Origin of the sequence: Gottfriedia sp. NPDC056225 (assembly GCF_042267765.1) — a bacterium.
Classification (GTDB): Bacteria; Bacillota; Bacilli; order Bacillales; family Bacillaceae_G; genus Gottfriedia.
In genome coordinates, this window is record NZ_JBHJTJ010000034.1 from 1 (window position 1) to 51,642 (window position 51,642).

Sequence of the window (51,642 nt, forward strand, 5' to 3'; positions counted from 1 at the left end):
GAACGATGCTTTCATTTGAATAAAAAAACATCAAGCAAAATAAAAAAATGTATTTGTATAAGAGAAATAATTTACAGAAGAGAACTCAAAAAATATAGAGAAACTGTAAAATTCCCCCAAATTACAAAAATTGATAGGATAGATTTAATTAATTTGTTACTGCATTTATAAGTTAATTAGAACTATATGGGGATGAATTTGATGAATCAAAAAAACATAGTAATGATGGGGACTAAAAAAGAAATTTTAGGTGTAGTAGGTTTGATCATTCATTTGCCATTAAATTTGTATTTGGTTATGTAATTTTTGTTGGTCTATTTCTCATTTATGTCTTAACTTTAACATTAATAAATTTAAAAAATATGAAATGGATTGATATAAGAAATAGGTTAAATAAATTTATTATTACTTTCGTATAAGTAGTGGTATTATATTTTTTTTATTTAAAAGAGCCCTCAGAAATAAATTTTTATAGGGTTTTATCAGCGTCTATACCTTTTTCATTTGTTTTATTTTGCCGATTTAACATTACTGGGGAAAAAATAAAATATGTGTTAGTTGGACATTGTGAATAATGCTATAGCGGTCTTTTTTTACAGTTTAGAACAATTAAAAATGTCTAGTAAATTTAATGAAAATGACATTACTACACAAAAACTGGGTAATGAAAAAATTCGCCGAGCAGTTGTTTCTTTGAAATTATTATACTAAAAAAACTGTTGACAACTCTGTTTCTCATCCGTATAGTATTATTTATTATAAAAAATATTCAGAAATGTTTTTCAAAACGCAAAGATCAGGAGTAGTAAAAGATAATTGTTCGGTTAAGAGAGCTGCGGGTTGGTGCAACGCAGTCCAATGATACTTTGAACTTGCCTGGGAGTGGTAAAGCGAAAGTTTAGATTAATCTATTCTCGAGTTTTAACGATTGACCTTCGTTACAAGGTTTTTAAAGTAGGGTTCGTAAAGAGCCAATGAGAGTGGTACCGCGGTGAGCTTAAGGCATGTCGTCTCTTTTTTCATTTGATTATGAAGAAAGAGACGACATGCCTTTTTTGATTTTTTAGGAGGTTAGGATATGGAAAAGGACAAGCGTAATTTACAAAGGACAATGACTTCAAGGCATATTACGATGATGGCGTTAGGAGGTGCCATCGGGGCTGGTTTATTTAAAGGAAGTAGTTCAGCAATTGATATGGCAGGCCCATCGGTATTAATTGCTTACTTGATAGGAGGCATCATTCTTTTATTCATCTTGCAAGGTTTAGCTGAAATGGCGGTGCGTAATAGCAGTGCAAGAACGTTCAGAGATCTTGTCCAAACTATTTTAGGAAAGTATCCTGCTTATTTCCTTGATTGGATTTATTGGAAAATGTGGGTATTAAACATCACTGCTGAATCAGTTGTGGCTGCTATTTTCATTCAATATTGGTTGCCTAATTATTCAATCTGGATGCTGGCATTAGCAGTTTCTGTGTTAGTTACAACAATCAACTTGCTATCTGTAAAGGTTTTTGCCGAAACGGAGTACTGGCTTGCATTAATTAAAATTACGGTCATCATTGTATTCATAGTGGCTGGCTTAATATTGCTGCTTGTGAATTTTGGTGATCATAAAGCAGTCGGTTTCTCTAACTTAACTGACCATGGCGGATTCTTTCCGAATGGACCAAAAGGTTTGATCACGGCAATGCTAGTAGTAATTTATTCATATGGTGGTACAGAAATAATTGGAGTTACATTAGCAGAAACGAAAAATCCCGAAAAGGTGGTTCCAAAAGCCGTTCGCAGTACATTGGTTAGAATCATCTCTTTCTATATCATTCCATTTTTCATTATCGTTAGTTTAATTCCTTGGAACAAAGTAAATGGGGTTCCTGAAAGTCCGTTTGTGATGGTATTTAAAATGATCGGAATTCCAGGTGCTGACCATATTATGAACGCGGTTGTTTTAATAGCGATTATTTCATCCATGAACTCTGGATTGTATGGTTCATCCCGTGTTCTGTATACGCAAGCGGTGGACGGGCGCATTCCGAAAATCTTTTCAAAATTAACGAAGAAAAAAGTTCCTGTTTATGCAATATTAATGTGTACTTCCACATTATTTGCCGGTGTGCTGATTTCTTTATTTGCTGGAAGCAAGACATTCGATTTCCTGATGGGATCTCTAGGATATACCGTATTATTCATTTGGTTGATCATAGCCATTGCTCATTTGAAATCACGTAAACTACTATCTGAAAAACCAAGTGGCTATTTAGTTAAATGGTTTCCGTATACGACTTGGGCAGTGATCATCGCTTTATTAGCAATCTTGGTTGGAATTATTTTTACTACACCTGCAATCGTAACGATTATTACACTTTGCATCTACATCTTTATTACTTTAACGTATGTATGGAAGAATCGTCTCCACAAAAACTAGTAGAAGTGATTATTAGTAATATTTAAAGTAGATTGATTACTAGTAAGCCTTGAGGATGTTAATACAGTCACTACATTTATTATAGACTTATACTTTAATAAACTGGTGCTTTACTTTAATTAATGAAGTAAAGCCCTTTTTATTCAAGTAAAGGGAAGAATAATCTTAGAGTTAGGGAACTAAAGATGATAGTAATTTGCAAGTTTCATTTTTCCTCGACTAACTAATGGTTAGAGTACTAGAATTAGAGGCCGAATATCATATTTATCCGAAACAACTTAATTCAACTAGTCTTTTATAGAGAATCAAACAACAAAGCGATACCACGATCAGTACCGCTCCGAAAACTTATTCAAATATGTACGGGTTCCCACTAATGTTTTTTCTCATATCATCTGTCACCTTAGTTTCATCATTCTTTACATTTGTTTTAATTTGATCTTCCTGAATCGTACTTTCCACTAAATTACTTCCATCATAAAATATTGGTTTCTTTTCCATTTCTATTTTCCTCCCTGAATTCAAACGGTTGACTTAGTATAGAAGCCACGCCTATTTTTTATTAGTCTTTAATTTTAATTTCGATTATTAACGTTAGAAGTATCTTCTTTTAGATAGGAATAATCCTTTTTAATATTTTTCTTAATTAAGAACAATAATAATTATATTTGTTAATTATTTATAAAACTACTACAGTTTCCCAAAAATTGATGGAATTACCTTTGGGTTTTCTTAACTTTGTATTAAGGATTACTTAATTTTCTGTTAATTACGTTAATTTCTTTTAATATTTAAGAGAAATACAATCATCCAATTAAATAGAAAGTGTATAGGGAGGAATAAAAATTTACTGATAAAGCGTAGGAAATTGTAACAGACTAACTTGTTGTATATTGGGGGAAATACTGATTCCCTGATCTAGTTGTCCAAGAAGATTAAAGTGTTCAGCCCTATTTGAAGCATTCCTATGAAAAAAACATCATAGAGAATCCTAACAACTAGAATAGTATAAAAGAATCATCTAACAAAATAGTATTTTAGCTTTCTATCCAAAAGTGTCAGAATAGTCTATAATTATGGTCGTAACCTGAATTCAACCGAAAATAAAATCATTCTAAAGCTCAATTAATAAGGAGGTAAGTAATTTGGAGGAATTAATCTCACAGTTGGTTGATAATATGGAAGAAAGTTTGATCAATTTTAGGCGTAATATCCACTGTTTTCCGGAGATTGGATGGACGGAATTCCGAACTTCATCTCTTATAGCAGATTTCTTATCAGATTTGGGTTTTGAAGTAAAAGTTGGAAGAGAAGTCATTGTTTCTGAATCTAGAATGGGTGTCCCAGATGAAAAAACGCTACAGGAAGCGAAGGATCGGGCAATGGCATTTGGTGCTAATCCTTATTGGGTTGAGAAAATGGAGGATGGGTTAACTGGTGTTGTAGGAGTATGCGATACTGGGCGAATTGGCCCAACACTTGCCTTCCGATTTGATATTGATGCATTAGAAATTTCTGAGGACAAAGGAACAGGTCATGTGCCATGGAATCAGAATTTTAGTTCGAAAGTAGAGGGCTACATGCATGCTTGTGGACATGATGGCCATATCGCTATTGGGTTGGGATTGGCACGGTTAGTTTCAAATATGAAAGAGAAACTGTCAGGAAAAATTAAACTTATCTTTCAACCTGCTGAAGAAGGTGCACGTGGTGCGAGGGCAATGGTTGACGCTGGTGTTTTAGAAGATGTTAATTATTTCTTTAGTGGTCATATTGGTGTAACTGCAACAAAACAAAATCAACTTGTCTGTAGCGTAACTGACTTTTTCGCTTCCACTAAGATTGATTTAGAACTGGAAGGAGTGCAGGCACATGCAGCATTAGCGCCGCATGAAGGTAGAAATGCAATCCTTGCTGCATCTACAATCACCTTGCAATTGTATGCAATCTCACGTCATGGCTTAGGGGATTCTAGAGTAAATGTAGGTGTTATTCAAGGTGGAGAAGGTCGAAATATTATCCCGGGCCATGCTAAGTTAAAGTTTGAAACAAGAGGGACGACGAATGAGGTTGATCAATATATGAAAGATGAGTCACTTCGTATCATTCAAGCAGCTGCTCAGATGTATGGGGTTAAGGAGCAAACAGTAGTAGTTGGCCGTTCGATTTCAGCAGTATGTGATTCAGATCTTGCAAGCCTTGTATACAGTATTGGATCGAAAGTTAAACAAACGAGTGAGATTGTTACTTCTCAGCCTTTTCTTGCTTCTGAAGATGTAACTTATATGATGAAAAGGGTTCAAGCGAATGGTGGAATGGCTACTTATCTATTATTTGGAACTGAATTGGCGGCAGGACATCATAACTGTGCATTCGATTTTAATGAAAAAACAATTCCGTTTGCAGTTGAAGTTTATGGAAATATCCTAATCCATTTAGCAGGATATTAATCTAGAAAGAGAGGAGAAAAGAATATGTTTTTTCTTGCATTAATCAGTTCCTTTTTGAATGCGGTGAATGCGTTGTATGCTAAAAAAATAACATTGCAAATGAAAGATAATAATAGTTTTATCGTGACTTCTTTTCTAGTCGTTACTATACTACTTGGCTGTGTAATGCCGTGGTATTATTCATTTTCTGCTAATCCAGTTTCAATGGGTCTGTTATTAATTGTAATTTTATTAGATACAGTGTCAAATGTATCATTTTTCTTAGCGTTAGGACGAATAGAAGTATCTCAATTAGCGGTGTATACTGCGCTAACCCCATTATTCACATTTATTCCAAATAGCATTTTGCATGGATTTGATATACATATATTAATACCGGTCCTGCTTATTGTTCTTGGTGTGTATTTTCTAAATATTAAAGGGAAAAACTTGTTGTCTCCATTAGTAGAAATTAAAAAGCCTGGAAATTTATTAGGGGTTGCAGCAGCAGTATCAGCTGGACTCAGTATGGTTCCTACCCAACAGCTGCTTGTTCATCAATTGATCAATGCTCCTACACTTTACTTTTTTAGAGCTACTGGAATTGCACTTATTATTTATTTATTATATCGTCCAAAAATTTGGTATCCTGGACTAAATAAACATCTTTCAATGCGTGGTGTACTTGCGATTGCTCAATGGATCGCATTGTTTGCTGCTTTAAAGATAGCTGATGGGACTCTTGTTGTTGCTTTAGCCTATACATCGCCAATATTTGCTTTAGTTTTAGCTCGAATTTATTATAAGGAAAAAATTACAGCGGCTAAATTGATTGCCTGTTGTATTACTATTTTAGGAATTTTATTTATCATAGAGTAGTGGAGGAAAAGATGAAAAAAATCCGTTTAGGTCTACTTGGATCGGATGATTCAATTGACGTTATTCAATCTGTTATAAAGGAATACCCTGAATTTGAATGCGTTCCGATCGTCTATTGGAGAGAAGAGGAGATTGTTGACCTTCTAAAACCAATTGCAAATAACTTTGATATTTGGCTCTTTTCGGGTAAGGTTCCATATTCAATAGCAAAAGAATGGGGTGGAATGACAAAACCGATGTTTTTTACTCCACATACTGGACCGAGTCTTTATAAAACTTTATTACAAATATTCTATCATAACGAGATTGCAATGGAGCAGATCAGCTTTGATAACTTCCATAGGGATGAACTGAAAAGTATTTTAGATGAAGCAGAAATTAAAGCAAATGATCTTTATCTGAAATATTATGAAGGAGAAATTGATGCAAAGATACTTGCCGGATACCATTATGAGTTATGGAAAAGCGGGAAGACGAAAGCAGCAGTTACATGTTTGCGATCTGCACATATTGAACTTGAGAAAATGGGTGTCCCAGTTTATCGAGTACTACCTGCTAAATCAGCTATTGATTCGGTTCTAAATTTAGCACTTCGAACTTATGAGATGTTGCATTTTAAACAAAGTCAAATTGCAGTTCAAATGATTGAAATCGACTCATTTTTTGGATTGGCGAAGGATACTTTTTCTACCGATGAAATGTATAAAATTGAAATCAAAATGGCAGAGAAGTTACTAGTTTACGCCAATAAAATTCAAGGATCACTTAAATCTGCAGGTCCTGGTAGATATGTCATTTTTACAACACGCGGACTATTACAGGATATAACGAATGAATTTTCTGTTATTCCGAATTTGGAAGATCTGGAAGAGTTAAAGAAAGAAGTAATTACTTGTGGTATTGGAATCGGTAAAACGGCATACGAAGCAGAAATTCATGCAGGTAGAGCTTTATTTCATGCTAGAGAGTATGGAAAAGGAAGTTGGATGGTTGCTCTCGATAATCAAACGATTGCAGGTCCATTAGGAAGAGAAGAAAGTATCACATACTCTTATGTTTCAAAAGAACTACAGGAAATTAGCGAAAAAACTTCACTTAGTATTTCTACACTAAGTAAACTAGAGTCAATTCTTCGAAAAATAGGAAAGAGTGAGATTGGAGCACATGAGCTGGCACAGTATATGCAAATCATGCCGAGAAGCGCTCGTAGAATATTAAAAGAATTAGAGGAACAAGGAATTGCTCAGGTGATCGGTGAGGAAACGCCTTATTCACGTGGAAGGCCAAGAAACATTTATAAAATTATTCTGTGAAACGGTAAAGACTGAATTTACCGTTTTTTTTAATTTTATATTAAATATTCTGAATATTATTACTTAACAAAATAAATAATTAGTGATATAGTTATGGTCATAGCCATAAATAGACCTTAAATAAAGATTAAATGGGAGGAAAAATGATTAATCAGGAACGATTGTGGAATCGCCTTATGGAGTTAGGAGCCATAGGAAAACGAGATTCTGGAGGGATTACTCGTTTGTCTTTTAGTGAAGAAGAGAGAAAAGCTAAAGAATTGGTTACTACTTATATGATTGAAGCAGGATTAAAAGTATATGAAGATACTGTTGGAAATCTTGTTGGACGTAAAGAGGGCAATAACCCAAACGCGCCGGTTGTCTTAGTAGGCTCACACGTTGATTCTGTATATAACGGTGGGAACTTTGACGGACCACTTGGTGTTCTATCGGGGATTGAAATCCTACAAACGATGAACGAGCAGGGAATCACAACAGAGCATCCAATTGAAGTGATTGCATTTACCGATGAAGAAGGAGCAAGATTTAGCTTTGGCATGATTGGCAGCCGGGGAATTGCTGGAACGCTCAAATTAGAGGATCTTCAAAATAAGGATCAACAAGGGAATACGATAGCGCAAGCAATGACAGATGCTGGATATGATCCATTATTAATTGAACAGTCAGTTAGAAGTAATGAATCAGTAAAAGCCTATGTGGAACTACATATTGAACAAGGAAAAGTGCTTGAGAACAGTAATTTATCAGTTGGTATTGTTACAGGAATCGCTGGCCCGTTATGGCTTAAATTCATAATTGAAGGAAAAGCGGGACATGCGGGGACAACGCCAATGAATGATCGTAATGATGCCTTAGTTGCTGCATCTCAAATTATTCAACTAATAGAAAAGGAATCATCTAAGACAGGTTCAACGGTTGGAACAGTTGGTCAATTGCAGCTGTTTCCAGGAGGAATTAATATTATTCCTGGGAAAGTTGAATTTACTTTGGATCTCCGCGATGTAAATGAAGAAATTCGTGATCAGGTAGAAAATCGAATTTTAGAAGGGTCGCAAATTTTATGTGAACAACGCGGCGTAGGATTACAAATTGAAGTACTTCAGCGTATTAAACCATCATTATGCTCAAATGAAATTCAGGATATTGCAAAATTAGCGTGTGAAAAAACTGGTGTGGGAACATTATTCCTACCAAGTGGGGCTGGTCATGATTGCATGCAGCTTACAAGTCTTTGTCCAATAGGGATGCTCTTTATCCGGTCAAAAGATGGGATCAGCCATAATCCCGCAGAATGGAGTTCAAAGGAAGATTGTACAGACGGTGCTAACGTACTTTATCATACCGTACTTCAGTTATCAAATAATGAATAGAGGAGGAAACAATAATGCAAACATTAGCATTAGACAAATTAGTAGAACAAACAAAAGAGGAAGTAATTGCGTGGAGAAGACATTTTCACCAATATCCAGAGTTATCTTTTCATGAAGAAAAAACAGCCCAATATGTGTATGATACACTTCAATCTTTCGGCAATTTAGAATTATCTCGACCAACAAAGACAAGTGTTATGGCTCGACTGATTGGATCGCAGCCTGGAAAGGTGTTAGCTATTCGCGCTGATATGGATGCTTTACCGATCGAGGAGGAAAGCACTTTTGAATTTGCTTCTAAAAATCCAGGTGTGATGCATGCTTGTGGGCACGATGGTCATACTGCAATGCTACTAGGAACGGCAAAGATTTTAACTAGTTTAAAAGACGATATTAAAGGTGAAGTTCGCTTTTTGTTTCAACACGCTGAAGAATTGTTTCCTGGTGGTGCCGAGGAAATGGTACAAGTTGGTGTAATGGATGGAGTAGATATGGTGATTGGCGCACATCTTTGGGCTCCTATGAAACTAGGTAAAGTAGGAGTAGCATATGGTCCGATGATGGCTGCACCCGATACTTTCTATATCACAGTAGAAGGTAAAGGTGGACATGCAGCACTTCCTCATGACACGATCGATTCAATTGCTGTTGCTGCCCAGGTTGTAACCAATCTTCAACATATCGTTTCAAGAAATACAGATCCACTTGATAATCTAGTTTTATCTGTTACTCAATTTGTTGCTGGTACAACCCATAATGTAATTCCAGGATCAGTTGAAATATGTGGAACCGTTCGTAGTTTCGATGCTGAACTTAGAAAATCGGTTCCTGCACTTATGGAGCGAGTTGTAAAAGGAATAACGGAGGCACATGGTGCACAATACAAATTTAAATATGAGTTCGGATACCGCCCAGTTATCAATAATGATCAACTTACGAAGGCGATTGAAGAAACTGTTCTGGAAGTGTTTGGTGAAGAGACTCTTGAACTAATGAAACCAAACATGGGAGGCGAAGATTTCTCTGCATACCAACAAAAGGCTCCGGGAACTTATTTCTATGTAGGAGCGGGAAACAAAGAAAAAGATATCGTCTATCCGCATCATCATGCTCGTTTTACAATAGATGAGGACGCATTAGAAATTGGTGTAAACACATTTGTTCATGCTACATTTAAGCTTTTAGATTAATAGTTTTATGATTAAGTAGACGCATACACGATGCTCTACTTAATCTATCTTTTAATATTTCTGAATTTTTGAACTAGTATAAATTTAATGTTGGAAGAGGGGAACTATTTTTGAAAATCTATCATTTATTAGCACTTATTCCATTTATTGCTATTCTCGGTTTTTCATCTTGGGCAAATCATGTTGAACCATATGTATTAGGAATGCCATTTCTTCTTTTTTGGGTTGTGTTATGGACTGTTATTTCAACGCCAATTATGTGGATTATCTTCAAATTAGATTCGACAAATAAGGAGGGCAGATAAGATGAATAGTGCATTAATTATAATATTTCTCTTTCTAGCAGTATCAATCTTTCTAGGGATTCAAGCTAGGAAAGGGAAGGACATGAATCTTGAGCAATGGAGTGTTGGAGGAAGAGGATTTGGTACAATTTTTGTCTTTCTTCTTATGGCTGGTGAAATCTATACAACCTTTACATTCCTAGGTGGAAGTGGTTGGGCGTACGGAAAAGGAGGACCAACCTACTATATCACTGCTTACGGTGCTCTTGCTTATATTATGTCTTATTGGTTGCTGCCAAAAATTTGGAAATACGCAAAAGAAAATAATTTAATGTCTCAACCAGACTTTTTCGCAAGTAAATACAAAAGTAAAGCACTTGGAGTTTTAGTTTCACTTGTTGGTGTAGCTGCTGTTATTCCTTACCTGGTTCTACAATTAAAAGGTTTGGGGAGCATTGTTTCAGAAGCTTCTTATGGATTGATTTCACCAACTGTTGCGATTTGGATCGGTGCAATTTCTGTAACAATATACGTGATGATATCTGGTATCCATGGATCTGCTTGGACTGCAGCATTAAAGGATATTATGATTCTAGTTGTTGTACTTTTTCTAGGAATCTATCTTCCTTATCATTATTATGGTGGGTTTCAAGCGATGTTTGAAGCAGTTGATAAAGCAAAACCAGGTTTTCTAACTCTTCCAAAAGAGGGATTAAGTGTATCTTGGTTTAATTCTACAGTTCTTTTAACAGCTATAGGTTTCTATATGTGGCCTCATACATTTGGCTCTATTTACTCAGCTAAAAGTGAAAACGTATTTCGTAGAAATGCTATTATAATGCCTTTATATCAACTTGTATTGCTTTTTGTGTTCTTCGTAGGATTTGCAGCTATTCTTCAAGTTCCTGGATTACAAGGTCCAGCTGCCGATCTTTCTTTATTAAAATTAAGTAAACAATCTTTTAACCCATGGTTTGTCGGAATCATTGGAGGAGCAGGCGTATTGACTGCAATTGTACCTGGTTCAATGATTTTAATGGCATCTGCTACATTAATTTCAAAAAATATTTATAAAGTGTTTGTACCTTCTGCTTCAGAAAAGCAAGTTGCTACTTTAGCCAAATACCTTGTTCCTGCCGTTGCTCTATTCGCAGTTTATTTCACATTTAACGGTGGAACTTCATTAGTAACCCTACTTTTAATGGGATACAGTTTAGTTACTCAACTATTCCCAACTCTTATCTGTAGTTTAATGAAAAATAACTTTGTAACGAAACAAGGAGCATTTGCTGGTATTCTTACTGGAGTTGCAACAGTTACTTATGTCACTATAAGTAATACAACAATCGGAACATTATTCCCATCACTGCCTCAATACATTAAAGATATGAATATTGGTGTTATTGGTTTAGTTGTAAATCTTGTATTTTTAGTTGTTGTAAGCTTACTTACTAAAAATATTGCGGTTCAAAGTAAGAAAGAAATTGTTGCTTAGGTTAGAATTAAATTGAAACAATGGTGTATCGGGTAATGTCGTGACCCTAGTTTTGACGGAAACATGGAGCAAACCAAAAGAACATTTATTAAAATTAAAGCTTGTAGACAATGGTAATGTCATTGGCCTACAAGCTTTTTTTGATTTCGGTTGAAAATTAATTTAGTAAATTATAATGAAAAAAGTTTTTGGAATATTAGATTAGGAAGGGAATGCTTAATTTGTACATACTCCTTAATTATTGGTTTCTCATGTTATAAATTATTTTTAAATAATAAAAATCAGTACAAAAATTTAAAATAGTCGGTTCTTCTAAATAGTGAGTTATGTCACTTTAAACCTTACATTCTTTTCCTTACTAATCGTACTAACTCTTAGCTATGGTAAGACATTTAAAAAGCATTTAGCAGTAAAAAGATATTTATAAGCAGAAATATTGGGGTTGATTGTACCTAATCAAGTCCTATTTTTCAAAGCAACTAATAAACCAAAAATCCCCTTCTAAAAACCTAGAAGGGGATTTTTTATTTTTTAGCACTCCAATATTGACCTAAGTTCGCCCTCCATTAAAAAACTTTGTTTTCTTTTAAGGAAAATTTAAGGTACACAATCCAAAATGACCTTATCAAAAGAAATTAGGAGGAGTAAAAAAAGTATATAAAACAAACTCTGGTATTCGCAGTAAGAGCAATCATTTATTAGAGGGAGAATGTAGTATAAACGAAAGACAGGCCCTGTTTTTAGGTTCGCAAGGATCGGAATTTATGTGAATTAGCTTAAAGATTAATCAGTTAAAAATTAATCGAATCAATCTCAATAATGGAGAGGAGAAAGGAAATTGAAAAAGTGGGTTATTATTTCAGTTATTGTTGTAGTAGTAGGGGGAGGTAGTGGTTGGTTCATATATAGTAAGAAGAATAATCAAACCCAAAGTGTTATGGCAACAGCACAAACAATAACAGCGCAAAAAGGGAAGTTAGAGGTAGCTGTTACTGGTTCGGGTTCTGTAACAGCAGTGACTGACCAAGATGTTACAGCGGCAGATACGAAGCAGATTGTGGAAAGTGTAAGTGTTACTTCTGGAGAATCAGTAGATAAAGGTGACACACTTGCAACTTTTGAGAATGGTGATGTTGTGACGGCTCCAAAGGATGGAGAAATCACAAAGGTTTACGCGGTAGATGGTAATGGAGTAACACAAGGAAAAGTACTATTTCGTATGGAAGATGAAGATGGCGTAACTTTACCGATTACAAGTGAAGACAGTGGTAGTACTTCTGGAAATTCAAGTGCTGAGAATACTGGAGGAAGCAGTTTAGTAGCAGATTCGGTGAGTGTGAAGGAAGGCGATGTTGTAAAAGCTGGAGCAACACTTGTAACTTTTACTGATGGAAGCATTCTACAGGCACCGGTTTCTGGGACAATTACAAGTCTTGACGTTAAAAGCGGCGATTCAGTGCAAAGTTCAGCGACAGTTGCACATATGACAAATTACAGTTCTTTGGAAACAACGATTAGCGTTGATGAATTAGATATCACAAAGGTAAAAGTTGGACAATCAGTAAAAATTACAGCAAGTGCCTTTGAAGGTCAATCATTCGATGGAACTGTTACGAAAGTATCAAATGAAGGAACATCGACAAATGGAGTTTCTACATTTGATGTAACTGTAAAAATTAAAAATCCAAAAAGTTTAAAAATTGGTATGTCAACAGAAGCGAGCATTTTAATTCAAAGTAAAGAAAATGCGTTATACGTTCCAATAGAAGCAGTATATAAAAATGGAAATGAAAAATATGTATTAGTTCCTACATCTACTGACGGTTCTAATCAATCTACAGAGAAAGTTACTGTGAAAACTGGTATCACAAATGATAAGAGTGTTGAAATTACAAGTGGATTAACAGAAGGAGAATCTGTTGAAATACCGAGTGTTCAATCTAGAGGTAATTCTACTGGTGGATTTATGATGCAAGGCGGAGGATTCCCAGGTGGCTTCTCAGGTGGAGGCTTCTCAGGCGGCGGTAACTTTGGCGGAGGAAGAAATTTTGAAAGAAGTCAAACAGGTGGCGGACAAGGAGGGAAATAATGACTATGCTTGAGCCAATTATTCAAATTAAAAACATGACGAAGATGTATGAACTTGGTGGAGAAACGGTAATGGCTCTTCAGAGTGTATCCCTCGATATCCACAAAGGTGATTTTATATCAATCATTGGCCCGTCGGGTTCAGGAAAGTCAACATTTATGAACATGATCGGATGTTTAGATTCACCAGATACTGGGAAATATTTGATTGATAGTGAAGATGTAGGGGAAATGAAGAGCTCGCAGCTAGCGACAATAAGAAATGAAAAAATTGGATTTATCTTTCAAAATTTTAATCTTATACCTAAGCTGACAGCGGTTGAAAATGTAGAACTTCCACTCATTTATAGGGGATTAAAAACGGCTGAACGAAGAGAACTTGCTCTTTCAGCGTTAAAAAAAGTAGGACTTGTTGATCGGGCGAATCATTTACCTACTCAGTTATCAGGGGGGCAACAGCAGCGTGTCGCAATTGCGCGCGCCCTCGCTGGAAACCCTCCAATTTTACTAGCAGATGAACCAACTGGTGCTCTTGATAGTAAAACTAGTCAGGAAATATTGGAGATTATGAATTTATTAAATGAGCAAGGACATACGATTATTCTTATTACACATGATTTAGAAGTAGCAAAACAAGCAAGCCGAATTGTTCGAATTCACGATGGCCAGCTGTTCGAGAATGGAGGCGAATGGTTTGCAGACACTGAAAATGGCGCTTAAAAGCATTAAAGGAAATAAAGTAAGAGCGTTCCTAACAATGCTTGGTATTATTATCGGTGTATCCTCCGTAATTGTTATGGTTGCGATTGGGCAAGGATCAACGAAAGAAGTACAAGATCAAATTGGAAGTTTAGGTACAAATGTCCTTACTGTAAGTGTTACAGGTTCAGATGTTACGTTCAAAGAAGATGATGCGAATCAACTTGAGAAAGTCAATGGAGTAGAAGCAATTGCTCCGACTGTTTCAGGAAGAGTAACCGTAAAAAATGGAGAAACGAACGCACAAGTTTCAATGACAGGAACAACTTCTTCTTATTTAAAAGTTCGAGATTTAGAGCTACAATCTGGTCGATTTATCGCGGACTTAGATAATGATAACCATTCAAAAATAGCTGTACTTGGTGCAACTACAGCGCAAACATTATTCGGTTTTGGAAACCCGGTTGGTCAATTTGTTAAGGTCAATGGTACGTCTTACAGAGTTGTTGGGGTTCTTGAATCAGTTGGTAGTTCATTAGGATCAAGTGGAGACAGTACAATTATTGTTCCTCTTAGTACTGCACAACGCTTAGCATCTACAACTTCAATTGGGTCAGTTTATGTTAAAGTAGAAAATGAAGATATGGTTAACTTTACAAAACGTAGAATTGAACAAAAAATGTTTACGATAATTGGTGATGAAGATAGTTATAGTGTGTCTAGTCCTGAAGATTTAATGGAAACAGCTTCATCGGTTAATAAAACTATGACATTAATGCTAGGCGGAAGTGCTGCAATCTCACTAATTGTAGGCGGTATCGGTATTATGAATATTATGCTTGTATCGGTTTCTGAGCGCACAAAAGAAATCGGTATTCGAAAAGCAATTGGAGCAAAACGTGGAAGTATCCTTCTACAGTTCCTTATTGAATCAATGGTATTAAGTTCTCTTGGCGGAATTATAGGCGTAGGACTTGGTGTAATAAGTGCTCAAATATACACTGTAGCAACAGGAACGACAATTGCATTCTCCGTTCCAGTTATGCTGTTATCATTTGTATTCTCTTTATTAGTTGGGGTAGTATTTGGTGTTTTTCCAGCCAATAAAGCGTCTAAGCTTGATCCGATTCAAGCCCTTCGATATGAATAAAAAAAATAAAGAGGATGTCCCGAAAGTAAAACTTTTATGGGGCACCCTCCTTTTATGTTCCACATTAAGAAAGTATAAATTGGCAACGGTGAAGAAAAGCCGACGTAGTTTCCAATTTTAGGAATTAAGTATAAGTCCAACTACCCCTCTGTCTTCGCCTGACGGCTCGCCAATCGGCGAGTTTTCTTTATTAAATCTGATACTTTTATGGGTATTTCAAACGATTATTTGAAAACATTCTACTTATAACAATTGGGGGGATTGATTTAATTAAAAAGACTAGTAGTTTTTGATTTTGACATCATGAGCTAACTGGGTATTTATTTTGCTTGAACTAAAGGTGTTCCGCCTTGAACTGTAACCCAACCAAATTTTTGTCGTGCATCCATTTCCATTTTCTTTAATAACTCTGGAGTGAGCGAATCTGCTAAAATTTTATTTGCTTTAGCATCTGCTTCGGCATTTAGAATTTTTGTTTGATTTTCGATCTTAGCTTTTTCTTGGTCAGCTAATGCTTTTTTGACATTTAGTTCAGAAGTTGCTAATTGTGCTTGTGACTGTGCCATACCAGCGGGCGAACCTACATGTGTAAAGCCAAACGTACCGACTTCAATACCTTGCTTTGCTAGTTCCGTATCTAATTCAATATTAATTTCTTCGGTAATATCGGCTTGCTTTGAACCTTTAATGTCGTTCCAGCTATATTTATGAGTGATTTTGTTTACAACATTTTTCATTGTCGGTTTAACGATATTATTTTTGATATAACTAATATTTTTTCCACCTACTGATTGATAAAGATTAGCTACATTTTTAGTTGAAATTTTCCACGTTAAATTTGTATTAACAGGTAGTTCTTGTTGATCTCCAGTACCGACTGACCACGCTTGATCAGTGTTGCCACCTTCATGTTTATCATCTGATAAAACTAATGATTGTGTATATGTAGGATACTCCTGCACTGAAACTCCCCAACCAGTCCAATGAAAACCTTGTGGTACTTCAGTAATTTGTCCACTCATATGCTTCTCAATCCCGATGCTACCAACACTAATATGAGACATACCGCCTATCGTATAAATGATGCCTCCTACGATAATGACTCCGCCTACAGTAAGACTTCTTAAGCCTTTCACTCTTCATCTCTCCCAATTTCTTTCTTTATTTTTTGAATGCGATTATCAAATAATCTACCAATCTTAATAAAAACCTTATAAAAAAGTAGGAAAAGTACAGCACCAATAATAACAACTAAAATTCCGAATTGATAAAAGAAAACCATGTTATTCCCCCAATTGTGGTCGTTAGTTTGTTTTCTATCTTTCATTTCTTATATGCAATTATAGAATGGTTTAAGCCTTATTAATAATTAAATTTTGCTAAGAAATATTGGGGGATTTCTAATTTTTTTCGATTATTTTTGTATTAAGTGAGGTGATAAAAAGATATTAAGTTGAGGCTGCTTGAATGGTACTGAATTTAAGGAGTTGAAATTTAATTTCATAAAACATTTGAAGAATTATGATATTATCTTTTAATATAAATAGTTTGAGCGCAAAACAGCTCAAGCTATTTAGTGAAAAATCTCAACTTAATTTCACTTTTAATTAGTGAAGAATTTTGGTCTGTAAAAGTAATTATAGTGATTGCTATACTTTATTTACGGAGGAGAGTCGAGAATTTTATATTCTATAGGTGGTGGTTAAAACGCTTACAACTCGAGAATTTCAAATTGTAGAAAAACTACTTCGGACAAAAAATGCAGTTCGTATTAAAGATGTATCAGAGGAGTTCTGCGTTAGTGATCGGACGATAAAAAACGACTTGGAAAATGTGAAAAGTTGGTTTAGGGAGCAGGAGGTCAACTTTCACGCACAACCAAATAAAGGAATATGGATTGAATGTTTAGAAAATGAGAGAATTCATTTGCATAATAAACTCACTCATATTGAAAAGTCAGAATTATTTCTTGATCAAAATGTTCGAGTACAGCGGATTATTGGCTACTTGCTATCAAATTCAAATTATGTGACAGCACAAATGTTAGCAGATTATTTAAATGTTAGTAGAAATACGGTTTTAAATGATTTAAATCAAGTAGAAGAATATATTGACCCATGGCAGATTTATTTAGAGAGAAAGCAACGAGCAGGTTATCGGATAATCGGTGAGGAGAAGCATTTACGATTTCTATGTGAACATATCTTAAAAGAAGAAATAAGTCACTATGATCTTTATCAGATTAATATGTATTTATTAGATGAATTGAAGAATCGTGATTTAGAATTGGCAATACCCGAGGAATTTTTATTTGGATATGCTTTGTCGTTACATCATGTACGTAGACAAATAATGGAAACTGATGAAACTTATACTAATCGTTCAGATTTAATCACGCTCTTAATAAAATTAATGGTTTCAATTATGAGATTAAATTTAGGATTTTCCTTAGGAAGTTATCGACTATTAAAAAAAGAAGAGTATACAAAACTACAAAAAGATTTCGTACTCCAAGTAGTAGAAAATGTTTTTGCTGAAGCAGAGTTGCCACTACTAGAAAGTGAGTTTATATATATTTCCCAAGGCATGTTTGAGGAAATAAAGCAAATTGATTTAGCATTTGTAACGAAACAAATTATTAAATATGTGAGTAATAAAGAAAGAATCGATTATGAAAGTGATTTGAAATTATACAGTAACTTGTTAGGACATCTATCCCTGCGCATACATAGTGGTACAACCTACCGTGTAGAAATAAATCCATTTGCAGAGGAAATTAATAAAAATCATCCAACTTTAGTCCAAGCTATAAAAGAGGCGTGTCAATTATACATTGGAAATTATGTCATGCTTGCTCAACAGTCATTTATAACATTTATTGCTTTGCATTTCCTAGTTTCAAATCAAAATAAATTAGGAGCAAAGAAACAGGCAAAAACACTTTATGTATGTGCGACGGGTCATGGAGTTGCAAGACTAATAAAAAATAAAGTAGAAAAAGAAATACCTGGGATTGATATTTTTGCTTATTGTTCAATTATGGAAGTAAATGAAATATGTAAAAAAGAGCAAATTGACTTAATTATTAGCGTTCTTCCAATTGAGGCAAATGTTCCTGTAATTGTTGTTAATCCAATACCAACAAAAAGTGATTTAAAGGTAATAAAAAAGGCAGTTGGAAAAATTGTTAGTTATGAGAATAGGCAATTAGATGATTTATTAACAAATGGATTTTATAAGGAAGAAACAGAAAGCAGCGAAATGATCAGTCAAGAAATTATCGTAAAAGGTTATGAAGTGTATCAAGATATAGTTCTTGAATTTTTCAATGGTACAGATGAACAAAATAAAAGGAATGCATTAATGATGCATATTTTTTTAATGGTGCATCGATGTTACTTTGATAAACAATATGATTACTTTGCCTATAACGATGGAAAATTAGATTGGAAATACGAGAGTACAAGATTAAAATTACGAGAAATCCTAGAGAAAAGTAATTTACGCTTGAATGATGCTGAATTAGTAGCATTATTACAATACTTTCAATAAGGGAGTGGACATATGCTTGAAGCCACTATTATAAGAAACGGATATGTTGTTGATCCAGAATCAGCAAAAATCGAAAAAAAAGAGGTTGGTATTTTAGAAGGTAAATTTATTGATCCTTCAATTATTAAGGGAAAAGTAGGCTATGTAAACTATATCGACGCTAAGGAATCATATGTGGCACCGGGTTTTATCGATATTCATACTCATGTTTTTAAAGATTATACATATTTAGGAATAGCTGCAGATGAAATAGGAATTAACCAAGGTGTGACAACGATAGTAGATGCGGGAAGCACTGGAATCGAACACTATGAAGTTTTTAAACGGAAAATTATGAATACTAGCAAAACGGAAGTACTAGCTTTTCTAAATATTTCAAAAAAGGGTTTATGTAATGGAGGGGCAGAGTTAGCTAATTTAGAAGATCTAATGGACATGGCAGAAGCTGAAAAAATCTTTGAAACAGAAGCATCCATACTCGGTCTCAAGGCTAGAATGAGTAGCTCAGTTGTGAAAGATACTGGTATTAAACCTTTAATTCATGCAAGAAAATTATCTGATGCATTGAATGTGCCAATTATGGTACATATCGGTAATCCCCCTCCATTAATAGAAGAAATCTTGCCGATGCTAAAAAAGGGAGACATCGTTACACATGCTTTTCATGGTAAACAAAAAAATCGAATCATAACTAGTAATCAAACATTATTACCAGCAGCCATTGATTGTTTAAATAGGGGCGTTTTGTTTGATGTTGGGCACGGCTCTGCTAGTTTTAGCTTTAAAACTCTTGCAGTTTATAAGAAAAAATATCAATATCCTTTTTCAATAAGCAGTGATCTCCATATAAAAAATTATAACGAACCCGTAGGGAGTTTAATGCAGACAATGTCCAAAATTAGAGGACTTGGTTATTCGTTATTAGAAGTTGTGCAGGCAGTAACTAGTCTACCAGCAAAAACTCTTCAATTGAATGAGCAAGGAACATTTGCCTATGGTACAAGAGCTGATGTCACACTATTCTACGAAAAAGAAAAGAGTGCTAGATTAATTGATTCAGAAGGTGATGCACTAATGGTAGAGAAAGTGATTGAACCTTATCTAACTATACGAGAAGGAAGAAAGGTGTTCGAAAGTAATGCTGGAACCATACAAAATGGAAATTAAAGAAATGATTTTAAAAAGTGAAGATGAAAATAAATGTAGAGAAATACTTGATAATTTACAGTTATTAATTATAGAAAAAGGGATGATGCCAACTGATTTACAGTGGCTTTCACTTGTTTCACATGTCTCAGCTATGGTTAACAGAAGTGTAAAAATAGAGTTAATCCAAGGTTTGAATGCATCACTATTTTCAGAGGTATCGAATGCATCAATCGAAATGGCAAAATTAGTTTGTGATTGGCTTCCACAATTACATGAGGATGAAAAGTATTTATTAGCTATTCACTTTGAAACAATAAAAAATAATAAATAATAGGAGGAAAAGAAAATGAAACAATTTGTTGTAGTTATCGGGGATCGACTTGGAAATGGGAAAAAGGTTGGCAAGGGAGTTGAAGCAGCAGGAGGAAAAGCAATTGTCATTGAAGGTGTTGCAGCTGATATGAGATTAGGAGATGTAATGAAGGCAGAAAATGCGGATCTTGGTATTTCATTTTGCGGGAGTGGTGGTGCCGGTGCAATCACAGCACAAAATAAATATGGTTATAAAGCAAGATATGGAATGAAATCAATAGAAGAAGGTAAAACGGCGATAAGAGATGGAATAGAAGTACTTGGTTTTGGTTTTATGGATCTTGAAGAGCTTGGTACGGAAATAACAAAAGCGCTCATTCAAGTAAGAGGTGGAAATGAATGATGTTAACAAAAGAAGTGCATGTTGAAGTGACTTCTTCTGGTCAATCAAAAGAACAGGCAATTGGTTTGGCACTTAATCAAGTCCAAAAAAAGTTAGTAAAAGATAATTCTCAAATTATTATACGAATCGAGCCTTTAAGTGTCGGAGTAATTGAAGCAAAAGAAATTATCTATACAGAACGCTTCTTATTTTTTTTCTTTCCAAGGGAAAGAAGAAAGTACGAATATAAATTAGATATAAAAGTTAGTGTATCGATGTTAAATGTTGATGAAATTCAGCATGAAACACATGTTCAAAAGAATAATATCCCCGAGTTTATAAAATACAAAGTGAAAAAAGTTAGGTAGGTGAGATATGGAAACGCTAACGATTTTATTTAAAGCAGCGATAGTAGGTGCGTTAACGGGTTTTTCAATCGGAGCAGGGGCTGCCCGAATGTTTCATACGCCTAAAGTACAAGGCTTAGGATCTTTTCGTACTTTAGGGGAGTTAAACTCATGCGCAGGAGATAGTATTTCACACTTTACATTCGGATTAGGATTCTTTTTCAAAGCATGGGCTTCTGCGGTTGGAGTAGGTGCAATAACTTCTGAAACAGATCACCGCGTGTTGCCACATTGGACAGCAGCAATTGCTTTAAGAGGAAAAAAGAATCCTGAAGAAACTTTGCATAATCCTAAAAAAATGGGGATCATCGGAGCGATAGTAGGTGCGATTACTGTGTCCTTTTTATGTACAACAGCATCGGCAATACCGGATTCTTTACAAGTTGTAGCTATGAAAGTACTGGCACCTGCTGCCAATTTACTAATTGTTTATGTCATGCCGGCAATATTTTGGCTCGCAGCAATCGATGCCGGAAAACGTAGCGGATTTTGGGGAACCCTTTTCGGTGGTATTGCACAATTAATTATGGGAAATGCTGTTCCAGGAGTAGTTTTAGGGATTTTACTTGGAAAAGGTGTAGATGACTTAGGCTGGAGTCGAGCAACGAAAACAATATTTACTACAATCATCATTTTATTTATTCTAAGTGCGTTTTTCCGAGGTAGTGACTTAACATTACTTCAACAAATGCATATGAAGATACCAAATTGGTTAACCCACTTACACAAATTTGCTGGTCAAGAGGTGAAATGATTATGACAAATAATAAACAAATAAATTATAATTCATTTTGGTACGCTGACTGGGCATTTCCATTTTTTACTGCATTATTGGCAGCTGGAACATTTGCAGCTTGTCATATGTACGTAGTACATGGAGTTGGAGCTTTTAATGACATTGCAGTTATCGCTTTGTTAAAAGCAGGACTTGATGGTGGTGGATATGGTGCAGCAGCCGCATTTGGTGCTAGTTTCTTATTTGCTAGGGTACTAGAGGGACCATTAGTTGGGATATTAGATATTGGTGGATCATTAAACACTGGAGTCGGCGTTGGGATTCCAGCGATTTTACTAGCAGCTGGGATTAAAGCTCCTGTATATAATTTCTCTTTAGCGATTGCAACCGGGTTATTTATAGGTTTAGCGATTGGGTATATCATTATTGGAATTCGAAAAATTTCGATTAAGTCAGCGCGGTCAACATTTGGGGCTGATGTTATGATGGGTGCGGGAAATATGGCAGGACGCTATTTTGGCCCATTAATTATTATTTCAGCATGCCAAGCCTCTTTACCAGTCGGTATAGGATCAATAATTGGTGCATTAGTATTTTATATTTGGAAAAAACCAATTGCTGGCGGTGCCATTTTAGGAGCAATGTTATTTGGTGGCTTCTTCCCGCTTCCATTAGAGTAAGGAGGAAACTATGAATATATATGAGCAAATAGGGTTAAAAAAAGTGATAAATGCATGTGGGAAAATGACACCACTAGGCGTATCGGCTGTTAAAAATGAAGTTGCTGAATCAATGAGTCAGGCTCTACAAGATTATGTAGAAATTGATGAGTTAATTCAATATACAGGAAAAGTAATTTCAAAACATACTAATACAGAAAATGCATGTCCAACAATTGGAGCTGCTGCGGGAATAGCGATTAGTGTGGCAGCTACCATCTCGAAAACGAATTTACATATTATTGAACAGCTACCATTTTTTGATGGAGCAGCGAATGAAATTATTATTCAAAAAGGGCATGTAGTACATTTTGGAGCAAGTATTAAGCAAATGATTTCACTAGGTGGAGGACGTGCTATAGAAGTAGGTTTTGCGAATCGTACGTATCGGGAACATATTGAACAAGCAATTACAAATAAAACAGTTGCGTTATTTTATGTTAAGTCGCATCATACGGTTCAAAAAGGGATGCAATCTTTAGAGGTAATGATTGATATTGCGAAAAAACACAATCTACCGTTAATTGTAGATGCAGCCGCCGAGGAGGATTTGAAAAAATATAGTAAATTAGGTGCCAATCTAATCATTTACAGCGGTGGAAAAGCATTGAATGGACCAACATCTGGATTTATATGTGGCGATCAAGTTTGGATCGAAGCATGTCGCATGCAATATAAAGGGATTGGTCGTGCAATGAAAGTCAGTAAAGAATCGATGGTTGGCTTAATCATGGCATTAGACAATTATGTAGCTAAAGATAGTAATCTAGAAAAGCAGAAAGAAAGAATGGAAATCTTGTGCAATCGCTTATCGGAAATACCAGGAGTAACAACAGGAATTGAACAAGATGAAGCAGGACGCCCCATTTATCGTACTCGTATCCAATTAAATGCTCTGGAAACAGGTATTACTGCCAGTGAGTTGAGTGAAACATTGAGAAAGGGAAGCCCTGCTATTTATTTAAGAGATCACTATTCAAATTTAGGTCTTCTACACATTGATCCACGTCCTTTACTAGAAGGACAAGAGGATATTATTGTTGATAGAATAATAGAGATTATTGGAGGACAACGAGCACAATGATAGACAAGCGGATAATTTTTAATGTACTGGCTAAAGATTTAGAGAATGCAATGGAAATTTATGAATTGGCTAATGAACGAGTATTAATTGGGTTGATGGTGAAAGATTTTAGTTCCGAGGAAGCTGCTATTGAAACTGCATTATCATTTAAATCTAAAGGAATTCCAATTTCTATTGGCTTAGGTGCCGGTGACCCAAGCGTATGGAACCGAGTAGTGAGCGTTTCTACAAAAGTCATTCCAAATCATATTAATCAAGTGTTTCCAGCAGCAGCCTATACACTTGGAGCAATTCAACAACTAAAAGATAATCTTTCTATTGTTAATGCACTGATCGAACCAAGCGGAACTGTCGGTGAAGTGTATATTTCAACTGGACCCAAAAGTAAGCAATATAAAGAAAAAGTATCATGTGAATTAGCGGCTACTATGTTAGCTGAGATAGGGATTCATTCTATTAAATTTTATCCAATCGATGGTGATAAAAGATTAGATGAAGTTGCAGCCATGGTACGAGCTGCAGTTAATGCTGGTATTAAAATTTTTGAGCCAACAGGTGGGATTGACTTAGATAATGTTCATTCAATTGTGCAAACATGCTTAGACCATGGTGCTGATTTAGTAATTCCTCATCTATATACTTCATTAATAGATCAACAAACTGGAAAAACGGTCGTAGGAAAAGTGAAGGAATTATTAAATATAGAGTGGAATTAACCCAATTAATTCTAAAGCGAAATCAGACTTTTTAAAACTTTTTCAAAGAAATGTGACAAACTTCCTACTTAATTATAGTTATATTAGTTTTTAAGACTTTTTCAACAGAACTATGTATATAATTTTAGAAAAAATCCCCCTTTGTAGAAAAATTATTACAATGGGGATTTTTTTTGTACTACTATAAATAGAATTTAGACAACACAAAAAATCGAAAAATTTATGAGATATGAATTATATGGAAAATCACAATTTTAATTAATTTACCAAGAAATAGACTAATTGAACAAATAAAACAAAAAATGCCACGAAAAATTCGTGGCATTTTACTTGACGTAGTCATATTTCAACAGCGTGAGAAAAACAATCTATTTAAAGGGATTTTTAACTTTAGAGATTATACATCAAGAAAATTTCCAAAATATGGACCAAAGTACCCGTTTTCTTTACAATTGAGCTCCTAAAATAAATCAAAAATTGATCAAAAAAGGCAAAAATAACCCAATATAAAATCAGCAGGAGTTGAACCAAAATTGTAGAATGATTTTCTTATTGAAGTGGGAGTAATTTATATTTTCTTCAGTTAGTTTTAAGGAGGGGATGGTTTAATCAAAATGATTTATTTGGTGGATCATTACATCACGTTGAAATCATAGGAAAACTAAAATTGATATTTTTTTTCAAAATTAAAATTACGTCAACACTCAATATAATAAAGCTAGAGAAAAAGAAGAGCATCAAAGTTTTTAGGAGGAGCTAAATGAATATCGAACAGTTAAGGCATCTTTTTGAAGTATTAGAAAGTGGTTCCTTTATAATTGCAGCAAAGAAATTCAATCTTAGTGAAACTGATATTAAAGAATCGATTATTAGTTTGGAAATCGAACTAGGAGTAAGATTAATTGAGTGTGATATGAATTCAAAAGTGATCCCCTCATTTGAAGGACTACAAATTATTCCAATCATAAAGGATATAGTTTGGAATATAAAGGAACTGGAAGAAGAAATTAAAGCATTTAATAATAAATCTTCCGTTAATCGCAATTTGATGTATGACGTAAGTATCTTATAGAATGAAAAAAGAAGGCTTCATTTAAGGAGCCTTCTTTTATTTTGTCTCAAATAAGACTTTTCCCGTCTTAGTAGTATCATAATCCCCTATAGAATCGACCTCAGATTGAAACTGATGTGATGATAAGATATCTTTTACGATATTTATGAGATGTTCATTTTTAGCATTTTTTAAAATAACTAGGTCATACTGTTCTGTTATTAAAGGAATAAAATCAATTCCAATCATTTTAGCAGCTTTTTCAATTCCGACTCCGACATCTCCTACGCCTGTCGCAACGGCAGAGGCTACACTTAAATGATTATTTTCTTCATGCTCATATCCTTTTATGTATTTATAAGAAATATCGTTGATTCGCAGTTGTTCGTCTAGAAGAATTCGTGCTCCTGAACCTTTTTCTCTATTAATGATTTTTACATCTTCACGGCTTAAATCACTCCATGAGGTAATATTTAAAGGGTTACCCTTTTTAACGTATAAGCCTGCTTTTCTGGAAAGAAGATTGATTAAGATATAAGGATAGCCCACTAAAATTTTTTTTAGATATGGGAGATTATATTCACCAGTATCTCCATCAAACAGATGTAAACTAACGACGTCGCATTCGCCATTATACATTGAAATCAGACTGTTTAAGCTTCCTGTAAAGGATCGTAAAGATTTATAAGTTGAATTTTTCTCAATATGTTTCCCAAGAATATCTAAAACTAAGTCTTGTCCACTAATAACAATATTATTGGATTCTTTTGGATTGCTTCTGTGAGGTTCGAAAACAGAGGCAGATAATGTAGTAGGCTGATTTGTTTTATGATTTTTTATATAATTGTCCAAGTCATTTCCTGCAATTCTCATCTGTCTTCCCACTCGGAACACAGGTAATTCTCCTTTTTTTACAAGGTCATAAATGGTTAATTTCGACACTTTTAAAAACTGAGACACTTCTTCAATCGTATAAGAAAGTTCCATCGTCATTTACATCCCTCCAATCTTTATTTTACCCTAAGGCATTTTAAAAAGTATATTCCAAATAATTTTAATGAAAATTTTAAATTTTTATTTCTTAATTAGATATAACTAAATATAATTAGATATAACTAGATTTAATTTGAAACACGAAAGGCAGATGAAAAATGAAAAAACTTTATTCTTTAATTTTTTCGATGATGTTATTAGGACTAGTTGTATCTGGTTGTTCAACTAATGACCAAGCTAAAAAATCAACTGACACGAAACAAGAAGTTTCGGAAAAGAAAGTAGAATTGACTATTTCAGCAGCAGCTAGTTTGCAAGATGCACTAAATGATATTAAAGCAAATTTTGAGAAGTCTAATCCTAATGTAAAAATTAATTTTAATTTTGGTGCATCAGGGGCACTTCAACAACAAATTTCTCAAGGAGCACCGGTAGATCTTTTCTTCTCTGCTGCAGAGGACAAGTTTAATAACCTAGTACAAGAAGGACTAATTGATAAGAGCCAAGGTAAAGATGTAGTTGGAAATGAACTGGTGCTAGTAGTACCAAAAGATTCAACTAAAGCAATTAACTCATTCGAAGATATTACGAAGGCAGATAAAGTTTCAATCGGTACTCCAGAAGCTGTTCCAGCTGGACAATACGGTAAAGAAACATTAGAAAACTTAAATATCTGGAAATCTATTGAAGGAAAAGTAGTATATGGTAAGGATGTTAGACAAGTACTTTCATATGTTGAAACAAATAATGTAGATGCAGGTATTGTTTATAAAACAGATGCATTAACTTCTTCTAAAGTAAAAATTGTAGCGACAGCAGCTGAAAATACACATGATCCGATTATTTATCCATTAGGTATAATTAAAAATAGTAAACAACCTAAAAAAGCTCAATTATTCTATGAATACCTTCAAAGTGCTGAATCGATGAATATTTTAGAGAAGTATGGGTTTAAAGGACTTTAATTAAGTAAGAGCATATTATCGTTATCTATATCGATGGTACACACATGGACGACTAGAACAGTAGTGAAATCGGACTTGTAATAGTAAAAAATAAAACCTGAGCAGATTACGTTAAGTAGGCTGTTCAGGTTTTTATTTATATATGTTGCAAATACATTTAGTGAAGGAAGCCGGGAGATATTTGTGAAAGGAGCAATAAGCCCGTCGGTGAGACCATCAAACAAGAGTGCAATACTAAATGCGAACTAATCATTTCAGCCAAACCATCAGTGTGTAAATTCTTTTATTGATATATTAAATAGTTTACGATCTCTTTTCCCTTTTTGCCCAATTAGCCAATACCAGTTTTGACCAATATAAAAAGAATTCGCTACTAATTGCTCAATATACTTTGAAATAATATCTTTTATTTTTTCTTTTTCAATTTTATTTTTAAATGATAGAGCAACAACGAAATATGGCTTTTCATTGTCAAACTCAAGTAATTGAAGATAGTATTTACCGCCTTTTCTTTCATTAAATTCTTCCAATACATGATCTATGCTTTTTCGTACGTCAATATTATATTTAGTTGCATCATCCCAATTTGTTATTAGAGCGTCATTTAATGAAACGGTTAAGATGTAATACATAGCATACTCTTTAGGATTAAATTTTAGTTTATCAAATTTATATTGATATATTGGTGGAACAACAAATTTTTCATAGTCAGCAAAAAAATCTTCAGTCATATCATATACCTACTTTTTAAAAATTTTGAAGTTTGAATTGTCATCTAAATGTTTTATATATCGAACTTTTTATTTATAGTTTTTCCTAATCCTTCCAAAAATAGACAAAAGGATAGTGAAGAAAAAATTAGAAAAATAAAAAAAGCAGAGTTAATAAGATAACTCTGCTTAGAATCGATTAAGTTTTCGTTTTAGCCTACAGTATTTCAATAGAGAATACTAGTGAGTTAAAATCACCATTTCCGTAAGCATCATTACAATTATAGATTAATACATCTTTCTCCTTTTTAATCCGCATACCAGACTTAAAGTCGTGGAAACCAACCATTCGTTCTTCTTCCCACACATTAAAAACATTTAAAAAGCCACTAGTGCATTTTAAGATCAGCTCTGATTGTAGCTCATTCTGCCATATAATTACAGTTCTTTGTTTTGGAGCATTATTTTTCGATATACCATTTTCAGAGATAAAGCAGACTCCTTGATTTCTAGAAGAATTTGAATTCAAAAATTTAACTTTAAGCTCTTTTTTTTGATTTATTTGATAAACTTCCGTATGAATTATATCATTAGAATTTATATTTTTGAGTGCACTAAATACTTTTTCTTTTACTAGTAACATGTTCACTGATCTCTCCTGTTAAGTTTTTTTGATCCCTGTAATCTAATGTTAATTTCAACAAGTAACTCATAACTAAGCAAGGGACACAGACTATTGCCATACCTAAAAAAGCGAAAGGTGGAGATATAGTGTAGAGGTAACCACTTAATAAAGTTAATAGACCACTACCTAAACTTAAACCTAGCGCTGCATAAATTCCATGAGCAAATGGGAAGAACTTATTTTCAATGTTTTCATCTAAGTATTTAACAAATGCAAACTGAGTAAGTCCAAAAGTAAGAGAGTGTAATAGTTGAGACAATACAAAAACTGAAATACTATTAAACGAAAAGATTAAAAGCCATCTTATTATGGAAGCACTTACACTAAACGTTAATAGAATTGGAACGGATCGTCTTTTAAAAAGAGAATCACATATATAAAAGAAAGCAATTTCTGAGATTACTGCAATGATAAGTATGAATCCAGTAAAACTAGATTTTACGCCTATATTTTTCAAAAAAAGAACAGCATAACTGTAATACGCTGCATGAGCAGCTTGAAGGGTGATACAGATTGCTAAAACCAATAAAAATGCTTTTGATTTAAATAACTTAAAAAAGGGTACTTTCTTTGATGCTATTTTTGTTTTTAAAGGTAAGGGGGCGTTCATAGATGTAATGAAAGCAAGGAGAACGCATCCAATAATTAATAGATAAATAACGATATTTTCACTCTTCCAAGTTATTAATATTCCAGTCAACGATAGTGAGATAATGTAGCCAATCGAACCATAAGATCTACTTATCCCGTACTGAATTTTGCTTTCTCTAATCAGTATAGAGGCCATAGCTTCATACATTGCTAGAGGCATTGGATAAACTAGGCTGAGTAAAACAGTAATAGAAGCTACAACAATTAAACTATTAAACGGTATTAAAATGATTAACAATGTGACAGATGTTAAAGAAACAACTTGATTTAATCTCGCTAGATTTACGTATCTGCTTACAAACGGAAAAATATAAAAAGTTGTTACTGACCTTGCTATTAAACCTAAAGCAATGATTAGTCCAGCCTTATCTGGTGAAAAACCTTTACTTGCCGTAAGCCAGGTAGACCAATAAGGTACGAATATTCCAAAGGTGAAGAAAAACCCAAAAAACTGTAAAGACATCCATCTTTGACTTTTCATTTGATGCCTCCAGTTATGAAAAGTTTATTTTGATTTTGTTTCCTAATAAAATCATGCATTTTTTGAAAACAGAAATCAGCAGCATCTTGATCATAATAAGGTGTTGATTGATTTGTAAAACCGTGACCACCTTCTACTTTTATGATTTCGGTTAGAACTTTTGTTTTTAGTTTTTTTATGACAGTTTCCGGATCAAATGATTTTTCTTTCATTGGGAAAAATAATAAAGTCTCACATTTTGGACTCAACTCTAAGTAGTCTCTAATTCTTGAACCATAAAATCCAATAACTCCATCAAATAATTCTTCATTTTTACTACATAACCATGCTATCGTTGCACCTACACTAAAACCTAAAATATATAAATTAGAACAACGCGTTCGAAGTTCTTTTGCAAGAGTTACTACTTGATCTGCAGCGTTCTCGAACCCAATTTCATTAACAAAATATTGATAAGCCTTGTATTCTTCTTTATAGCAAAAGCTCTCTATTTTACCTAGTAAATTTGGACATAAAACAGTAAAACCTAACTTTTTTAAATTGTCACCAATACCCCTAATATGGTTGTTTATTCCGTAAATTTCATGAATAATAATAATGGTAGTATTATGAACGTCACTATTACTCAAAGTTTAACCACCTCTAACACCGATTTACATGACAAGAGAAAAAATAGGAATAGAATTTTCGTTCTATTCCTATCGAATCTCATTTGATATACCCAATTAGATTTTTACTGGCATTTGTGTCATTCCAGTGAAAGTAGGGTTTGAAGTCCACTCCGGTTTTTCTAAATCATATAATGGCTCGATATTTGGAAAACGAGTTAGTACTTCTTTTAGAATTTCCATAATTTCGGCACGGGCAAAAGCAGCAGCAATACAAGTATGATAGCCACCACCGAAAGCAACATGGCGGAACCCTGTTCTACTAATATCCATTTTTTCTGGATTATCAAATACTCGTTCATCTCGGCCTGCAGATGCTAAGAAGAAATAAACAGAATCATCTTTCTTGATTTGCTGTCCATGTATTTCTATATCATTTGAAGCATGTCTAACAATATATTGGATTGGTCCTTCAAGCCTCATTGTTTCATCTAATACTTTTGGAAGAAGTGACATATCATTTTTCAACATTTCTAGCACCTTTTGATTTTTAAACAGAAGGTGTAAAGTATTACTTAACACAAACTGAGGAATTTTGTGTCCACCAAAAATCAAGTGCATAGTTTGAGCGATTAATTGAGCATCAGTAAGTTCACCATCGACACCTGGAGTATCCGAAATTAATCTACTTAATAGATCATTTTTCTTCTCTTTACGTCTTTCGGCAATCGCACCAGAAAGGTATGCATAAATTTCTCTTACACTTCCTCTAACTTGTTCACTAATTTCTTTACTAGGAACGTGAGACACAACAAAATCCTGCATAAATAATGCAATATCATCAGACCACTTAATGAATCGAGCAACTTCTTTAACTGGAATCCCTAACATTTTACATAGAACCATCGCAGGAATCGGGTGGGCGATTTCTTTTACAAAGTCAAAAGATTCTGAGTTATTTTCAAGCACTTTATCAATGACATTAGAAACAATTTTCTTAATTTCAGGAGTAATAAGCTCTATTTCATTCACTAAAAAAGCTCTATTCATATAACCTTTTAGTTGAGAATGAACAGGGCGGTCATTGTATACCATCCAAGTTTTAATAATATCGAGTATATCCTTAAAGTGTTGATCTTCTCCTTCTGCAAGATTACTCATTTTTTGAGGAATGACATTACTTGAAATAAATTTATCTCCTAGTAAATACTTAGAAACATCCTCATATCTAGTAATAAACCATGATTTCATTTCTTCATGCCAAAACACTGGCGCATTATTTCTTAAGTTTTCATAAACTTCATTTCTTCTTTCATGGTACTCTTTGCTATATATACTGAACTGGTCAACAGATTGCTTTACAATTGAACTCATTTTAATTTCCTCCTGCTATACTACAATTCTTTTTTTACTAAATTTTTTTACAAAATCCACAATCTCCATATCACTTAAATGACACATCACATCGCAAACATATCTTGAACGCTCAACATGATTAGAGAGATTGATTAATTTTTGCAAGATTTCTTTTTCGACATTCAGTAAAGAATCCTCACTGTTTAAGTTAAAAAGATAATCGTAGGTGAGTTGGATATTATGAGTAATCTTTTTATCTATGTCTCTATTAATTTTCCTCTCTAAGAAACATTTCTTTGGAATTTGATTTAATAAAAACAGTTTTATTGCATTTTCGATTGAAAGATTTAATTTACTATACATAGGTTTTTCATGGTTTATAGTAATCACTAGTGTATGTATAAAATCGTAAATAATAGAGTGTAGTGGTTCTGAACTCAATTTACGGTAATTTCGCAAAAACTTCGAAAGAATAGTATCTTTTATATCTTCCAAAATCTTCGGTATTAAATAAAGCAATTCTGATCTACTAACTTCGGTAAAAACAAGCATAGCGTCTTCAAGCATTGCATTTTTAGTAAAAAAATTGGCAAGTAATTGAGTAAATCGATTTTCACCAAAATAGATTAGTAGATCTTTAATATCTGATAGGGCATAAGATAATGTATCTGCTAGGTCTACGATGTATTGCTCAATTACATTATCTTGATATGTCAAAAATAGAGGCTCTAAATGATTCGACATGTATTCATAATAGCCTTTGATTAAACCGTTATATTCTTGTCTAACTAAAGGAATTTTGGTTTTGTACTTCATTAAAGCTGCAATGGTCCTATATGTATAATCATCCGAACTATTTACTAAAATTTTAAGGCTCTGTGCATTTGATTCAAATCCACCCATTTTTTTCATCATTTTATCTAGTGCTCGTTCACCGGTATGCCCGAATGGAGGATGGCCAATATCATGAGCAAGACTAACTGCTTTTACTAAATCTTTATTTATGAGTGCAATGTTATTCTCATGAAAAACATAGTTAACGCGTTCCACAATTAAGTTTGAAACGTGGCCAACGTCTATAGTATGAGATAAACGATTATTGCATTGATCTGAGTTGGGAATTAACTGAGTTTTATTTTCTAATTTTTTTAAATGGGGGGATTCTAAAATTGCATTAAAATCATGTAAGAACGCAATATCACTTTCTTGCGCTTGCTTGGAAGATAGTCTTAGATGGTCAAAAGTATGATACATGGCCTTATACATATCAATAAACCCCTTCGATAAACTTTAAGTTTTACAAAAAAACCAAGATAGAGAAGGAACATTTTCTCTACTAGAGAGATAAGTCCTACTTTATCTTGGCGCGCAAATAAAAAGTTGAAGTTTTTAAAGGTAGTAATACAACTTTATTCAAAGAATCTAAGAATAAACTACTTTTTAGTAGTTTTACTATTCAAAGGCACTCGAATAAAGTGATCCTTTATAAAACTCAGCTTTTAAGTACGAATAAAGTAAAAATTACCCCGTAGTCTAATTCTTTTCGGGAACTAGGTAGAGACTCTCAGACCATATTTCTGAGTATATACGAGTAAAAATTTGGTAAAAAATGGGTGAATTGGTAATAATAACCTGCAGGGATATTACTTTTTTATATTACAATTAATTAATTTAAATATCAACAGTATCTCTATGAGAATAAAGTATGAAGTTTATTGTGTTAATATCAAGCTAATGAACGGGTGTTAAAGCACATAAAAACCAAAGCAAAGGGAAAGATTCTTCCATAAGCTTTGGTTTTTTATGTTTGTTTAAAATGTGTAGTAAGATGAATAGTGATTAATATTCATCTTATAATTTTGAACTAAATTGCTTCTGCTTGTTTAACAATTTTAACTACTAAGCTATTGATAAACTTGTATTTTTTAATGTGTAATTACTAAGCTTATTTGTTTATTTTTACTTGTTTAAATGATTAAAGTGAAATATTTATTTTATTAAGATAATTATTTTTGAGCGAAAAACACACTTGAGTAAGTTTATTCAACCAAAAATTCTTGCTTTTTAATATACTTACTAAGGCCAATGCAACCACCAAGCAATGGTAAATAGATTATGGTATTATGAATATTTTTAAAGAAATATAAATATGCCAATACAATTGTACTTACGATCCCTCATTTTTATCGAGTAGGGCTCTTTGTTAGGAAAATAACATGCGATATTTCGTGTGTAAAGAGATTAAAAAGTTAGTAAACCATGCTAAAGCAAACAATTTGTTTTACTAAAATAATGGATTGATCTGACTGATGATTTAATGGAAAAGAATATAGCTGAAATCAAGAAGGAGCTTTAATAGAGAATTGTTCCCAATGGTATTTATGAAGTTGAACAAATTCCAATACTTTAAGTGGAGATAATTTAGAAGTTTCAATACATAAAATATAATTAGGAATTTCTTTACGAGAATGTAGAGAATCAAGATTCAACTGCGAATCCACAGTCATAAAATTCTTTATTGAGCTGGTAAAAATTTTATATGAGCAAGCATATTAAAATTCATTTGATTATCATTTTTCAAGATTCCCTAAAACTTTTAATTTCAACCAAAAAAATCCCTTTAAGTAGATGCTAAAGTAATACAACCTCTACTTAAAGGGGAATATATAGAAAGGGGATTATAACAATTTAAAATAGATATTAACACTCGTTGCTAATAAGTTTTCCTTGTTCAGTGAGTTTTACTAGCGATGTATACCCGATTCCTTTTTTAATAACTGTCGCCATTCCTTCATTTACAAGTAAATTTAAAATTTTAAGCTCGTCTTTGTTTAATTTTGTATAACGATAATAACCATTGCCAATTTTGTGCATTAATCTTCCTTCGCTTGTCATTCCTAAAATAGTAGTCATGCTGATTCCTTCTTTCGAAAGTTGATTAGATTGATTTTTACATAACTATAGTATAATGTTGGTTAAGATTTGTCTGTGGATAAAATGTGAAAACTTTAACAAACTTTTAATTGTAAATTTAGCGCTTAATAGTAAACAGAATAGACTTGTCAGAAATTGGAAGGATAAACGTATTTTCATCCCGCCATACTATTTTTGTGTTAAAAAAATGGAGGTGTGGGTATGTCATTTCAAAATCGTGGTATCGGACATCCTGAACATCATGATGATCCAAATAAATTACATATTGTTGCTGTGAGAAAAAATGGCGATGGTGATATTACAGATGTAAAATTTCAAAACGGTGAAATTGTTGGAATTGAGCAAGCAATTGCAATGGCAGAACTTGAGCAAATTGAAGATGTTAACACAGGATTAACGCGTGGTGAGAATCCACATAAAACACTTCGCTCATATCCCGATGGAGATCCAACGAATAATTTAAGTAATCTCCCTACTTTTTAATTTTTTATATCTTTTATATGACGATGAATGGTGCACGAGTTTTCGTGTGCCTTTTCATTTTACATTAAGAAAGTATAAATTAGCAGCGAAGAAGAAAAAACGACGCAGTTTCCAATTTTAGGAATTAAGTATAAGTGCAACTGCCCCTCTGTCTTCGCCAAAAAGCTCGCCAATCGGTGGGTTTTCTTTATTTGAGTAATTTAAAGGAAAATGGAAATTTTAATTAAAGAAGACAAAAAATACCAATAAGGTTGGGAACCAATTTGAAAAAAGTATATTTATTTCTTTCGCTAGTGTTTTGTTTATTAATTGGAAATTATTTAGTTGCTTCAAAAAATACTGTTAAAAGTGAAAGTAAATCATCCCTGATCTATCAAAATGATAAACCAAATAAAGTAACAGAAGACCTTCGAGCAATATATAAACAAAAAGCAAAAGAAGGTAGAACTGCAACGTTAGATCAAAAACGAATTGAAATTGAAAAACAATTAGTGCCGACTCCTTCGAATATTAAAATAAAAGGAGAAACAATTGAAGGAACAAAAGTGGAATGGTTAATACCGGACAAATCTCCCGAAGATAAAATTATTTTTTATGTACATGGTGGAGGGTGGTCTAGAGGTGGGTTAAGATATTCAAGAAATCTAGGAACAATCTTAGCAAGGGAGGCAGGCTATAGAGTATTAACAATTCAGTATAGACTTTCACCAGAAAATCCATTTCCTACAGGTTTAACAGATGTTGAAAAGGTCTATAGTTCTCTAGTCAAAAATTTGAGTCCGAAGTCAAAAGTTGTAATTGTCGGGGATAGCGCGGGTGGTAATCTGACATTTGCATTATTAAATCAATTAAAAACGTTAAATGGAAAATATCCGTCTGCTGTAGTCGGAATCTCTCCGGCGACTGACTTAACGAAAGAAAGTCAATTATACACTTCTGATTTTGATAGTATTCACGCAAATTATCACGGAAATGACATTAATATTATTGATACATATGTAGGAAATAATGATAGGAAAAATCCTTTAATCTCACCTTTATATGGTGATTTAAAAGGCCTACCGCCAATGCTTATACACGCTGGTGCAAGGGAAGAGCTATTGGACGATATTTTAGCATATGCTGCTGAAGCGAATTTTCAAGGTGTAGCGGTGACATGTAAAGTCTGGAGAGGAATGTTCCATAATTTTCAGTTAATGGATAAGGCTTCACCTATTAGTAAGCAGGCGAACACTGAGATTGCGCAGTATATTAAGGAGCATCTTGGAAATTAAATAGTGGTTTTAGAAGGAGGGTGTCCCAAATTTTGGTGGCTCCTTTTTTTTATAGCACAAAAAAATTAGAGTACTGTCAATATATCAACGCACAAGAGCTAAATATCAACGAGGTTTGGTGATATATCAACGAGAATCATCAATATATCAACGAAGTTCACAACCTTATCAATATAGTTCATCTTGTGTTCGTATTTTTAAATATCGTATCGGTAAATAAGCGTCGGCTTCAATAAATTAGCAATTTTACAGAAGTTATAAGAATGTCTTATTTTAATATCAATATTTCTAATTTTATTAGAAAATTCTGATTATGTATACTAATAATAGCAATTGGGGAAGGAGCTCGAATAAGGACGAAATTTAATGAATTATCCGTATCTAGATTACATTTTGTAATGGGACCTGATCGAATTCTATCAAAATATTATATTTTGTTTTCAGGATAACTGGATAAATGGGGAAGAAGTATTTATAGAAAAATTGTAAAAAAATGTGGAAAAAATGTTGTCTTAATACAAAGAGAGGGCAATAGATCCATAAAAATGAGATTCACTTAAATTTTGAAATTAAAGTAGCAGACAATTTCACAACAATATTAACAAAAAAGAAAAAATAGTAAAACAACAAAACTAAAAAATACCGGATGAGGGGAACAACGGAGAATGAAGAAAAAGCAAACAAGCAAACTGCTAGTAGGCGCACTAACTGCTAGTTTCGTATTTTCACAAACTAATATGCTCAATGTATTTGCACAAGGCCCAACTAAATTAGATGGTGCTGTAGAAAATCTTAAATCTAATGTAGAAAGCAAATTGAATCTAACTGCGGAACAACGTCAAGCTCTTAAAAACATAGACAAGTTCAATGCACGAGGACTTCATTTAGCAGATAACGTAGATTTAGATAGTTCAAAAACTGTATCAGTGATCGTTGAGTTCAAGAACAAACCAAAGAAAATCGCTATGCTTGAAGCGGCTGTAAATGGACAAACCCTGTCTTCTTCGGAAGCACAAAGCGATGTAGACAACGACCATGAAACATTTAAAACTGATTTAGAAAATGCATTTACTTCAAAATCAGACGGAACATACAAAGTAACTCGAGAATTCAAAACCGCATTCAACGGATTAACACTTAAAGTTCCTGCAAACAAACTTCAAACGTTAGTTCAATCAGGAGCTGTTAAAGCAATCTACAGCAACCAAACTGTACAATTGGATGAGCCTAAGTCTCCTAATTCAGAATCACTTAATACTGAAGGAAGCACACATGGAATGGCAGCTGAACGTTCTTACCTTAAAATAAACCAACTTCACAAAGAAGGTTTTACTGGTAAAGGCGTTAAAATCGGTATCCTTGATACAGGGATTGACTATAATCACCCTGACTTAAAAGATGCTTACAAAGGCGGTTATGACTTTGTTGATAATGACAATGACCCAATGGAAACGACGTATGCTGATTGGGTAAAAGCTGGCAAACCAGTTATCAATGGTGGAGCTGAACCTTACTATACTGAACACGGAACTCACGTAGCAGGGATAATTGCTGGTCAAGGAAAAGCAAATAGCGATCTTTCAACTGAAGGTGTTGCACCTGATGCTGATATTTATTCTTATCGAGTACTTGGGCCAGGTGGTGGCGGTACATTCGATGCAATTATCGCTGGTATTGATCGAGCTGTTCAAGATGGAATGGATGTGATCAATTTATCTTTAGGCGCAGCTTACAATGATCCATTACAACCTCAAAGTATGGCACTTAACTATGCTGTATTAAGTGGCGTAACATCGATTGTTGCTGCTGGTAACTCTGGAGACGCAATGTACACTTTAGGAAATCCTGGTAATGCTGCTTTAGCTTTAACGGTAGGTGCAAGTGATGTACCAACAGCGATTCCAACAATGAAAGGTCACGACGACACTGTGAACTTCGACATGCAATTATTAGCACGAGGATTCAGTGATGATATTTCAAAATTAGCAAATAAGACATATCAAATTGTACGAATTCCTGGATTTGGTGCATCTTACAACTATACTAACTTAGATGTTACTGGCAAAGTAGTTCTAGTTGCTCGTGGTTCAACTACAATCAACGATAAAATCCTACAAGCTAAATTAAAAGGTGCAGCGGCAATCCTGATCCACAACAATGACACAACTGGTTATATGCCATTTTATCTAGCAGAAGGTGCGGACTTTATTCCTTCTTTTAACTTAACAAATGCTGATGGTCTTGCATTACAATCTAAAATCTTAAGCGGTAAAACAGAATTTACTTTTAGCGACTTAGCTCAAATCACAACAAAAGGTGACGAGTTAGCATCGTTCAGTTCACGTGGACCATCTCGAGTAACTTACGATATCAAACCAGAAGTTACAGCTCCAGGTGTAAGCGTATTATCAACTGTTCCTGGATTTGTGCATAGCCCAGATAATCCAATTGATTACACATATGCATATGACCATATGTCAGGAACATCAATGGCAACTCCATTTGTAGCAGGTGTTGCAGCATTGTTAAAAGGTGCTAATCACAACTTACAACCAGAAGATATCAAAGCACTTTTAATGAATACAGCTGATCCACTAAGTAAAACTTACTCTGTATTCGAGGAAGGCGCAGGACGTGTAGATCCTTTCCAAGCTTTACATTCTTCAGTTGAAATTAAAGTTCAAGAGAAAACGCCTATCCTTATTAATGGACAAATGAAGGATTTCAAAGAAACAACAAGTGCATTAAGCTTTGGTAATGTTGCTTATACAGGTAAAGATTTAGTTAATCCTCGCACTGTAACAATCGAGAATAACAGTCTGACACCAAAAACATTTGATGTGAATGTATCGTACCAAACGGATGCAAGAGGTTCAAAAGATGCAGCGAAGAATGGCGTATCAGTTTCCTTTGACAGTTCATTCAAAGTGCCTGCATACGGGAAAGTAACAAAGAAGGCAATCTTAACGATTCCGAAGATTGCAGAAAAAGGAATTTACGAAGGGTATGTAACGTACACAAATCACAGCAATCCAGCTGAAACATATCGTGTTCCATTCGGAGTTCATTATGTTGAAGAAGGGATTAAAGATGTTACACTTTCTCGTCACTCAATCACAAATGATCGTAATGCATTGTCAAGTATGATTATGAACCCGTCTTTAGGTGCAGCAATGACATTAAATTCTCATATGAGATATGTTTATTCAATCCTTAGTGATGCAAAAACTGGTGAAGATTTAGGTATGGCGAATTCATTCGATGGAATGTATTACGAAGAAGGTAAAACATATAACTTTGTTCCATTCTCAGGATACATTTATCCGTTTACAGATAGCACTCACCAGTTTGTTAAGAAAGTGGCAACTTTACCAAGAGAAGGTCATTACAAACTGAAAATCGTTGGTGTAAATGATGCTGGTCAAGAATTTGTTAATTCACAAGATTTATTCATTGATAACACAGCTCCTGATCAATTCAATGTGAAAGTACCAGGTGAAAAAGAAGGTAGTCCATTCGTTGAATTCAAAAAAGGTGATACATCAATTCCAGTTACAGCTTCTATCCATGACCAAATGGTTGATCAAATGAAAGCAGCTGGGGTTGATATTAATCAAGGAACAAATGGAATACCTTATTCTTGGAACAGCAATAAAATCACTGGAACTCTAAAATTAGATGAAAATGGAAATGGTGCAGACCAAATTGCATTAACTTCACCAATCACTCAAATGATCTTTGTCGGTGGAGACCAAGCATCAAATGCGAACGCACAAAAAACGTACTACTTTGTTCAAGATGATTACTCATATGTATATGGGCAACCACAAGGTCAAACACGTTATAATCAAATGATTACGCATTATGGAGATACAAGGACAGTTACACTTACTGCTAATAACGTAAGCAAAGTAAAAGAAGCTAAATATAATTTAACTGCAGACTCGGTTGATACAAACATCGTGGATATTAAATTAACTCCTGAAGCTAAAGCTTTAGGTGGTGTATTAAAAACTACAACAACTGCTGGATATCAAACGGCTGTTAACACTAGTGTTACTGTTACATTCGATGGAACAAAAGAAGTATCAGGAGATATTCCAATGGTTGATGTAACATTTAAAATTCAAGATCCAAAAGTCGTTAAATCAAATTCAAGCTTAAAATTTGATGGTTCACCGCAATTTACAAATGTTGATGGTGTTGTAACAAGACCTTTTGGTGTGTTGGCAACAATCGTTATCTTACCGAAGTTCTCTTCTATAGGTGGATATGTATATGCTCAAGGATTATTAACAGCGGATGGAAAATTCAATGGTAGCACTACTAGAGATTACACAGCAATGGGAATTAAGACATATGTTCAAGATAAAGACGGCAAAACTTACGCTGGAACAATGGCTAAGAATGGTCAATACCTTGTAAGTGGACTACCTCTTACTCATGACGATCTGTCTATTGTGTTTGATGTTCCTGGTCACTTTAATACGTATACTAATTTCCATGGCGCGTATGAAAACCTAGGTAATGAAGATTACGGAGTAGCTGCGTATATTGGTTCTGACGTTAATACAGCCATTGGTGGCGATGTAAATAAAGACAACGTAATCGACATCATGGATGCACTTGAAATTCAAACGTATTGGGGCACAAACAAGCGTAGTACAGACATTAATAATGACGGCACAACAGATGTAAATGACTTGGCATATGTTTACTACAATTATGGAATGGGTAACCCAACAAATCCAAATGCAAATCCAAAAGCTAAGAAAACTTATAAAGGTCAAACGTTGGACAGCATCATTGTAGAATTAGGTTTAAATTAATTTAACTGGTAATCTAAACAGCTTCATAGTTGTTTAGGTTACTCCGTTTTTTTTCTAATTGAGCGAAAAATTAATGAGTTTCGGTGAAATTAGATCAGCACAATCTAGAGAAATTTAGAAACTTTTAGACGAAGTAGAACAAACGTAAATTGCAGAAATTAACTTTAAAGTTGCAACTTTAGTATCAGTTAAGAGGATTACTTTAATAGTAAGCACTGAAAATCAATTTTTCGGATATGGTCTCAACTGTAAGCCTGTTCTCAATACTTGAGAGCAGGCTTTTCAATATTTTAAAAAATATAATCTGTAGTATACTAATAACGTTTGTAGAAGGAGAAGAATATGAATATCGAAAAATTAGAGTATCTTGTAGAAGTTGCTAAAACAGGTTCCTTCTCGATTGCTTCACAAAATCTTTATGTGAGTCAGTCCGCTATTAGTCAATCGATTGTCAGTATCGAAAAGAAATTAGGGGTAAAATTGTTCGAGAGATCTCGCGGTAATAGCGCAATTCTTACGAGCGAAGGAGAAGAAATAGTTGCGATTGTAAAAGAACTATTTATAAAATATCAAGAACTAATCGAAAAAGCACAAATCATTAATAATAATGTGAATGGTAAGCTGAAAATATCTACCACACCTGGCTTTTTTGCAGTACTTTTAAAACCAATTTCAGCTATTAGAGATGACTATCCTAAAATCAATATCGAGATTTTTCAAAAGCCAGGACAAGATATTATTGATGATATTTTGAAAGAGCGAAGTGATATCGGTGTTTTACCATTTATTAAGCATTTAGTAGAAAATAATGATCGGATTGTTTATCACAATCTATTTGAAGCAAAAATGAAATTAATGGTAAATAAAAATTCTCCACTAGCAGAAGAGGCATTTGTTACACCACAACAAATTTTAAACGAAACACTGATTACTTACGATGGGGAATTCATTCATTGGTTTAAAAAACTTTTCTATAGACAGTTTGGTGCAATGTATGAGTTATTTACAACTACAAATACTGATACATTAAAAAAAGCAATCGAAGAAAACTTAGGTGTTTCATTTGTACCAGCCTTCAATGGAGTTAACTACAATTTGAGTGATGATGTAATATTACTTGATATTAAAGATTACGATGCTGTAAATCTTCAATATGTGTGGATCATGTCGAGTAAAAAACATTGTTCAAGGATGATTAAAGATTATATATCGAAATTAAAGGAAGAATTAAATTCATGATATTGAACAATGGACCGTCGAATAAGTCTTGCTAACTGACTTATTAAACGGTTCTTTTTAGTTTTAGTCAAAAAGTAGAGGGGCTTTTATCATTGGTAACTGATTTAGTCGATACTTTTTATAAAAATGAATGGATTTTGTTCCATAAATTATTCGAAATAGAAAATAATAGAGCAAATTAGCTAGTTTTTCATTTGAACGAACCTAAATTTGTGTAATTTTAGGTCAGAATCCCATAACAAGTAAGGGGTTTTGTTATTTTAATTGCGACACCTGGAATTTAAATGTGATGCAAAAAAAGAAGGCTCAATCAATAAGCCTTCCTTTTTTATTTCATTTTTGAATTTAAGAAATTGGAAATTTGATCAATATCTCTTTCCGTAAGAATAGGATCAATGGTTATGATAGGATGGACAATTTCCCCCTCAAGCAAAAAATCAGAAATAATAAATTCAATGTTTAATTCATTAATTTTCTCTGATTCAAATTCACCTTGGTTTGTTGGAATAAAATCAATTTGATGACTAAAAGCTTTATTTAATTTCGTTTCTATATAACGATGCACGCCTGGACCATTACTTGTTAATAACAAAACTTTCTTCTTTGAGAGTGAAGAGTTTATAATAGAAGATTGTACATTTAAGGTTAGTTTGGCAATTTTATCTTTTGTCATATCAGGGTATGAATAGGTTTTGGTCCAGATTTGTAAAGCATCCTTCACTTGATTGAATAAAACTGGATAATGTTTTATTACATAACGATCTAGAGAATAGGATGGTTCCTTTTTATCAATTAAATGGATTATTGTATATCTTTTATATTGAGCTTGAAGCGTATAAAGAAATTCTTCGTCTCCATGTAAAGGAATCCCTATTTTTTCTTCTAGTAATTCAACAAAGTGATAAAGTTTTTTATAATTTGTGTCTTTAGAACTTCTGTATAAGGAAAGAAATTCATTTTTGTCTATTTCATCAAATGCATAATAAGGTAGTGTGGAAATTAATAAAGTGAAGGCACCTCGTTCATTCACTGAAATATGTTTTCGATATAAATGCCCTAGCTTCTCACAAATTTCATTAGAGATTTGGTAAAAATCAGAGGTTAAAATTTGAGTAATATTTTGTTCAGTTAAATCTAATTTGACCTCTTTATCAATTCTATATAGCATTGTTCCTAGTAAATAAACGAAACTTCTAGTTGTTGAAGGATATAAAAATAATTTGTGCTTTTTTGTAGTCGTAGTAACAATTTCTTCTATATCTTTATATGAAAAGTCTTCAAGGGGCCAATTTTGATTCGAATGAGCAAATAAAGCATTTAGGATATCTCTACATAAAATTCGAATTTCTAATTCTCTTCCAACGATTTCAAGCGGTCCACGTTTTAATTTCAAATGATAAGATTCCAATAATTCCTCAACTCGATCAAGTATTGAATAGACTGCTGGTTGCTGTGTAAATAGTGCATTTGCAAGCTCGGCGATACTTTTAATTTGTTTAAACTGTATGAGCATAATAGCTTGAAATTTCAATGAGTTTTTTACAAAAAGTGAACGGATTTGATTAATTGATGAAGAAATTGGCTTATTTAAATAAATTCCTTTCCCCTTGATTGTTTCAATCTGCCATCCTTTCGGTAAGTACGAGTTAATTGTCTGTAAATCATTTCGGATTGTCTTTTCGGTACATAATAACTCACTTGCCAGTTCCTCTGTTTTAAACCACTTATCTTGCTTAATTAAAATATCAATTATTTGTAATTTACGCTTAGTTGATTTATCCATTTCAATTCCTCATAAACTTTGAGCTTTTATTTTTATTATTGCTTTTAATACTCTGTCTTAATTCAATGAAGAACAGCTTTTCATGAGATAACTGTGAATTTTTTATGAAAGCAAGTTATTATTTTTACCGAAATCAAAGGTAAAAAACATCATGGGAATCACTTTGCTATAACGATATAATGACATCATTGAACAACAAAAATAAATTTTAAGGGGTAAAGTGATAATGAAATTTACTAAAATCGCACTTGTTAGTGTAATTGGAATGACATCATTAGTTGGAGCAGCTCACTCAACTTTTGCGGAAGTATCATCTGTAGGGAGTTCAAAAGCAGCTATAACTTTTGTTGCAGGTTCAGGTTCAGTTACACCAGTAAATCCTACGAATCCAACTGAACCTTTAGTGCCATCAGGTCCAACTGACCCAACAGATCCACCTACAGGAAATGCAGGTTCATTAACATTAGATTATGTTTCATCAGTTGAATTCGGTTCAAATGAAATTTCAAATAGAACAGAAGAATATTCATCTAAATCTAAAAAGCCATTTATTCAAGTAACAGATCGTCGCGGTACAGGAGATGGATGGTCGGTAATTGCTAAGGCAAGTAAATTTACTAATGGAACCACAGATTCATTACCAGGAGCAGTTATAACATTTAAAAACGGTTCTACAGTTTCTATAAGCAACGGTACCTCGCCTGTAGTAAATAATACAATCACCATAAATACAGATGGAATCACAACAGCATCAGTTGTTTCAGCAAAATCTGGTACAGGTTTAGGGACATGGGTAACCAGGTGGCTTGGTCCAAGCCCAGAAGAAAATGATGGAAGCTTAAACGATAATGTCATTTTAACAATTCCGGCCGGCTCAGCAACAGTCGGTAGTCATGAGGCAACAATTACTTGGACACTAACGGATGCACCTGGTTTATAATAGATAAGTTTTCAAACAACAAGATGTAGAGACTTTTTATTAAGTGAACGGATTATGTATAAGTAAATTTTACTAAAAAAGTATAGGTGAACGTCAAATAATAGAAAGTCTCTAATTTTAAGGAGGAATATTAAAAATGGATATTAAACGTCAAAAATTACTGTTAATTTTTTCAGCAATTTTACTATCTCTTGCGTTTATCCCTTTATCTGTAAAGGCTGAAAATGATATCGATTTTTCAGTAAGAGCGAGTATTCCAACTAATCAAATTGATCATTTGAAATCCTACTTTGATTTAAAAATGACTCCAGGACAACATCAGGATCTTAAAATCGAAGTGTTTAATAATAGTAAAAAGGAAAAAACAATCGAAGCGAATATTACTTTTGCTACAACAAATGATAATGGTCTTATTGATTATTCTGAAACAGATCGCAATAAAGCAGATAAAACCTTAATTTATCCATTAACCGAACTTGTAAAAGAGACTCATAAAGAAGTTGTGATTCCATCTGGAAAATCTAAGGTAGTTTCATTTTCAATTACAATGCCTAATGATGAATATAATGGAGTTATTGTAGGGGCTGTACACTTTAAGAAAAAAGCAGAAGAAGCAAAAACAGTCTCCGCAGATAAAAGCATTCAAATAAAGAATGAATATGCATATGTAGTTGGAATTAAATTGACTGAAAATACAAAGGAAGTTAATCCGGATTTACACTTGCTAGAAATTAAACCTAAATTAGTGAATTATCATACTTCAATTGCTGCGACTATTCAAAATAGTGAAGCCTCAATTGTGAAGGATATGAGTATTGATGCAAAAATTTATAAAGAAGGATCTAACAAAATCGTATATAGCTCAAAAAAAGCTGAGATGAGTATGGCACCCAATTCAAATTTCGATTATGCAATTGATTTAAATAATAACCCAATTGAACCTGGAACTTATCGATTAAAGATGAAAGCGATTATTGGAACTCAAGTTTGGGAATGGGATGAATTATTTACAATTGGCAAAGAAGCAAAGGAACTGAACAATAAGGCTGTTGAAATCGAGCAAAACAATTATTGGATTTATATTGGAGGTGGAGCACTACTTTTAATTGGTTTGATTATTTTATTTATTTTCAAAAAAAGAAAAAAGGAAAAAGTACAATCGGAAAATCCAGAATGAGTTTGAAAGGGTGAAAAGTAATGATCCGTTGCCTAAAGAAATTAATTTTAGTCTCCTTCATAACAGTTGTATTATCTAATCAATTTAGCCTAGTTACACTTGCTGAAGACAACGGAATTGACGCGTCTGACATTACTTCGATTGAGTTAACAGAAAATGATGCCCAAACTCCTATAGATGAATCTTCTGAGAATGATACTTCAAGTCAATCTAAAACAAAGGCTTCGGCTGTTGATGTTTCAAATTTTGTTCAATTTAGAGATGCAATTCGGAATGTAAATATTACAGAAATAAATATTGTGGATGATATTACAGGTGCTCCGGCAGGTTATGAAATCCTAGTACAAGGACATGGTATTAAAATTTATGGTAATAATCATAAAATTGATTTAAATACAAGCTGGATTCGTCTTCAAAATATCACAAATGCAACACAGTATAATTTTTCAGTTGAAGATGCAACTTTAGTTAATAAAACAGTCTTTGCTTTTGTTCAAACATATTATCACGATTATAGAAGTGAATTTTGGTCACTTTCTTTTAAAAACATTACGACGAATAAGGAAATGGAACGATTAGCTGCTGCTTCTAAAAGTAACTTTACATTCGATGGAACGAATAAAGTTTATACAAGAGCAGAAAATGTTTACACAGGCGGAATGACATTTTTGCCTAATTCAACATATGAAGGGTTTATTAGTTTTTACGACTATTCAATTATTTGGTTTCAAGATGGAGTTAGTTCAACAGGAATAACTAGCCATCAATTTAATGTAAAAGAAGGTGCTACTGTTACATTAAGAGGGACAACTAATGGTGCCACTTATCCAGGGATTTTTCAGTATTATGATTCGATTAATATAGCACCAGGTGGAGTATTAGATGTAGAAAAACAAGGCGTTTCAGTTGCATTCCATCAAGATAAATCGTCATTAAATATTGAAAAAGGAGCAACGTTTAAAGCCTCAAGTTTAAGTAAAGGAAGTAATGTCATCGGAATTGATGCAAGACGACATTTAGTTAAAGATATTTTGATTAATGTAAAAGAAGGCGCTAACTTTTTTGTAGTTGGTAATAGTACTTCACCGATTATTAATTTAACATCTACTGGATCAAAATTATTATTATCTAAACCAGCTTTGTACGATATTCGAAATAATAATAATCTATCTAGTAATAACGGCTATGCGGTACAACTTGGAACAGGTGCTACGTTTGAAATCGCCAATTCAGAAGTAAATGCATGGACAAAAGGAACAAACTTAGATAGTACTCCATCGTATAGCTGGGATCATGCAAGTTTAACTACTGATTCAAGTGGCATACCGATATCTGCAAGTGATCCTACTATTCAAACAAATTATAAAGGTAAAACTTTTTCTAGAATCTCTGGAACGAATATGAATCCAGTTATTACATTAAATGAATTGACGAACGCTGATAAGAAGCTATCAGGTAAAGTTACTTTGGCTGGTATTACAGCAGGGGATGGACAAGTTAGTTTGAAAGTTTCGAATAATGAAGATGATAAAATATGGAATGTTACAACGAATTCAAATGGTGAATTTGTTATTAATTTAGATAAATTTTATAAAGAAGATACGGTATTTACAGCCGTAGTTCTTAAAGAAAATGATCCAATCGATGAGAATCAAATTTCAATTACAGTAAAAGACGTTACTCCTCCTACTCCTGTAACGATCAATAATCCAGTTACTGTTACTAATCAAAAAATAAGTGGATTAAGTGATGAACCTGGAGCAAAAGTAACAGCTACACTGAATGGTCGTGAATTAGATTTACTGGAAGAAATAAAAGTGGATCCTGATGGTAAGTGGGAAATTCCTTTAAATAGTCCACTTGAAGAAGGCGATATAATACAAGTCTTTTTAACAGACAGGAATAATAATAAGAACCCGGAAACCGATACAGTTTATCATGATGCAACATTTAAAGCGGCAACAAAAATAACGGTTACAAAGCCAGAAATTCCAATTTTAAAATTTGATAAAATCCCAAATACGATTAATTTTAAGACGACTTCAATTACTAGTTCGGATACCTATGTTTTAAGAACTGAGACTAGCTTAGGAATGTCGGTATTTGATTCAAGAGGATCTGGTAGCGAATGGACGATTAGAGCATCGATTGACGAGCCGTTAACATCTACTTCTAATCCTAATCATAAAATGATAAATGCTTTAGTTTTTGTCGATCGTTTTGGTAATTCAACATCTTTAAATAATAATGAGTTAGTAGTTTTCCAACAAACTACTGGTGATGATCAAATTACGCATGTGGATTGGACAGATCATAGAGGGATATTAGTAAAAACAGATTTTAGTGATGTATATTCAGAGAATTACACGACAATAATAAATTGGACTCTTACAGATGCTCCATAAAAAAACTCTATATTTTATATCAACCACTCTATAAAAGTGGTTTTTTATTTTGGAATTTGTATTGTGGAATAACGAAAAAAGTATATTAGAAAAATAAAAAAAGGCTCATTTCTTTTTTGAAATGTTCCCTTTTCTTATCAATATGAAGTTAGTTCAGATCTCAAAAAGTTGATGAATTGTTTTTCAACTTTTGATAAAATCTTCTTTTTTGAAGTAATTACGCCAAGAGTTGAATGTAGAGGTTCGTAATTTACGATATCGACTTCAACAAGTTCGCCATTCAATATATACGGATGATTTTTTATTGAAAAATTTGGTCCCCATGTAATAGCATTTCCATTTAATATAGCCCTTAATAATTCCTCAGTATGATTGGAAGAAAATAAAATCGTTAATTCTCCGATGTTACGTTGGAAGTTATGTGTAAACCATCTTATATAATCACCGTTATACAGAACAAATTTCTGCTGAAGTAATTCTTCTGGTGTTATTTTTTTTGAAATTGCAAAAGGCGAGTCCTTTTTTACATATGCTTTCATTTTTCCATCTATTAATTCTTCGCAATTAAACTCCTCTAAATTTTTTGTAATCCCTTCATAAAAACAGATAATCCCAATATCTACTTGATTTTTTTTAATGATTTCAATTGTACGTTCAGTAGTGCTTTCTAAAATGTCTATATGTAAATTCAAATGTTGATCCTTAAATTCTACTAATGGTGTCAATAAGTAATTAACAAATGCTGGCACCATTGAAACTCTAAGTTCACTGATTTGGGTATCTAAACTTTTTTGAGCTATTGCTTTTATTTCTGTGTATTTTAAGAGGATTTCTTGTGATTTTTCCACAATTTTTGCCCCATCTACTGTTAAACTTGCGCCTAATCTAGAGCGATTGAAGATTTTGATTCCTAGCTCTTCCTCTATTTTAGTGATTGCTTGGCTTATACCGGATTGACTTACATGAAGATTTTCTGCAGCGATTGAAATCGACCCTGTTTTAGCCACTTCCACTAAAATCTCTAGTTTTTCTAAATGCATTAACGTGACCACCTTTATCCTTTCATACAACGAAAAGAACTTTTCTGAAATAGAAATTTTGTTTCTTTTTTACTTCACAATTCGTGAAGTTATCTTTAAAAAATGTAAATTTACTTAATCATTTTGCAAATATAGAATTGGTTTTAATAAATAGTATTCTTCTAAAGTTTCAATCAAGTACATGAGAATTATAAAAATAATATTAATGTTGAACTAAATCTTTCAATTTTTCAAGCGCTTTCTTAAAATTAGAAAAATTTCTCAATATACGATGCTTTATTGTTCAATTTGATCGTTGTCTAAAATAGGGAGGCTAAACATGTTAGTTGGGGAAATCATCAAGTATTATCGAGAGAAAAAAGGGATCAGTCAATCTAAATTGGGTGAAGGTATTTGTGGTAAAGCGTATATTAGTAGGTTTGAAAGTGGAAAAGTTACATTATCTCCTGAAATTATATACAAATTAGCCAATAAATTAGAAATTGATATTAATAAAGAAATTGAATCTTTATATCTTATTGAAAAGCACTTGAATGATTGGAATCAGGCAATCATAATGCAAAGAACAGCACAAATTGAAGGCATTAAATTGGAATTAGAAAAAAACCCGTTTATTATGGCCTCTAAACATGCTGCAAACTATACGCTTTTAACGGGGAGATATTATCTTCACAAAAATATGTTTAAAGAAGCAAAAAGCATAATTGAAAACGTGGAAAAAGAGTTTCCGACCTTATCAAATTATGAAAAAAATCTTCTTCTCCACATTAAAGGAATGTATTGTATTAGTACTTTTAGAACGATTGAATGTGAAGAATGTCAAATTGCTGTGAATCTTTTAAAACAAATTAACTTAGCGGAATATAATAATGAAGAATATTACTTCCACCTAGCACTTGCGTATCACTATGCAAATGCAAAGGTATCTGCATTTAATTATGCCGAGAAAGCACTGCAATTTTTTAATAAAACATATAATCATGTGAATGCTATGAATGCTCAAATCTTGATGCTAATGCAATTCGATAGTGAAAGAGATATTGATTTTTTAGAGTTAGTCGAAAATTATAAGAATCTGATCCATAATTGTATGATTTTAGGTGCTCAAGAAAGTAAAATAAATATTTTATATAATCTAGGAGAAGAGTTATACAAAAAAGGGAAATATGATCAAGCTGTTAGTTATTTTGAAGAAGCATTTTTACTAACTGATAAATCGTCAATAAAGTATTTAAGGCGATTGTATCATTTTACTGAAGCATGTTTAGATGGAAAGTTATTAAAAAAAGAAAACATTTTAGAAAAAATAGACGCAGGTTTGAAATTAGCAAAGAAACAATGCCCAATATATCTCAATCTTTATAAACTGTTAGCCTTGAAATGTAAAAAAAATCTAAGCCAATATTATCAATTTTTAGCTGACGTAGTCGTACCACAGTTTATTGCGACAAATAATACTTCATTTTTTAAGCAATATGGAAAGACCTTATACAATTATTATGTCGAGAAAGAAGAATATGAGAAAGCAATTGAAGTAGATCAACACTTTAAATTGATGACTCAAGTGTTAAATTAAAGTCTTTAGATAACGAGTATTCGTTGTCTAAAGGCTTTTTTTAACTAGTAAGTTGATCATCATATAAGAAATCGATA

Annotated in this window: 43 protein-coding genes, 1 riboswitch and 1 other annotated feature; of the genes, 30 read left to right on the forward strand and 13 right to left on the reverse strand. The window is 33.4% G+C overall.

Annotated features, from left to right (window positions below; genetic code table 11):
• Nucleotides 1-783: 783 nt before the first annotated feature.
• Nucleotides 784-1,018, forward strand: a binding site (T-box leader).
• 60 nt (nucleotides 1,019-1,078) lie between these two features.
• Complete coding sequence (locus tag ACFCYN_RS18450) at nucleotides 1,079-2,428, forward strand: amino acid permease (RefSeq protein ID WP_172445876.1); 1,350 nt, start codon at nucleotides 1,079-1,081, stop codon at nucleotides 2,426-2,428.
• 348 nt (nucleotides 2,429-2,776) lie between these two features.
• Here the strand turns inward: ACFCYN_RS18450 and ACFCYN_RS18455 are convergent, their stop codons facing one another.
• A complete protein-coding gene (locus ACFCYN_RS18455) occupies nucleotides 2,777-2,929 on the reverse strand; it encodes a hypothetical protein (protein WP_172445875.1) in 153 nt (50 codons plus the stop codon).
• A gap of 644 nt (nucleotides 2,930-3,573) precedes the next feature.
• Between ACFCYN_RS18455 and ACFCYN_RS18460 the strand changes: the two genes are divergently transcribed.
• From ACFCYN_RS18460 to ACFCYN_RS18505, 10 genes are all read left to right on the forward strand, one after another.
• Nucleotides 3,574-4,878 (forward strand): amidohydrolase, encoded by a 1,305-nt coding sequence (locus ACFCYN_RS18460; RefSeq protein WP_375950872.1) that lies wholly within the window; start codon nucleotides 3,574-3,576, stop codon nucleotides 4,876-4,878.
• Nucleotides 4,879-4,902: 24 nt separating this feature from the next.
• Nucleotides 4,903-5,736, forward strand: coding sequence for an EamA family transporter (locus ACFCYN_RS18465; protein ID WP_375950874.1), 834 nt, complete (start codon nucleotides 4,903-4,905; stop codon nucleotides 5,734-5,736).
• A gap of 11 nt (nucleotides 5,737-5,747) precedes the next feature.
• Entirely contained in the window at nucleotides 5,748-7,049 is a 1,302-nt protein-coding gene (locus ACFCYN_RS18470) for an ArsR family transcriptional regulator (RefSeq protein WP_375950876.1), read from the forward strand.
• A gap of 143 nt (nucleotides 7,050-7,192) precedes the next feature.
• A complete protein-coding gene (locus tag ACFCYN_RS18475; protein WP_375950878.1) occupies nucleotides 7,193-8,422 on the forward strand; it encodes a Zn-dependent hydrolase in 1,230 nt (409 codons plus the stop codon).
• Between the two features lie 14 nt (nucleotides 8,423-8,436).
• A complete protein-coding gene (locus ACFCYN_RS18480; RefSeq protein WP_172445871.1) occupies nucleotides 8,437-9,612 on the forward strand; it encodes a M20 family metallopeptidase in 1,176 nt (391 codons plus the stop codon).
• Between the two features lie 110 nt (nucleotides 9,613-9,722).
• On the forward strand, nucleotides 9,723-9,917 hold the full coding sequence (locus ACFCYN_RS18485) for a DUF3311 domain-containing protein (protein WP_172445870.1): 195 nt from the start codon (nucleotides 9,723-9,725) through the stop codon (nucleotides 9,915-9,917).
• Between the two features lies 1 nt (nucleotide 9,918).
• Complete coding sequence (locus tag ACFCYN_RS18490) at nucleotides 9,919-11,391, forward strand: sodium:solute symporter family protein (protein ID WP_098116986.1); 1,473 nt, start codon at nucleotides 9,919-9,921, stop codon at nucleotides 11,389-11,391.
• A gap of 838 nt (nucleotides 11,392-12,229) precedes the next feature.
• Complete coding sequence (locus ACFCYN_RS18495) at nucleotides 12,230-13,480, forward strand: efflux RND transporter periplasmic adaptor subunit (protein ID WP_375950881.1); 1,251 nt, start codon at nucleotides 12,230-12,232, stop codon at nucleotides 13,478-13,480.
• Between the two features lie 5 nt (nucleotides 13,481-13,485).
• Nucleotides 13,486-14,199: an ABC transporter ATP-binding protein gene (locus ACFCYN_RS18500; RefSeq protein ID WP_375950911.1), complete on the forward strand. Its 714-nt coding sequence runs from the start codon at nucleotides 13,486-13,488 to the stop codon at nucleotides 14,197-14,199.
• Nucleotides 14,189-15,328 carry an ABC transporter permease gene (locus ACFCYN_RS18505; RefSeq protein ID WP_098171590.1) on the forward strand — a complete coding sequence of 380 codons (1,140 nt, stop codon included), beginning with the start codon at nucleotides 14,189-14,191 and terminating at the stop codon, nucleotides 15,326-15,328. The genes ACFCYN_RS18500 and ACFCYN_RS18505 overlap by 11 nt, the downstream gene beginning before the upstream one ends.
• A 320-nt stretch (nucleotides 15,329-15,648) precedes the next feature.
• On the opposite strand, the gene ACFCYN_RS18510 is transcribed toward ACFCYN_RS18505, so the two are convergent.
• Together ACFCYN_RS18510 and ACFCYN_RS18515 are read right to left on the reverse strand one after the other, a co-directional pair.
• Entirely contained in the window at nucleotides 15,649-16,464 is an 816-nt protein-coding gene (locus ACFCYN_RS18510) for an SPFH domain-containing protein (RefSeq protein ID WP_172445868.1), read from the reverse strand.
• Nucleotides 16,461-16,610 (reverse strand): hypothetical protein, encoded by a 150-nt coding sequence (locus tag ACFCYN_RS18515; RefSeq protein ID WP_172445867.1) that lies wholly within the window; start codon nucleotides 16,608-16,610, stop codon nucleotides 16,461-16,463. Before ACFCYN_RS18515 ends, ACFCYN_RS18510 begins: the two co-directional genes overlap by 4 nt.
• A gap of 416 nt (nucleotides 16,611-17,026) precedes the next feature.
• On the opposite strand from ACFCYN_RS18515, the gene ACFCYN_RS18520 reads away from it, so the two are divergent.
• The 10 genes from ACFCYN_RS18520 (at nucleotide 17,027) to ACFCYN_RS18565 (ending at nucleotide 25,457) form a co-directional block, all read left to right on the forward strand.
• Nucleotides 17,027-18,880 (forward strand): BglG family transcription antiterminator, encoded by a 1,854-nt coding sequence (locus tag ACFCYN_RS18520; protein WP_172445866.1) that lies wholly within the window; start codon nucleotides 17,027-17,029, stop codon nucleotides 18,878-18,880.
• 12 nt (nucleotides 18,881-18,892) lie between these two features.
• Nucleotides 18,893-20,047: an amidohydrolase/deacetylase family metallohydrolase gene (locus ACFCYN_RS18525; RefSeq protein ID WP_375950883.1), complete on the forward strand. Its 1,155-nt coding sequence runs from the start codon at nucleotides 18,893-18,895 to the stop codon at nucleotides 20,045-20,047.
• Nucleotides 20,019-20,360, forward strand: coding sequence for a PRD domain-containing protein (locus ACFCYN_RS18530; RefSeq protein ID WP_172445864.1), 342 nt, complete (start codon nucleotides 20,019-20,021; stop codon nucleotides 20,358-20,360). Before ACFCYN_RS18525 ends, ACFCYN_RS18530 begins: the two co-directional genes overlap by 29 nt.
• Before the next feature lie 15 nt (nucleotides 20,361-20,375).
• The gene (locus tag ACFCYN_RS18535) at nucleotides 20,376-20,744 is read left to right on the forward strand and encodes an SFCGS family glycine-rich protein (RefSeq protein WP_172445863.1); all 369 of its coding nucleotides are present in this window, start codon (nucleotides 20,376-20,378) and stop codon (nucleotides 20,742-20,744) included.
• A complete protein-coding gene (locus tag ACFCYN_RS18540; protein WP_172445862.1) occupies nucleotides 20,741-21,091 on the forward strand; it encodes a DUF4312 family protein in 351 nt (116 codons plus the stop codon). Before ACFCYN_RS18535 ends, ACFCYN_RS18540 begins: the two co-directional genes overlap by 4 nt.
• 7 nt (nucleotides 21,092-21,098) lie before the next feature.
• Nucleotides 21,099-21,884 (forward strand): DUF4311 domain-containing protein, encoded by a 786-nt coding sequence (locus ACFCYN_RS18545; RefSeq protein WP_172445861.1) that lies wholly within the window; start codon nucleotides 21,099-21,101, stop codon nucleotides 21,882-21,884.
• Between the two features lie 2 nt (nucleotides 21,885-21,886).
• Nucleotides 21,887-22,546, forward strand: coding sequence for a DUF4310 family protein (locus ACFCYN_RS18550; RefSeq protein ID WP_172445860.1), 660 nt, complete (start codon nucleotides 21,887-21,889; stop codon nucleotides 22,544-22,546).
• Between the two features lie 10 nt (nucleotides 22,547-22,556).
• The gene (locus ACFCYN_RS18555) at nucleotides 22,557-23,669 is read left to right on the forward strand and encodes a DgaE family pyridoxal phosphate-dependent ammonia lyase (protein ID WP_172445859.1); all 1,113 of its coding nucleotides are present in this window, start codon (nucleotides 22,557-22,559) and stop codon (nucleotides 23,667-23,669) included.
• Entirely contained in the window at nucleotides 23,666-24,385 is a 720-nt protein-coding gene (locus tag ACFCYN_RS18560) for a KDGP aldolase (RefSeq protein WP_172445858.1), read from the forward strand. Before ACFCYN_RS18555 ends, ACFCYN_RS18560 begins: the two co-directional genes overlap by 4 nt.
• A gap of 760 nt (nucleotides 24,386-25,145) precedes the next feature.
• Nucleotides 25,146-25,457, forward strand: a complete 312-nt coding sequence (locus ACFCYN_RS18565) for a LysR family transcriptional regulator (protein ID WP_375950887.1) — start codon at nucleotides 25,146-25,148, stop codon at nucleotides 25,455-25,457.
• 36 nt (nucleotides 25,458-25,493) lie between these two features.
• Here ACFCYN_RS18565 and ACFCYN_RS18570 read toward each other — a convergent pair whose 3' ends face one another.
• Nucleotides 25,494-26,429, reverse strand: a complete 936-nt coding sequence (locus ACFCYN_RS18570; protein WP_375950889.1) for a substrate-binding domain-containing protein — start codon at nucleotides 26,427-26,429, stop codon at nucleotides 25,494-25,496.
• A gap of 158 nt (nucleotides 26,430-26,587) precedes the next feature.
• Between ACFCYN_RS18570 and modA the strand changes: the two genes are divergently transcribed.
• On the forward strand, nucleotides 26,588-27,394 hold the full coding sequence (modA, locus tag ACFCYN_RS18575) for a molybdate ABC transporter substrate-binding protein (RefSeq protein ID WP_375950891.1): 807 nt from the start codon (nucleotides 26,588-26,590) through the stop codon (nucleotides 27,392-27,394).
• Between the two features lie 266 nt (nucleotides 27,395-27,660).
• On the opposite strand, the gene ACFCYN_RS18580 is transcribed toward modA, so the two are convergent.
• From ACFCYN_RS18580 to ACFCYN_RS18610, 7 genes are all read right to left on the reverse strand, one after another.
• Nucleotides 27,661-28,125, reverse strand: coding sequence for a hypothetical protein (locus ACFCYN_RS18580; RefSeq protein ID WP_172445854.1), 465 nt, complete (start codon nucleotides 28,123-28,125; stop codon nucleotides 27,661-27,663).
• 196 nt (nucleotides 28,126-28,321) lie between these two features.
• Entirely contained in the window at nucleotides 28,322-28,753 is a 432-nt protein-coding gene (locus tag ACFCYN_RS18585; RefSeq protein ID WP_172445853.1) for a hypothetical protein, read from the reverse strand.
• Nucleotides 28,719-29,921 carry an MFS transporter gene (locus ACFCYN_RS18590; protein ID WP_172445852.1) on the reverse strand — a complete coding sequence of 401 codons (1,203 nt, stop codon included), beginning with the start codon at nucleotides 29,919-29,921 and terminating at the stop codon, nucleotides 28,719-28,721. The genes ACFCYN_RS18585 and ACFCYN_RS18590 overlap by 35 nt, the downstream gene beginning before the upstream one ends.
• Nucleotides 29,918-30,550, reverse strand: a complete 633-nt coding sequence (locus ACFCYN_RS18595) for a dienelactone hydrolase family protein (protein WP_375950893.1) — start codon at nucleotides 30,548-30,550, stop codon at nucleotides 29,918-29,920. Before ACFCYN_RS18595 ends, ACFCYN_RS18590 begins: the two co-directional genes overlap by 4 nt.
• A gap of 96 nt (nucleotides 30,551-30,646) precedes the next feature.
• Nucleotides 30,647-31,903 (reverse strand): cytochrome P450, encoded by a 1,257-nt coding sequence (locus tag ACFCYN_RS18600; RefSeq protein ID WP_375950895.1) that lies wholly within the window; start codon nucleotides 31,901-31,903, stop codon nucleotides 30,647-30,649.
• A 15-nt stretch (nucleotides 31,904-31,918) separates the two neighbouring features.
• Nucleotides 31,919-33,151 (reverse strand): HD domain-containing protein, encoded by a 1,233-nt coding sequence (locus ACFCYN_RS18605; protein ID WP_375950897.1) that lies wholly within the window; start codon nucleotides 33,149-33,151, stop codon nucleotides 31,919-31,921.
• 243 nt (nucleotides 33,152-33,394) lie between these two features.
• Nucleotides 33,395-33,496: riboswitch (purine riboswitch) on the reverse strand.
• Between the two features lie 1,089 nt (nucleotides 33,497-34,585).
• A complete protein-coding gene (locus ACFCYN_RS18610) occupies nucleotides 34,586-34,798 on the reverse strand; it encodes a hypothetical protein (RefSeq protein ID WP_172445849.1) in 213 nt (70 codons plus the stop codon).
• Nucleotides 34,799-35,020: 222 nt separating this feature from the next.
• On the opposite strand from ACFCYN_RS18610, the gene ACFCYN_RS18615 reads away from it, so the two are divergent.
• The 4 genes from ACFCYN_RS18615 to ACFCYN_RS18630 all read left to right on the forward strand — a co-directional run bounded on the left by ACFCYN_RS18615 (nucleotide 35,021) and on the right by ACFCYN_RS18630 (nucleotide 42,644).
• The gene (locus ACFCYN_RS18615) at nucleotides 35,021-35,302 is read left to right on the forward strand and encodes a DUF3892 domain-containing protein (protein WP_375950900.1); all 282 of its coding nucleotides are present in this window, start codon (nucleotides 35,021-35,023) and stop codon (nucleotides 35,300-35,302) included.
• A 263-nt stretch (nucleotides 35,303-35,565) separates the two neighbouring features.
• Nucleotides 35,566-36,576: an alpha/beta hydrolase gene (locus ACFCYN_RS18620; protein WP_375950901.1), complete on the forward strand. Its 1,011-nt coding sequence runs from the start codon at nucleotides 35,566-35,568 to the stop codon at nucleotides 36,574-36,576.
• 665 nt (nucleotides 36,577-37,241) lie between these two features.
• Nucleotides 37,242-41,405, forward strand: coding sequence for a S8 family serine peptidase (locus tag ACFCYN_RS18625; protein ID WP_375950903.1), 4,164 nt, complete (start codon nucleotides 37,242-37,244; stop codon nucleotides 41,403-41,405).
• Between the two features lie 342 nt (nucleotides 41,406-41,747).
• On the forward strand, nucleotides 41,748-42,644 hold the full coding sequence (locus tag ACFCYN_RS18630) for a LysR family transcriptional regulator (protein WP_375950905.1): 897 nt from the start codon (nucleotides 41,748-41,750) through the stop codon (nucleotides 42,642-42,644).
• A gap of 328 nt (nucleotides 42,645-42,972) precedes the next feature.
• Here ACFCYN_RS18630 and ACFCYN_RS18635 read toward each other — a convergent pair whose 3' ends face one another.
• On the reverse strand, nucleotides 42,973-44,427 hold the full coding sequence (locus ACFCYN_RS18635; protein ID WP_375950907.1) for a BglG family transcription antiterminator: 1,455 nt from the start codon (nucleotides 44,425-44,427) through the stop codon (nucleotides 42,973-42,975).
• 226 nt (nucleotides 44,428-44,653) lie between these two features.
• Between ACFCYN_RS18635 and ACFCYN_RS18640 the strand changes: the two genes are divergently transcribed.
• The 3 genes from ACFCYN_RS18640 (at nucleotide 44,654) to ACFCYN_RS18650 (ending at nucleotide 48,949) form a co-directional block, all read left to right on the forward strand.
• Nucleotides 44,654-45,367 (forward strand): WxL domain-containing protein, encoded by a 714-nt coding sequence (locus ACFCYN_RS18640; protein WP_172445843.1) that lies wholly within the window; start codon nucleotides 44,654-44,656, stop codon nucleotides 45,365-45,367.
• A 136-nt stretch (nucleotides 45,368-45,503) separates the two neighbouring features.
• Nucleotides 45,504-46,544 (forward strand): WxLIP family cell surface protein, encoded by a 1,041-nt coding sequence (locus tag ACFCYN_RS18645; protein ID WP_172445842.1) that lies wholly within the window; start codon nucleotides 45,504-45,506, stop codon nucleotides 46,542-46,544.
• 20 nt (nucleotides 46,545-46,564) lie between these two features.
• Nucleotides 46,565-48,949 carry a pectate lyase-like adhesive domain-containing protein gene (locus ACFCYN_RS18650; RefSeq protein ID WP_375950909.1) on the forward strand — a complete coding sequence of 795 codons (2,385 nt, stop codon included), beginning with the start codon at nucleotides 46,565-46,567 and terminating at the stop codon, nucleotides 48,947-48,949.
• Nucleotides 48,950-49,086: 137 nt separating this feature from the next.
• Here the strand turns inward: ACFCYN_RS18650 and ACFCYN_RS18655 are convergent, their stop codons facing one another.
• Nucleotides 49,087-49,989 (reverse strand): LysR family transcriptional regulator, encoded by a 903-nt coding sequence (locus ACFCYN_RS18655; protein WP_172445840.1) that lies wholly within the window; start codon nucleotides 49,987-49,989, stop codon nucleotides 49,087-49,089.
• Between the two features lie 319 nt (nucleotides 49,990-50,308).
• Between ACFCYN_RS18655 and ACFCYN_RS18660 the strand changes: the two genes are divergently transcribed.
• The gene (locus tag ACFCYN_RS18660; protein ID WP_172445839.1) at nucleotides 50,309-51,565 is read left to right on the forward strand and encodes a helix-turn-helix domain-containing protein; all 1,257 of its coding nucleotides are present in this window, start codon (nucleotides 50,309-50,311) and stop codon (nucleotides 51,563-51,565) included.
• Nucleotides 51,566-51,642 lie beyond the last annotated feature (77 nt).

What these genes read in the sequence shown, in the direction of transcription:
- ACFCYN_RS18450 (WP_172445876.1), top strand. Translation starts at nt 1,079, where the DNA reads ATGGAAAAGGACAAGCGTAATTTACAAAGGACAATGACTTCAAGGCAT.
- ACFCYN_RS18455 (WP_172445875.1), bottom strand. Translation starts at nt 2,929, where the DNA reads ATGGAAAAGAAACCAATATTTTATGATGGAAGTAATTTAGTGGAAAGT.
- ACFCYN_RS18465 (WP_375950874.1), top strand. Translation starts at nt 4,903, where the DNA reads ATGTTTTTTCTTGCATTAATCAGTTCCTTTTTGAATGCGGTGAATGCG.
- ACFCYN_RS18470 (WP_375950876.1), top strand. Translation starts at nt 5,748, where the DNA reads ATGAAAAAAATCCGTTTAGGTCTACTTGGATCGGATGATTCAATTGAC.
- ACFCYN_RS18475 (WP_375950878.1), top strand. Translation starts at nt 7,193, where the DNA reads ATGATTAATCAGGAACGATTGTGGAATCGCCTTATGGAGTTAGGAGCC.
- ACFCYN_RS18480 (WP_172445871.1), top strand. Translation starts at nt 8,437, where the DNA reads ATGCAAACATTAGCATTAGACAAATTAGTAGAACAAACAAAAGAGGAA.
- ACFCYN_RS18490 (WP_098116986.1), top strand. Translation starts at nt 9,919, where the DNA reads ATGAATAGTGCATTAATTATAATATTTCTCTTTCTAGCAGTATCAATC.
- ACFCYN_RS18500 (WP_375950911.1), top strand. Translation starts at nt 13,486, where the DNA reads ATGCTTGAGCCAATTATTCAAATTAAAAACATGACGAAGATGTATGAA.
- ACFCYN_RS18505 (WP_098171590.1), top strand. Translation starts at nt 14,189, where the DNA reads ATGGCGCTTAAAAGCATTAAAGGAAATAAAGTAAGAGCGTTCCTAACA.
- ACFCYN_RS18515 (WP_172445867.1), bottom strand. Translation starts at nt 16,610, where the DNA reads ATGGTTTTCTTTTATCAATTCGGAATTTTAGTTGTTATTATTGGTGCT.
- ACFCYN_RS18525 (WP_375950883.1), top strand. Translation starts at nt 18,893, where the DNA reads ATGCTTGAAGCCACTATTATAAGAAACGGATATGTTGTTGATCCAGAA.
- ACFCYN_RS18530 (WP_172445864.1), top strand. Translation starts at nt 20,019, where the DNA reads ATGCTGGAACCATACAAAATGGAAATTAAAGAAATGATTTTAAAAAGT.
- ACFCYN_RS18535 (WP_172445863.1), top strand. Translation starts at nt 20,376, where the DNA reads ATGAAACAATTTGTTGTAGTTATCGGGGATCGACTTGGAAATGGGAAA.
- ACFCYN_RS18540 (WP_172445862.1), top strand. Translation starts at nt 20,741, where the DNA reads ATGATGTTAACAAAAGAAGTGCATGTTGAAGTGACTTCTTCTGGTCAA.
- ACFCYN_RS18545 (WP_172445861.1), top strand. Translation starts at nt 21,099, where the DNA reads ATGGAAACGCTAACGATTTTATTTAAAGCAGCGATAGTAGGTGCGTTA.
- ACFCYN_RS18550 (WP_172445860.1), top strand. Translation starts at nt 21,887, where the DNA reads ATGACAAATAATAAACAAATAAATTATAATTCATTTTGGTACGCTGAC.
- ACFCYN_RS18555 (WP_172445859.1), top strand. Translation starts at nt 22,557, where the DNA reads ATGAATATATATGAGCAAATAGGGTTAAAAAAAGTGATAAATGCATGT.
- ACFCYN_RS18560 (WP_172445858.1), top strand. Translation starts at nt 23,666, where the DNA reads ATGATAGACAAGCGGATAATTTTTAATGTACTGGCTAAAGATTTAGAG.
- ACFCYN_RS18565 (WP_375950887.1), top strand. Translation starts at nt 25,146, where the DNA reads ATGAATATCGAACAGTTAAGGCATCTTTTTGAAGTATTAGAAAGTGGT.
- ACFCYN_RS18570 (WP_375950889.1), bottom strand. Translation starts at nt 26,429, where the DNA reads ATGACGATGGAACTTTCTTATACGATTGAAGAAGTGTCTCAGTTTTTA.
- modA (WP_375950891.1), top strand. Translation starts at nt 26,588, where the DNA reads ATGAAAAAACTTTATTCTTTAATTTTTTCGATGATGTTATTAGGACTA.
- ACFCYN_RS18580 (WP_172445854.1), bottom strand. Translation starts at nt 28,125, where the DNA reads ATGACTGAAGATTTTTTTGCTGACTATGAAAAATTTGTTGTTCCACCA.
- ACFCYN_RS18590 (WP_172445852.1), bottom strand. Translation starts at nt 29,921, where the DNA reads ATGAAAAGTCAAAGATGGATGTCTTTACAGTTTTTTGGGTTTTTCTTC.
- ACFCYN_RS18600 (WP_375950895.1), bottom strand. Translation starts at nt 31,903, where the DNA reads ATGAGTTCAATTGTAAAGCAATCTGTTGACCAGTTCAGTATATATAGC.
- ACFCYN_RS18605 (WP_375950897.1), bottom strand. Translation starts at nt 33,151, where the DNA reads ATGTATAAGGCCATGTATCATACTTTTGACCATCTAAGACTATCTTCC.
- ACFCYN_RS18610 (WP_172445849.1), bottom strand. Translation starts at nt 34,798, where the DNA reads ATGACTACTATTTTAGGAATGACAAGCGAAGGAAGATTAATGCACAAA.
- ACFCYN_RS18615 (WP_375950900.1), top strand. Translation starts at nt 35,021, where the DNA reads ATGTCATTTCAAAATCGTGGTATCGGACATCCTGAACATCATGATGAT.
- ACFCYN_RS18625 (WP_375950903.1), top strand. Translation starts at nt 37,242, where the DNA reads ATGAAGAAAAAGCAAACAAGCAAACTGCTAGTAGGCGCACTAACTGCT.
- ACFCYN_RS18630 (WP_375950905.1), top strand. Translation starts at nt 41,748, where the DNA reads ATGAATATCGAAAAATTAGAGTATCTTGTAGAAGTTGCTAAAACAGGT.
- ACFCYN_RS18635 (WP_375950907.1), bottom strand. Translation starts at nt 44,427, where the DNA reads ATGGATAAATCAACTAAGCGTAAATTACAAATAATTGATATTTTAATT.
- ACFCYN_RS18640 (WP_172445843.1), top strand. Translation starts at nt 44,654, where the DNA reads ATGAAATTTACTAAAATCGCACTTGTTAGTGTAATTGGAATGACATCA.
- ACFCYN_RS18645 (WP_172445842.1), top strand. Translation starts at nt 45,504, where the DNA reads ATGGATATTAAACGTCAAAAATTACTGTTAATTTTTTCAGCAATTTTA.
- ACFCYN_RS18650 (WP_375950909.1), top strand. Translation starts at nt 46,565, where the DNA reads ATGATCCGTTGCCTAAAGAAATTAATTTTAGTCTCCTTCATAACAGTT.
- ACFCYN_RS18655 (WP_172445840.1), bottom strand. Translation starts at nt 49,989, where the DNA reads ATGCATTTAGAAAAACTAGAGATTTTAGTGGAAGTGGCTAAAACAGGG.
- ACFCYN_RS18660 (WP_172445839.1), top strand. Translation starts at nt 50,309, where the DNA reads ATGTTAGTTGGGGAAATCATCAAGTATTATCGAGAGAAAAAAGGGATC.